The organism is Alloalcanivorax mobilis, from assembly GCF_002864685.1.
Lineage (GTDB): Bacteria > Pseudomonadota > Gammaproteobacteria > Pseudomonadales > Alcanivoracaceae > Alloalcanivorax > Alloalcanivorax mobilis.
The window spans coordinates 1-57671 of the sequence record NZ_NMQZ01000002.1; the positions used below are offsets into that span (position 1 = coordinate 1).

At 60.8% G+C, this 57671-nt stretch carries 51 protein-coding genes and 1 tRNA gene (1 of these 52 running past the window's edge); 34 read left to right on the top strand and 18 right to left on the bottom strand.

What is annotated here, in order from left to right; translation table 11 throughout:
- Positions 1-69: 69 nt before the first annotated feature.
- A tRNA-Met gene (locus CGS25_RS01610) sits at positions 70-146 on the bottom strand.
- A gap of 190 nt (positions 147-336) precedes the next feature.
- Here CGS25_RS01610 and iscR point away from each other — a divergent pair.
- The 3 genes from iscR to CGS25_RS01625 all read left to right on the top strand — a co-directional run bounded on the left by iscR (position 337) and on the right by CGS25_RS01625 (position 2715).
- Entirely contained in the window at positions 337-810 is a 474-nt protein-coding gene (iscR, locus tag CGS25_RS01615; RefSeq protein ID WP_101674344.1) for a Fe-S cluster assembly transcriptional regulator IscR, read from the top strand.
- A gap of 20 nt (positions 811-830) precedes the next feature.
- Complete coding sequence (locus CGS25_RS01620) at positions 831-1994, top strand: IscS subfamily cysteine desulfurase (RefSeq protein WP_101674345.1); 1164 nt, start codon at positions 831-833, stop codon at positions 1992-1994.
- Between the two features lie 136 nt (positions 1995-2130).
- Entirely contained in the window at positions 2131-2715 is a 585-nt protein-coding gene (locus tag CGS25_RS01625) for a heme NO-binding domain-containing protein (RefSeq protein ID WP_101674346.1), read from the top strand.
- 10 nt (positions 2716-2725) lie between these two features.
- On the opposite strand, the gene CGS25_RS01630 is transcribed toward CGS25_RS01625, so the two are convergent.
- The 7 genes from CGS25_RS01630 to sufB all read right to left on the bottom strand — a co-directional run bounded on the left by CGS25_RS01630 (position 2726) and on the right by sufB (position 9227).
- Positions 2726-3178, bottom strand: a complete 453-nt coding sequence (locus CGS25_RS01630; RefSeq protein WP_101674347.1) for a SufE family protein — start codon at positions 3176-3178, stop codon at positions 2726-2728.
- A 107-nt stretch (positions 3179-3285) separates the two neighbouring features.
- Positions 3286-3861: a putative Fe-S cluster assembly protein SufT gene (gene sufT / locus CGS25_RS01635; protein WP_089031288.1), complete on the bottom strand. Its 576-nt coding sequence runs from the start codon at positions 3859-3861 to the stop codon at positions 3286-3288.
- A gap of 4 nt (positions 3862-3865) precedes the next feature.
- Positions 3866-4234: a HesB/IscA family protein gene (locus CGS25_RS01640; protein WP_101674348.1), complete on the bottom strand. Its 369-nt coding sequence runs from the start codon at positions 4232-4234 to the stop codon at positions 3866-3868.
- A 147-nt stretch (positions 4235-4381) separates the two neighbouring features.
- The gene (locus tag CGS25_RS01645; protein ID WP_089031290.1) at positions 4382-5596 is read right to left on the bottom strand and encodes an aminotransferase class V-fold PLP-dependent enzyme; all 1215 of its coding nucleotides are present in this window, start codon (positions 5594-5596) and stop codon (positions 4382-4384) included.
- Positions 5593-6843, bottom strand: a complete 1251-nt coding sequence (sufD, locus tag CGS25_RS01650; protein ID WP_089031291.1) for a Fe-S cluster assembly protein SufD — start codon at positions 6841-6843, stop codon at positions 5593-5595. Before sufD ends, CGS25_RS01645 begins: the two co-directional genes overlap by 4 nt.
- Entirely contained in the window at positions 6840-7598 is a 759-nt protein-coding gene (gene sufC, locus CGS25_RS01655; RefSeq protein WP_089031292.1) for a Fe-S cluster assembly ATPase SufC, read from the bottom strand. The genes sufD and sufC overlap by 4 nt, the downstream gene beginning before the upstream one ends.
- Before the next feature lie 186 nt (positions 7599-7784).
- Positions 7785-9227, bottom strand: coding sequence for a Fe-S cluster assembly protein SufB (sufB, locus tag CGS25_RS01660; protein WP_101674349.1), 1443 nt, complete (start codon positions 9225-9227; stop codon positions 7785-7787).
- A gap of 245 nt (positions 9228-9472) precedes the next feature.
- On the opposite strand from sufB, the gene ndk reads away from it, so the two are divergent.
- The 12 genes from ndk (at position 9473) to CGS25_RS01720 (ending at position 23898) form a co-directional block, all read left to right on the top strand.
- A complete protein-coding gene (ndk, locus tag CGS25_RS01665) occupies positions 9473-9904 on the top strand; it encodes a nucleoside-diphosphate kinase (protein ID WP_089031294.1) in 432 nt (143 codons plus the stop codon).
- Positions 9905-9937: 33 nt separating this feature from the next.
- The gene (gene rlmN / locus CGS25_RS01670; protein ID WP_089031295.1) at positions 9938-11080 is read left to right on the top strand and encodes a 23S rRNA (adenine(2503)-C(2))-methyltransferase RlmN; all 1143 of its coding nucleotides are present in this window, start codon (positions 9938-9940) and stop codon (positions 11078-11080) included.
- An 11-nt stretch (positions 11081-11091) separates the two neighbouring features.
- A complete protein-coding gene (gene pilW / locus CGS25_RS01675) occupies positions 11092-11853 on the top strand; it encodes a type IV pilus biogenesis/stability protein PilW (protein ID WP_232802199.1) in 762 nt (253 codons plus the stop codon).
- Positions 11854-12777, top strand: coding sequence for a RodZ domain-containing protein (locus CGS25_RS01680; RefSeq protein WP_101674351.1), 924 nt, complete (start codon positions 11854-11856; stop codon positions 12775-12777). It abuts the gene before it with no gap.
- 53 nt (positions 12778-12830) lie between these two features.
- Positions 12831-13949, top strand: a complete 1119-nt coding sequence (gene ispG, locus CGS25_RS01685) for a flavodoxin-dependent (E)-4-hydroxy-3-methylbut-2-enyl-diphosphate synthase (protein ID WP_089031298.1) — start codon at positions 12831-12833, stop codon at positions 13947-13949.
- Positions 13950-14081: 132 nt separating this feature from the next.
- Positions 14082-15353 carry a histidine--tRNA ligase gene (hisS, locus tag CGS25_RS01690; protein ID WP_101674352.1) on the top strand — a complete coding sequence of 424 codons (1272 nt, stop codon included), beginning with the start codon at positions 14082-14084 and terminating at the stop codon, positions 15351-15353.
- Between the two features lie 46 nt (positions 15354-15399).
- Positions 15400-16035, top strand: a complete 636-nt coding sequence (locus tag CGS25_RS01695; protein WP_101674353.1) for a YfgM family protein — start codon at positions 15400-15402, stop codon at positions 16033-16035.
- Entirely contained in the window at positions 16032-17177 is a 1146-nt protein-coding gene (gene bamB, locus CGS25_RS01700; protein WP_101674354.1) for an outer membrane protein assembly factor BamB, read from the top strand. The genes CGS25_RS01695 and bamB overlap by 4 nt, the downstream gene beginning before the upstream one ends.
- 244 nt (positions 17178-17421) lie before the next feature.
- On the top strand, positions 17422-18816 hold the full coding sequence (gene der, locus CGS25_RS01705) for a ribosome biogenesis GTPase Der (protein ID WP_101674355.1): 1395 nt from the start codon (positions 17422-17424) through the stop codon (positions 18814-18816).
- Between the two features lie 107 nt (positions 18817-18923).
- On the top strand, positions 18924-21044 hold the full coding sequence (locus CGS25_RS01710) for a TonB-dependent receptor plug domain-containing protein (protein ID WP_232802200.1): 2121 nt from the start codon (positions 18924-18926) through the stop codon (positions 21042-21044).
- 92 nt (positions 21045-21136) lie between these two features.
- Positions 21137-22039, top strand: coding sequence for a hypothetical protein (locus tag CGS25_RS01715; protein ID WP_101674357.1), 903 nt, complete (start codon positions 21137-21139; stop codon positions 22037-22039).
- Positions 22036-23898, top strand: coding sequence for an ATP-binding protein (locus CGS25_RS01720; RefSeq protein WP_101674358.1), 1863 nt, complete (start codon positions 22036-22038; stop codon positions 23896-23898). The genes CGS25_RS01715 and CGS25_RS01720 overlap by 4 nt, the downstream gene beginning before the upstream one ends.
- A 329-nt stretch (positions 23899-24227) precedes the next feature.
- Here the strand turns inward: CGS25_RS01720 and xseA are convergent, their stop codons facing one another.
- Positions 24228-25577, bottom strand: a complete 1350-nt coding sequence (gene xseA, locus CGS25_RS01725) for an exodeoxyribonuclease VII large subunit (protein WP_101674359.1) — start codon at positions 25575-25577, stop codon at positions 24228-24230.
- A gap of 403 nt (positions 25578-25980) precedes the next feature.
- Here xseA and guaB point away from each other — a divergent pair, with 403 nt between their 5' ends.
- The 5 genes from guaB (at position 25981) to CGS25_RS01750 (ending at position 31622) form a co-directional block, all read left to right on the top strand.
- Positions 25981-27450, top strand: coding sequence for an IMP dehydrogenase (guaB, locus tag CGS25_RS01730; RefSeq protein WP_101674360.1), 1470 nt, complete (start codon positions 25981-25983; stop codon positions 27448-27450).
- Positions 27451-27620: 170 nt separating this feature from the next.
- On the top strand, positions 27621-29192 hold the full coding sequence (gene guaA, locus CGS25_RS01735) for a glutamine-hydrolyzing GMP synthase (protein ID WP_101674361.1): 1572 nt from the start codon (positions 27621-27623) through the stop codon (positions 29190-29192).
- A 299-nt stretch (positions 29193-29491) separates the two neighbouring features.
- Positions 29492-30748 (top strand): tyrosine-type recombinase/integrase, encoded by a 1257-nt coding sequence (locus tag CGS25_RS01740; protein WP_101674362.1) that lies wholly within the window; start codon positions 29492-29494, stop codon positions 30746-30748.
- A 76-nt stretch (positions 30749-30824) separates the two neighbouring features.
- Complete coding sequence (locus CGS25_RS01745) at positions 30825-31094, top strand: hypothetical protein (RefSeq protein ID WP_101674363.1); 270 nt, start codon at positions 30825-30827, stop codon at positions 31092-31094.
- A gap of 3 nt (positions 31095-31097) precedes the next feature.
- Positions 31098-31622, top strand: a complete 525-nt coding sequence (locus tag CGS25_RS01750; protein WP_101674364.1) for a helix-turn-helix transcriptional regulator — start codon at positions 31098-31100, stop codon at positions 31620-31622.
- Between the two features lie 8 nt (positions 31623-31630).
- Here CGS25_RS01750 and CGS25_RS01755 read toward each other — a convergent pair whose 3' ends face one another.
- Entirely contained in the window at positions 31631-31978 is a 348-nt protein-coding gene (locus CGS25_RS01755; protein WP_101674365.1) for a helix-turn-helix transcriptional regulator, read from the bottom strand.
- A 298-nt stretch (positions 31979-32276) separates the two neighbouring features.
- Entirely contained in the window at positions 32277-33980 is a 1704-nt protein-coding gene (locus CGS25_RS01760) for a hypothetical protein (RefSeq protein WP_157933761.1), read from the bottom strand.
- Positions 33981-34494: 514 nt separating this feature from the next.
- Between CGS25_RS01760 and radC the strand changes: the two genes are divergently transcribed.
- On the top strand, positions 34495-35004 hold the full coding sequence (gene radC, locus CGS25_RS01765) for a RadC family protein (protein WP_101674367.1): 510 nt from the start codon (positions 34495-34497) through the stop codon (positions 35002-35004).
- 33 nt (positions 35005-35037) lie between these two features.
- Here radC and CGS25_RS01770 read toward each other — a convergent pair whose 3' ends face one another.
- Positions 35038-36624, bottom strand: coding sequence for a hypothetical protein (locus tag CGS25_RS01770; protein ID WP_232802201.1), 1587 nt, complete (start codon positions 36622-36624; stop codon positions 35038-35040).
- Positions 36590-37720 carry a nucleoid-associated protein gene (locus CGS25_RS01775; protein ID WP_101674368.1) on the bottom strand — a complete coding sequence of 377 codons (1131 nt, stop codon included), beginning with the start codon at positions 37718-37720 and terminating at the stop codon, positions 36590-36592. The genes CGS25_RS01770 and CGS25_RS01775 overlap by 35 nt, the downstream gene beginning before the upstream one ends.
- Before the next feature lie 1070 nt (positions 37721-38790).
- On the opposite strand from CGS25_RS01775, the gene CGS25_RS01790 reads away from it, so the two are divergent.
- Positions 38791-39105, top strand: coding sequence for a DUF736 domain-containing protein (locus CGS25_RS01790; RefSeq protein WP_101674369.1), 315 nt, complete (start codon positions 38791-38793; stop codon positions 39103-39105).
- A 138-nt stretch (positions 39106-39243) separates the two neighbouring features.
- Here the strand turns inward: CGS25_RS01790 and CGS25_RS18930 are convergent, their stop codons facing one another.
- From CGS25_RS18930 to CGS25_RS01805, 4 genes are all read right to left on the bottom strand, one after another.
- A complete protein-coding gene (locus tag CGS25_RS18930) occupies positions 39244-39966 on the bottom strand; it encodes a hypothetical protein (protein WP_157933762.1) in 723 nt (240 codons plus the stop codon).
- A 139-nt stretch (positions 39967-40105) separates the two neighbouring features.
- Positions 40106-41776, bottom strand: a complete 1671-nt coding sequence (locus tag CGS25_RS01795) for a UvrD-helicase domain-containing protein (RefSeq protein WP_101674370.1) — start codon at positions 41774-41776, stop codon at positions 40106-40108.
- The gene (locus CGS25_RS01800) at positions 41773-43677 is read right to left on the bottom strand and encodes an ATP-dependent nuclease (protein ID WP_101674371.1); all 1905 of its coding nucleotides are present in this window, start codon (positions 43675-43677) and stop codon (positions 41773-41775) included. The genes CGS25_RS01795 and CGS25_RS01800 overlap by 4 nt, the downstream gene beginning before the upstream one ends.
- A gap of 99 nt (positions 43678-43776) precedes the next feature.
- Positions 43777-44067, bottom strand: a complete 291-nt coding sequence (locus tag CGS25_RS01805; RefSeq protein ID WP_101674518.1) for a helix-turn-helix domain-containing protein — start codon at positions 44065-44067, stop codon at positions 43777-43779.
- A 285-nt stretch (positions 44068-44352) separates the two neighbouring features.
- On the opposite strand from CGS25_RS01805, the gene CGS25_RS01810 reads away from it, so the two are divergent.
- The 12 genes from CGS25_RS01810 (at position 44353) to wrbA (ending at position 57325) form a co-directional block, all read left to right on the top strand.
- Positions 44353-44694 (top strand): DUF2958 domain-containing protein, encoded by a 342-nt coding sequence (locus CGS25_RS01810; RefSeq protein WP_101674372.1) that lies wholly within the window; start codon positions 44353-44355, stop codon positions 44692-44694.
- A 322-nt stretch (positions 44695-45016) separates the two neighbouring features.
- Complete coding sequence (locus CGS25_RS01815) at positions 45017-45808, top strand: DUF2285 domain-containing protein (RefSeq protein WP_101674373.1); 792 nt, start codon at positions 45017-45019, stop codon at positions 45806-45808.
- 83 nt (positions 45809-45891) lie between these two features.
- Positions 45892-46176: a helix-turn-helix transcriptional regulator gene (locus tag CGS25_RS01820; protein ID WP_101674374.1), complete on the top strand. Its 285-nt coding sequence runs from the start codon at positions 45892-45894 to the stop codon at positions 46174-46176.
- A gap of 14 nt (positions 46177-46190) precedes the next feature.
- Entirely contained in the window at positions 46191-47054 is an 864-nt protein-coding gene (locus tag CGS25_RS01825; RefSeq protein ID WP_456297904.1) for a replication initiator protein A, read from the top strand.
- 286 nt (positions 47055-47340) lie between these two features.
- Complete coding sequence (gene parA / locus CGS25_RS01830; RefSeq protein WP_101674376.1) at positions 47341-47979, top strand: ParA family partition ATPase; 639 nt, start codon at positions 47341-47343, stop codon at positions 47977-47979.
- A complete protein-coding gene (locus CGS25_RS01835; protein ID WP_101674377.1) occupies positions 47976-48227 on the top strand; it encodes a chromosome partitioning protein ParB in 252 nt (83 codons plus the stop codon). Before parA ends, CGS25_RS01835 begins: the two co-directional genes overlap by 4 nt.
- On the top strand, positions 48224-48760 hold the full coding sequence (locus CGS25_RS01840; RefSeq protein ID WP_101674378.1) for a DUF2840 domain-containing protein: 537 nt from the start codon (positions 48224-48226) through the stop codon (positions 48758-48760). The genes CGS25_RS01835 and CGS25_RS01840 overlap by 4 nt, the downstream gene beginning before the upstream one ends.
- Entirely contained in the window at positions 48757-49356 is a 600-nt protein-coding gene (locus tag CGS25_RS01845) for a S26 family signal peptidase (protein WP_101674379.1), read from the top strand. The genes CGS25_RS01840 and CGS25_RS01845 overlap by 4 nt, the downstream gene beginning before the upstream one ends.
- Positions 49357-49792: 436 nt before the next feature.
- Positions 49793-51766, top strand: a complete 1974-nt coding sequence (locus CGS25_RS01855; RefSeq protein WP_101674380.1) for a relaxase/mobilization nuclease and DUF3363 domain-containing protein — start codon at positions 49793-49795, stop codon at positions 51764-51766.
- Between the two features lie 846 nt (positions 51767-52612).
- Positions 52613-54595, top strand: a complete 1983-nt coding sequence (gene cyoB / locus CGS25_RS01860) for a cytochrome o ubiquinol oxidase subunit I (protein WP_101674381.1) — start codon at positions 52613-52615, stop codon at positions 54593-54595.
- Between the two features lie 253 nt (positions 54596-54848).
- Positions 54849-56654: a glycoside hydrolase family 15 protein gene (locus CGS25_RS01865; protein ID WP_101674382.1), complete on the top strand. Its 1806-nt coding sequence runs from the start codon at positions 54849-54851 to the stop codon at positions 56652-56654.
- Between the two features lie 56 nt (positions 56655-56710).
- On the top strand, positions 56711-57325 hold the full coding sequence (wrbA, locus tag CGS25_RS01870) for an NAD(P)H:quinone oxidoreductase (RefSeq protein WP_101674383.1): 615 nt from the start codon (positions 56711-56713) through the stop codon (positions 57323-57325).
- A 172-nt stretch (positions 57326-57497) separates the two neighbouring features.
- Here wrbA and CGS25_RS01875 read toward each other — a convergent pair whose 3' ends face one another.
- Positions 57498-57671 carry the end of a TetR/AcrR family transcriptional regulator gene (locus CGS25_RS01875; RefSeq protein WP_101674384.1) on the bottom strand. The gene runs 498 nt beyond the window's last position, so 174 of the gene's 672 nt are visible here — the last part of the coding sequence; the start codon falls outside the window, past its right edge; the stop codon is at positions 57498-57500.

A 57671-nucleotide genomic window follows, 5' to 3' on the forward strand; every position in this document is an offset into this window, starting at 1 on the left:
CGGCCGGGATTTAATGCACCAGCCTGGCGGCCACAAAAAAGCCGCCCTATTGGGCGGCTCCCTTGAAGGTGGTAGCAAGGGGCGGACTTGAACCGCCGACCCCAGCATTATGAGTGCTGTGCTCTAACCAGCTGAGCTACCTTGCCAGAGGTCGCGAATTGTCCGCGAGCGGTTTGCCGCTGTCAAGAACGGTTGGCCAGTGAGCCTCTCGGGTGGCGATTTCTTGTGCAGGATGTTTTTACATGAGAACAATTATCAATTAGTATGCCGATAATACTTGATAGATTTACTGGGTCTTTATAGGCTACACGGTAATCACGTACCAAGGGTGTGGGTATGCGTCTGACCACCAAAGGCCGTTATGCGGTCACCGCCATGCTGGATCTGGCTCTGCACGCGGATGCCGGGCCGGTGTCGCTGGCGGACATCTCCGAGCGCCAGGGCATTTCGATTTCCTATCTGGAGCAGTTGTTCGCCAAGCTGCGCCGTTGTCAGCTGGTAGGCAGTGTGCGTGGGCCCGGTGGCGGTTACCGCCTGAGCCGAGGCGGTGGCGAGATCAGCATCGCCGAGGTGATCGCGGCAGTGGACGAATCCGTGGACGCCACCCGTTGCGGTGGCCAGGGCGATTGTCAGGAAGGCCACACCTGCCTGACCCATCATCTGTGGTGCGATTTGTCCGATCAGATTCAGGATTTCCTCTCTGGCATTACCCTGAGTGAGCTGGTGGCCCGCCATGAGGTGCGAAGCGTGGCCGAGCGGCAGGATGCCCGCCAGAATCGCCATCTGCGGATGACCGTCAACACCCTCTAACAGCTCCGGTTTTAATCATCATGTCTCAAGCGGTTTATCTCGATTACGCCGCCACCACCCCGGTGGACCCGCGGGTGGTGGCGGCGATGGTGCGTCATCTGGATGCGGAAGGCACCTTCGCCAACCCGGCCTCGCGCAGCCATATGTACGGCTGGCTGGCGGAAGAGGCGGTGGAGACGGCGCGCCGTCAGGTCGCCGAGGTGCTGAACGCCGATGCCCGTGAAATCGTCTGGACCAGCGGCGCTACCGAGGCCAATAACCTGGCCATCAAGGGCGTGATCGAGCAGCGCGGCGGTGGCCACATCATTACCTCTGAAACCGAACACAAGGCGGTGCTGGACCCCTGTGGCTGGCTGGAGCGCCAGGGGCTGGCCAGCGTCACCTGGCTGAAACCGGCGGTGGATGGTCGTATTGATCCGGCCGACGTCAGCGCCGCACTGCGCGAGGACACCGTGCTGGTGTCGATCATGCACGCCAATAACGAAACCGGGGTGATCAACGACATCGCCGCCATCGGCGCCCTGTGCCGCGAGCACGGCGTGTTGTTTCACACCGACGCGGCCCAGAGCGTGGGCAAGCTGCCGCTGGATGTGCGTGAGCTGCCGGTGGATCTGGTGTCGCTGTGCGCGCACAAGAACTATGGCCCCAAGGGCATTGGCGCGCTCTATGTGCGGCGCCATCCGGACGTGCGCGTGGCGTCGCAGATTCACGGTGGCGGTCATGAGCGCAATATGCGTTCGGGCACCCTGGCGACCCATCAGATCGTGGGCATGGGCGAGGCGCTGGCGCTGGCCGCCGGGCAGCGTGACGATGAGCAGGCGCGCATCGCCGGCCTGCGCGATCGCCTGTGGGGCGCGCTTTCCGGGCTGCCCGATGTGCAACTCAACGGCGCCGCGGCCCCGCGTTTGGCCGGGCATCTGAACGTGGGCTTCGCCGGGGTGGACGGGGAAATGCTGCTCACCGCCATGAGCGAGGTGGCGGTGTCCACCGGCTCGGCGTGCACCTCGGCGTCGCTGGAGCCTTCCTATGTGCTCAAGGCGATGGGCGTGGCCGATGCCCTGGCGCACAGTTCGGTGCGCTTCTCGGTGGGCCGCTTTACCACGGAAGCGGACATTGACCGGGCGGCGCAGAATGTGACGGATGCCGTCACCCGCTTGCGCGCGGCGTTGAAGAACCGCGCTTGAATCGTCGCTTTCAGGTTGGCCCGCGACTTGCTTTAAGATGAAAAGAATGGTGAAGAGAATGGGGGGCTGGGGTAGTCAGTGGGGCGCTCGGGAATAACACATCACGCGGGGAAATGAAGTTGGGGGCGTCTGTTTCATGCACGGTGTGCTTCTTCATCACCTGCGGCCTTTTGTCAGTGAGCGGTTCGGCGCCCGGGTTTGGGAAAGCGTGCAGGTGCGCGCCGGCCAGCCGGGCAAGATGCATACGCCGGTGCACAACTACGCCGACGAAGAGCTGGAGCAGTTGCTGTTGGCGATGACCGGCGAAATCGGGTTGTGTCGCGATGACCTGCTGCAGGCGTTCGGGCACTGGCTGATCGGGCCGTTGATCAATATGTACCGGGCGATGATTCCCCGCCAGTGGGATGCGCGCACTTTTCTGCTCCATGTGGAGGAGCACATTCACCAGAAAGTGGTTCGCCTGCGCGACCCGCGCGCCCGCCCGCCGCGCATTGATGTGACGGCGTTGTCCGCGGATACCCTGGAAATTGATTACCACTCACACCGCGACCTGAGCGCGCTGGCGCTGGGCTGTGTGTACGGGGTGGCGGATTATTTTGGCGAGCGGGTGGAGTTGCTGTCGTCGGCCAGCGGTGAAGAGGGAGGGCGTCGTTTCGTGGTGCGATTACAGAATGCCGCGCCACCGGGCGGGGAGGGCGCGGCCGCCGAGAGGCAGCCGTAAGCGTGCTCGCTCAGGCGGCCAGCGCTGAGGCTTCGTGCTTGACCCGCGCCACCATGGAGCGCAAGCCGTTACCTCGCGTGGGGCTGAGGTGGCGAATCAGATCGACCCGCTCAAAAAACGCTTCCATGTCGTAGGCGGCGACCTCGGCGGGGGTTTTGCGGTTCAGTGCGATCAACACCATCGCCGCCAGGCCACGCACGATCAGGGCATCCGATTCCACCGCCAGATAAAGCCGGTCCTCGGCCTGGTCGTACTCGGTGACCAGCCATACCTGGCTCTGGCAACCGCGCACGAAACGTTCCTCGGTGCGCAGCGCCTCGGGCATCGACGGAATCTGCTTGCCCAGATCGATGATGTAGCGATAGCGCTCTTCCCAATCGTCCAGGAATTCCAGATCTTCGATCACATCGTCGGCGGTAACGGTATCGCCGAGATGGATGTTGCGGATATCAAAATCAGACAATGTGCGGCTCCTTCGGAACCGCAAGCTTCAAGCCACAAGCTACAAGCTTCAAGTCGCGCTCGGCGTATCTCAAAGCTTGCAGCTTGTGGCTTGCAGCTTGCAGCTTCCTAAAACAATCCCAGCTCCAGTTGAGCTTCTTCGGTCATCATTTCGCGGCTCCAGGGCGGGTCGAAGATCAGCGCCACTTCCACGGCGTCCACGTTGGGCACCTTGGCAAGGCGGTCTTCCACGTCGCCGACCAGCACCGGCCCCATGCCGCAGTTGGGCGCGGTCAGGGTCATGCGCACCTGCACCACATTCTGCTTCTCACCAGAATCCGCGGTGCGCTGGATCACATCGCAGCCATACACCAGCCCCAGATCGACGATGTTCACCGGGATTTCCGGGTCGAAAATGGTGCCCAGCGCGTGCTGCAAATCCTGTTCCCTCACCTGGCCATCGGCCCGTGGCGGATCGAAATCCAGTTCCAGGGGCGTCTGCCCGATGGCGTCCGCGTCGGTGCCGTCGATGCGCGCCATGTTGCCGTTCACGGTCACCGTATAGGTGCCACCCAGCGCCTGACGCAGATTCACGAAGGTGTTTTTATGGATGGTAATGCGGGTGCCATCGGGCACCAGCCGAGCGGGCACGTCCCGGCTTACCACCACGGTGCGTTGTTCGGAGGCGGAAGATCCAGTGGCCAAGCGTTTATACCTCGTCCATCTGATCCACGGTGAAGCTTTCACCGCAGCCGCATTCGCCGGTGGCGTTGGGATTGCGGAACTTGAACAGGCTGTTGACGCCTTCGGTGACGTAATCGATCTCCAGGCCGTTGAGCACGCCGAGCCATTTTTCCGGCACATACAAGGCGATGCCGTCCACGTCGAAGCGTTGGTCGCCGGCGTTGGCGGCGTCCACGAAATCGAGCACGTACATAAAGCCGGAACAACCGGATTCATCCAGATTCAAGCGGATGCCGGCGGCGCCGGCGCGCTCGATCTCGCGGCGCGCCTGTTTGCGGGCGGTCTCGGTCATGCGGATTTCCGCCTGGCCGGGTACGAAGGTTTGTACGGTCATAATGGCACCTAGCAGAGAACCAGTTGAAAGTGACAAGTTAAAAGTTACAACGCGGTTCGGCGGCATTGCCAGCCGGGCAGGCAGGGTGCCGCGCTCTCCGGTTGGCCTTTCAACTTTTCACTTTCAACTTTCAACTCTCCTCAAGTTTCAAAGAAAAGTCCGAACCTTTTCCAACGCCCGGAAAAGGCCGTCCACTTCTTCCAGGGTATTGTAGATCGAAAACGAGGCGCGCGCGGTGCCGGGAATGCCCAGGCTGTCCATCAGCGGCATGCAGCAATGATGCCCGGTGCGCACCGCCACGCCTTGCTGGTCGAGCAGCATGCCCACATCGCCTGGGTGCGCGCCGTCCAGCAGAAACGACAGGATACCGATCTTGGTGGCGGCGTTACCGATGATTTTCAAGCCCTTGAAGGCGCGGGCGTGTTCGGTGGCGGCGGCGATCAGCGCGTCTTCGTGGCTGGCCAGGGCGGTGCGATCCTGTTGGTTCAGCCAGCGCACCGCGGCGCCAAAGCCGACCACTCCGGCGATATTGGGCGTGCCCGGTTCGAACTTGTAAGGCAGCTGATTCCAAGTGGTGCGCTCGAAGGTCACCACCTCGATCATCTCGCCGCCAGTCTGGTAGGGCGGCATTGCCTCGAGCAGGTCGCGGCGGCCGAACAGCGCGCCGATGCCGGTGGGGCCGAACATCTTGTGCGCGGAAAAAGCATAGAAATCGCAGCCGATGCGCGCCACGTCCACCGGGAAATGGCCTACCGCCTGGGCGCCGTCCACCAGGGTGATGGCGCCGGCTTCGCGGGCGGATTGCACCCATTTCGCCACCGGATTCACGGTGCCCAGGCTGTTGGACACATGGGACAGCGCCACGATGCGGGTGCGCTCGTTGAGCAATTGATAGTAGGCGTCTTCGTCGACGCTTCCGTCCTCGCGCAGCGGCACCACTTTCAGGGTGGCGCCGGTGGCCAGGCAGGCCTGCTGCCAGGGCACGATGTTGGCGTGGTGCTCAAGCGTGGTGATCAGCACTTCATCGCCGGGCTTGAGCCGCTCGCGGCCCACGCACTGCGCCACCAGATTGATGCCCTCGGTGGTGCCCTTGGTCCAGATCACCTCTTCGCGGCTGGCGTTGATGAACGCGGCCACCTCGGCGCGGGTGTCCTCGAAGGTGCGGGTGGCGATGTCGCTCAGGTGGTGGGCGGCGCGGTGCACGTTGCTGTTGAAGCGGCGGTAATAGTCGTCCACCGCCTCGATCACCGCGCGCGGCTTCTGGGTGGTGGCGGCGTTGTCCAGATACACCAGCGGCTTGCCGTTCACCTGCTGATCGAGGATCGGGAAATCCTGGCGCAAGGTGTTCACGTCGAAACTCATGCTGCCTCCTCGCCGGCCTCGGGGCGCTGGCCCAGCTCCGCCGCCAGCCATGGGCGTACCCACTCGGCTACATTCTCATCGGGCAGGGCCATCACCAGCTCATTGATAAAGCCCAGGCCGAGCATGCGTTTGGCGTCCGCCGCCGGGATGCCCCGGGAGCGCAGGTAGAACTGCTGGGCGGCGTCGAGCTGGCCGACGGTGGCGCCGTGGGCGCACTTGACGTCGTCGTTGTAGATTTCCAACTCCGGCTTGGTGTTGATCTCCGCGCCCGGGTTGAGCAGCAGGTTCTTGTTGCTCAATTCCGCCAGGGTGCCGCTGGCGCCCCGGTGGATGTGAATGCGGCCATTCAGGGTCGCTTTGCCCTTTTCGCCGGCCAGGCCCCGGTAGATCTGGTTGGAAGTGCAATCGGGCACGCGGTGTTCCACGCACAGCTGGTTGTCCACGTGGGTGCGGCCGCGGGCCACGAAAATGCCGTTCATGGCCAGCTCCGCGCCGCTTTTGTCGAGCAGCGCGATCACCTCGTTGCGGCGCAGCCGGTTACCGGCCATCAACTGGTAGCTGTCGATGCGGCTGACACCGGTCTGCTGGAACAGCAGGGTGCCGATGTGCAGGCTGTCCGCCGCCTCGCTTTGCAGGCGGTAGTGGGTCAGTTGGGCGTTATCACGGGTCTCGATGGCGGTGACCGCGTTGGTCAGCGCCGCGCCATGGCCCTCGTAGTGCTCGATCAGCGTCAGCCGGCTGCCCCGGTTCACCAGCACTTCCAGGCGGGTGTGGCAATGGGCGGGGGTGTCGCTGGCGGCGAACATCAGCACATGCAGCGGCTCGGCCACCTCGGTGTTGGGAGCCACTTCCAGCGAGATCGCGTCGTTCAGCGCCGCGCCATTGAGCAGCGCGAACGGATTACTCAAGCCGTCCAGGCGCTCCGCTTCCCGGCGCAGGCTGACACCCTCGGGCAGGCGCGTCTGGCTCTCGTCCAGGTGGCCATTGACCATCACGATGCGGTAATCGGACAGCACCGGCAGCCGCGCCGGCGCGGCGCCCTGGGCGGCGTGCTGCAAGTGGCCGTCGCTGAGCGGGTGCAGGGAGGTGTATTTCCAGCGCTCGCTTTTGCGGCCCGGGAAATCGGCGGACTGCAACGCGGCCAGGCTGTCCCGGCGCAGCGTGCTCAGCGCACCGTCCTCGGCCGGCGCCTGGCCGGCCCGGGCCAGCGCCTGGCGTTTAAGATCCTCGGGCAGGCTCTCGCTCATGCGGACTCACCCTCTTCGCCGGTCAGCCAGCCGTAGCCTTTGTCTTCCAGCTCCAGCGCCAGCTCCTTGCCGCCGGATTTGATGATGCGGCCGTTGGAGAGCACGTGCACGTGATCCGGCACGATGTAATCGAGCAGGCGCTGGTAGTGGGTCACCAGCACGATGCCGCGCTCCGGGCCGCGCAGCGAATTGACGCCGCGCGCCACCGTTTGCAGAGCGTCGATATCCAGGCCGGAGTCGGTTTCGTCGAGCAGCGCCAGCTTCGGTTCCATCAGCAGCATCTGCATGATTTCGTTGCGTTTTTTCTCGCCGCCGGAAAAACCTTCATTGACTCCGCGCTTGAGGAATTGGGCATCCAGATTCACCTGTTTGCAGGCTTCACGGGCCTTGCGCAGCAACGTCACCGAATCCCACTCTTCCTTGCCCTGGGCCTTGCGGGTGGCTTCCAGGGCCGCCTTCAGAAATTCCATGTTGGAGACACCGGGGATTTCCACCGGATACTGGAACGCCAGGAACAGACCCAACTGGGCGCGTTCTTCGGGCTCCAGATCGGCCAGGCTTTTGCCCTCGAACAGCGCTTCCCCGCCGGTGATCTCGTAGTTGTCCCGGCCCGCCAGCACGTTGGCCAAGGTCGATTTGCCAGAGCCGTTGGGCCCCATGATGGCGTGCACCTCGCCCGGTTTGACGGTCAGGTTCAGGCCTTTAAGGATGGCTTTGCCGCCAACGGCGGCGTGCAGATCGCGAATTTCCAACATGTACGAATACGCCTTTCGATTGAATGTGCCAGCCCGAGGCTGTGTCTCCGTTACGTTCTGGAGAGTCCCCTCTCCCCTCGCGGGAGAGGGCCAGGGAGAGGGGGTGACCGGGTTGGCAACGACTCCGCGGTCGTTCCCTCTCTCCCTAACCCCTCTCCCTCCAGGGGAGAGGGGCTCTAAGTTGGATCAGCCAACCGCCCCTTCCAGGCTCACTTCCAGCAGCTTGCCGGCTTCCACCGCGAACTCCATGGGCAGTTCCTTGAACACTTCCTTGCAGAAGCCGTTGACGATCATCGAGATCGCCTTTTCCGGGTCAATGCCGCGCTGGCGGCACAGGAACAGCTGGTCATCACTGACCTTGGAGGTGGTGGCCTCGTGCTCAATGGTGGCGCTGGGGTGCTTGGACTCGATGTACGGGAAAGTGTGGGCGCCGCAGGTATCGCCCAGCAGCAGCGAGTCGCACTGGGTGAAATTGCGCGCGTTCTCGGCGCGCGGGCCCATGCGCACCAGACCGCGGTAACTGTTGTTGCTGCGGCCGGCGGAAATGCCCTTGGAAACGATGGTGCTTTTGGTGTTCTTGCCCAGGTGGATCATCTTGGTGCCGGTGTCCGCCTGTTGGGCGTGGCGGGTCAGCGCCACCGAGTAGAACTCGCCCACGGAATTGTCGCCGCGCAGCACCACCGAGGGGTACTTCCAGGTGATCGCCGAACCGGTTTCCACCTGGGTCCAGCTGATCTTGGCGTTGTCGTGGGCGACGCCGCGCTTGGTGACGAAGTTGAAGATGCCACCCTTGCCATTCTCATCGCCGGGATACCAGTTTTGCACCGTGGAATACTTGATCTCGGCGCCGGGCAGGGCGACCAGCTCCACCACCGCCGCGTGCAACTGGTTCTCATCGCGCTGGGGGGCGGTGCAGCCTTCCAGGTAGCTGACGTAGCTGCCCTCGTCGGCGATGATCAGGGTGCGCTCGAACTGGCCGGTGTTGGCCTCGTTGATGCGGAAGTAGGTGGACAGCTCCATCGGGCAGCGCACACCCTTTGGGATGTACACAAAAGAGCCATCGGTGAATACCGCGGAGTTCAGTCCGGCGAAGAAGTTGTCGCCTTTCGGCACCACCGTGCCCAGATACTTGCGCACCAGCTCGGGATGTTCGCGGATCGCCTCGGAGATCGAGCAGAAGATCACCCCGGCCTCGGCCAGCTTGGCCTTGAAGGTGGTGGCCACCGACACCGAGTCGAACACCATGTCCACCGCCACGCCGGCGAGCATTTCCTGCTCGTGCAGCGGGATGCCCAGCTTCTTATAGGTTTCGAGAAGCTCCGGGTCCACCTCGTCCAGGCTCTGGGGCCGGTCTTCCATGCTCTTGGGCGCGGAATAGTAGGAGATGGAATTGTAGTCCACCGGTGGGTAGTTGAGGTGCGCCCAGCCCGGTTCGGGCATCTCCTGCCAATGGCGGTAGGCCTCCAGGCGCCACTCGAGCATCCACTCGGGCTCCTCCTTTTTGGCGGAAATGACGCGAATGATGTCTTCGTTCAGGCCCGGCGGCAGGGTGTCGGATTCCACCAGAGTGGTGAACCCGGCCTCGTACTCGGAGCGAATGACTTTGTCGAGTTCGGCTTGGCTGCTCATAATTCAGAATACCAGAGTAATTTACTCGGGTATTATACGCGATAACCGGCCGGGGTGGAATCCGCGTGCCGGGGCTCCGGCGGGGAGCCGGCAACGGTATCATATTCGAGGGCGGATGCGTATAATCCGCCGGTTTCAGGGCTCGGGAAGGCCAACGGGCCCTTCCGGGCCGTCAGGGGGCCGGCAGGCGCCCGCCGTGCACACATTCACGCTATACATTCACGTAAACCGGAGTAAACAGACAGATGGCTGTTGAGCGTACCCTCTCTATCATCAAGCCTGATGCCGTGGCCAAGAACGCAATCGGCGAGATCGTTGGCCGCTTCGAGAAAGCGGACCTGCAAGTCGTGGCAATGAAAATGCTGCACCTGAGCCGCGAGCAAGCCGAAGGCTTCTATGCCGAACATAAAGAGCGCCCCTTCTTCGGCGATCTGGTGGCCTTTATGACCAGCGGCCCGGTGATCGTGCAGGCGCTGGAAGGCGAGGGCGCGGTTCTGAAAAACCGTGACCTGATGGGCGCCACCAACCCCAAGGACGCCGAACCCGGCACCATCCGCGCCGATTTCGCGGAAACCATCGATGAAAACGCGGTCCATGGTTCTGATTCCGTGGAATCCGCGGCCCGCGAAGTGGCCTACTTCTTCGCCGACGAGGAAATCTGCCCGCGCACCCGCTGAAACACGGTTTCAGCAAGGTGCCTGGAGGACACTATGACAGCCCCCGACAAGGTCAATCTGCTGGGCCTTACCCGCCCGCAAATGGAAGCGTTCTTCCTGGACATGGGCGAGAAGAAATTCCGCGCCCAGCAGGTACTGAAGTGGATCCACCACCATCAGGCGGATTCCTTCGAGCAGATGACCGACGTCGGCAAGGCGTTGCGCGAAAAGCTGGCCCGCGTGGCCGAAATTCGCGGTCCCAAGGTGCTCCACGAGGGCATCTCCCGGGACGGCACCCGTAAATGGGTGTTCGAGGCCGACAACGGCGGCGCCGTGGAGACCGTATTCATTCCCGACGGTCGCCGCGGCACCCTGTGTGTCTCTTCCCAGGTGGGCTGCGCGGTGGACTGCAGTTTCTGCTCCACCGGCAAGCAGGGTTTCCAGCGTGACCTGACCAGCGCCGAGATCATCGGCCAGGTGTGGCAGGCCAGCCGTGCCTTCGGGCCGCGCAAGAACCTTGGCGAGCACCCGATCACCAACGTGGTGATGATGGGCATGGGCGAGCCGATGCTGAACTATGGCCCGGTGCTGGAATCGATGCGCATCATGCGCGACGATCTCGGCTACGGCATCAGCAAGCGCCGCATCACGCTCTCCACCTCCGGGGTGGTGCCGAAAATCGATCAGCTCAGCCAGGACCTGGATGTGTCCCTGGCGGTCAGCCTGCACGCCCCCAACGACGAGCTGCGCAACGAGCTGGTGCCGCTCAACCGCAAATACCCGCTCGCGGAGTTGATTGCCGCGTGCAAGCGTTACAGCGAAAACATCACCCATCGCCACAAGACCATCACCATGGAATACGTGATGCTGCGCGATGTGAACGACCAACCTGAGCACGCCCGCCAGCTGGTCAAGCTGCTCAAGGATGTGCCGGTGAAAGTGAACCTGATTCCTTTCAACGCCTTTCCTCATTCTGGCTACGAACGCTCGCGTCAGGCCGACATCCTGGCATTCCATAAATTCCTGAACGACAATGGCGTGCTCACCATGGTGCGCACCACCCGCGGCGACGACATCGACGCGGCGTGCGGTCAATTGGTGGGTGAGGTGAAAGACCGTACCCGCCGCAGCGAGCGCTGGAAGCAATCCATTTTTCATCGCTCGGAACAGCCCGACAACAACACAGCGTCTGTGTAATGAGTGTCCTGTTGAGATTGGTTCCGATCCTGCTCGCCGCCGGCCTGCTGGCCGCCTGCGCCACGGACCCCAACGCCCCCCGGGTGAACATCGACGATGCGGTGACCACCCGCGTCGCCGCCGGGCTGCAATACCTCCAGCAACGCAATCCTTCCGAAGCGCGCCGGCACTTCTCGCGCGCCCTGGCGCTCAATCCGGACAGCCCCGAGGCGCACAACGCCATGGCGCTGCTGTACAGCTATGAGCGTGATCCGGAGAGGGAAGAAGAGCACTACAAAAAGGCGTTGCGCGCCGACAGTGATTTTTCGCCGGCGCTCAACAATTACGGCACTTTGTTGTACTCGCAGGGTCGTTACAAAGAGGCACTGGAAAAATTCAAACGCGCCGCCAATGATGCCAGCTACGAGGCCCGGGGCAGCGCGTTCAGCAACATGGGACAGTGCTACCAGGCTCTCAACGAGCCCGAGCAAGCCAAACAGGCTTTCATTAAGGCGCTGCGCCTGAATCCCCAATCCACCAGCGCTTCGCTGGAACTGGCGCGGCTCTATTTTGGCGAGCAGCGTTACCGCCTGGGATGGGATTATTACCAACAGTATCAGAGCCGTACCGGCCGGCCGAGCGCCGACGGGCTGTGGTTGGGAATCCGTCTGGCCGCGGCGCTGGGGCGCAAGAATGAGCAATCCAGCTACGAACTCGCTCTGCAGAATCTCTACCAGAATTCCCGGGAATACCGGGCCTGGAGAGCGTGGCAGAGCGGGCAGGAGGCACGGTAAATGAACGAACAGGAAGCCGCACTGCCCGGCGCGCGTCTGCGCCAGGCGCGCGAAGAAAAAGGGTTAAGTCGCCAGGATGTGGCCCGCGAGCTGCATTTGTCGACGGCGTTTCTGACCTTTCTGGAAGAAGACGACTACGACCGCCTCCCCGAACCGCCGTTCGTGAAGGGGTACCTGCGCAATTACGCCCGCCTGCTGGGGCTCTCTGGCGAAGAGCTGGCGACCCTGTACCAGCGGCGTCTGGATGAGGATCGCCGCCACACCCGCGAGCAGGAAGCGGTGGCCGAGCCGCGTCCACGCGGCCGTGAGTGGCGTTTGCCGGCGCTGGTGGTGCTGCTGGCGGTGCTGGTGATCGCGGTGGGTTGGTGGCTGTGGCCGCGCGAGCAGCCGCAACAGGACAGTGGCACGGCACCGGCGGACGCCAACCCGGAACTGCGCATGGAGCAGGACCCGGCTGGTGAGCCGCCGGAGCGTGCCCCGGAACCGGCTCTGCCGGACACGGTTGAGCCCGCCGCGCCCGACACCGGGAGTGAGGACGCCGATGCCGCCCAGGGCGAGGACCCGCAAGCCCCGGGTGACGCCACCGCCGCCGCGGGCCCGGTGGCCAGCAATGGCGCCAGCGCTGCCGCACCGGCCGCCGCCGCCGCCGACACCGGCGCCGACGCGGCTCCCGCTGCCCCGGAGGTGGACCGGCTCAGCATGACCTTTTCCCGGGTTTGCTGGATCAGGATCATTGATGCCAGCGGCGCCACGCTCAGCCAGGGCCGGCGAAACGCCGGCGACAGCGTCAGCGTCGAAGGCAAGGCGCCGTTTCGCATGACCATCGGCGACGCGGCGGCGGTCTCGTCGCTGACCATCAATGATGAGCCCACCGAACTGCCCAGCAGCCGCTCCGGCGATGTGGTGCGCGTCACCTTGCCTTGACCCTTCGTGCCCCCCATCTTTGCAGGTAACCCGCTCGAATTTCAGGAGTCATCATGGAACCGGAAGTTTCCATAAAGCGCCGCAAATCCCGTCAGATCCACGTCGGCTCCGTGCCGGTGGGTGGCGATGCGCCGATCTCCGTGCAGAGCATGACCAACACCGACACCTGCGACGTCGCCGCCACGGTGGCGCAGATTCGCAGCCTGGAAGGCGTCGGCGCGGACATCGTGCGGGTCTCGGTGCCTACCATGGACGCCGCCGAGGCGTTCGGGAAAATCCGCAAGCAGGTCAATGTGCCGCTGGTGGCGGACATTCACTACGATTACAAGATCGCCCTGAAAGTGGCCGACGAAGGCGCCGACTGCCTGCGCATCAACCCCGGCAACATCGGCCGTGAAGACCGGGTGCGCGCGGTGATCCAGTCCGCCCGTGACCATGGCGTGCCGATCCGCATCGGCGTCAACGCCGGGTCCCTGGAGAAAGAACTGCAGCGCAAGTACCACGAGCCCTGCAGCGACGCGCTGGTGGAATCCGCCCTGCGCCACGTGGACATTCTGGATCGCTACGACTTCCAGGAATTCAAGATCAGCGTCAAGGCCTCCAACGTGTTTATGACCCTGCAGGCATACCGCAAGCTGGCCACCCAGGTGGAGCAGCCGCTGCATCTGGGCGTCACCGAGGCGGGCACGTTCCGCTCCGGCACGGTGAAATCGGCGGTGGCCCTGGGCGGGCTGCTGATGGAAGGCATCGGCGACACCATCCGCATCTCCCTGGCCGCCGATCCGGTGGAAGAAATCCGCGTCGGTTTCGATATTCTCAAGAGCCTGAACCTGCGCAAGAAAGGCGTGAACATCATCGCCTGCCCGAGCTGCTCGCGGCAGAACTTCGACGTCATCAAGACCGTCAACGAACTGGAAGCGCGCCTGGAAGACATCAACGAATCGGTGGATCTGGCGGTGATCGGCTGCTTGGTGAACGGCCCCGGCGAAGCCCGCGAAGTGGATGTCGGCCTGACCGGCGGCACCCCCAACAATCTGTCCTACGCGGACGGCCAGAAGAGCCACCACATCAAATCCGAAAATCTGGTCGATGAGCTGGAGAGCATGGTCCGCGCCAAGGTCCAGAAAATACGCGACGACGAAGCCAAAGGCATTATTGCCAGAAGTGAATAAGAACGCCGGACGCTGGACGCCGGACGCTTGACGCTTAACTGCGGCAAGCCTCCGGCGTTTATCGTCTGGCGAAGGAACCAAAGCGTCCGGCGTCCAGCGTCTGGCGTCGAGCGGCTTAATTAAGGAGTTCCGGTGAGCAAGAAGATCGCGTCGATTCGCGGTATGAACGACATTCTGCCCGAGCAGACCCCGCTGTGGCAGTGGCTGGAAGCGCGCGTGCGCGCGGTGCTGGGCGCCTACGGTTACCAGGAGATCCGCACGCCGATCCTGGAACAGACCGACCTGTTCAAACGCAGCATCGGCGAGGTCACCGACATCGTCGAAAAAGAGATGTACACCTTCGAGGACCGCAACGGTGACAGCCTCACCCTGCGCCCGGAAGGCACCGCCAGTTGCGTGCGCGCCGCTGAAGAGCACGGCCTGCTCTATAACCAGAGCCGCCGGCTCTGGTATCAGGGCCCGATGTTTCGTCATGAGCGCCCGCAGGCGGGTCGCTACCGCCAGTTCCACCAGATCGGCGTGGAGACCTTCGGCATGCAAGGCCCGGACATCGACGCCGAGGTGATCCTGCTCACCGCGCGCCTGTGGAAAGAGCTGGGGCTCGCCGACCAGGTCACCCTGGAGCTCAATTCCCTGGGCGACAGCGACGACCGCGCCCGCTACCGAGAGGCGCTGGTGGCCTACCTGAAAGAGCACCAGGCCGGTCTCGACGAAGACTCCCGCAAGCGCCTGGAGCGCAGCCCGCTGCGAGTGCTCGACAGCAAGGACGCCGGCACCCGCGAAGTGCTGGAAAACGCGCCGCGACTGGCCGATTACCTTAACGACGAGGCCCGCGCCCACTTCCAAAGTCTGCGCGAGCTGCTTGACCGCGCCGGCATCGAGTATGTGATCAATCCCTACTTGGTGCGCGGGCTGGATTATTACGGCAAAACCGTGTTTGAGTGGACCACCCGCGCGCTCGGCGCCCAGGGCACGGTGTGCGCGGGCGGCCGTTATGATGGTCTGGTCGAGCAACTGGGCGGCAAACCGACGCCGGCGGTGGGCTTCGCCATGGGCATCGAGCGGCTGATTCTGCTGATTGAGCAACGCAACCCGGAACTGCCCGCGCCTCTGGCACTCTATATCACCGCCATGGGTGATGTTCAGGCGCACGCTCTGGCGCTGGCCGAACGTTTGCGCGATGCTCTGCCCGGCGTTGGCATTCAGTGCCACTGTGGCGGCGGCAGTTTCAAAAGCCAGATGAAAAAAGCGGACCGCAGCGGCGCCCGCTTCGCGCTGATTCTCGGCGAAGACGAAGTCGCCGCCGGCACCGTGACCGTCAAACCGCTGCGCGAACAGAGCGAACAAGTGCAACTGGCCAATGACGAGGCAGGCCCCTGGCTCGCCTCGCGGTTGGCTGGATAACCATTAAAAGCTGAACAGACGAACAGTGGAATAGGGAGAAACCGGGGTGGTTGATTACATCCGTAGCGAAGAAGAACAGGCCGAAGTGCTCAAGGAGTGGTGGAGCAAAAACGGCGTCGCCGTGGTGGTGGTCGTGGTGCTGGCGGTCGGGGGGCTGATCGGCTGGCGCGAGTGGAAGGCCCACAACAGCGATCTGGCGGCCGAGGCATCGCGCTCTTACGAAACGCTGATGACCGAGCTGCAAAGCGGCAACACGGATAAGGCGCGCGGCACCGCCGAGACCCTGGTGAAAGACTATGAAAGCACCAGTTACGCGGATTATTCACACCTGGTGCTGGCCAAGCTGGCGGTGGACGGTGGCGATTTCAACAGCGCCGCCGAGCAACTTAAAGCCGTGGTCAGCGACCCGGCCACCGCCGAGCTGGAATACACCGCTCGCCTGCGGCTGGCGCGTGTACAGATTCAACAGGGCGACCTGGACGCCGCCGAGAAGCAGATCTCGCGCAGCTTTCCTAACGCCTGGCAGGGCCAGGCCCTGGAATTGAAAGGCGACATCGCCGGCGCCCGTGAAAAATGGGACGCGGCAACAGACGCGTACAGTGGTGCCCTGGAAACGCTGGATTCCGGCGCTGAACGGGACCGCGTGCAAATGAAACTCGACGACCTGAAAAGAGCATCGTGAGACATTACCTAGCCCCCTTGATGATCGGCCTGCTGGTGCTGGCCGGTTGCAGCAGTAACCCCAACGCCATCGAGCCCAATGAACTGCCGGACTTCGATGCCACCTACAACGTGGACCGCCTGTGGCGCTCCGGCGCCGGCGACGGCATCGACGAAACCGACATGGCGCTGCGCCCGGCGGTGACCAGCCAGCAGGTGTTCGCCGCCGACGTGCACGGCCAGGTGTTCGGCTTCGAACGCGAAAACGGCAAACGCCAGTGGCGGCAAAAAACCGAGGACCGCATCTCCGGCGGCCTCTACGCCGGCTATGGCCAGGTGCTGTACGGCACCCGCGAAGGCCAGGCGGTGGCGCTGTCCGCCGACGACGGCAGCGAGCTGTGGCGCACCCAGGTGAGCAGCGAGATCCTGGCGCCACCCACCAGCGACGGCGCCATCGTGGTGGTGCAAACCCTGGACGGCCACCTGCTCGGCCTCAACGCCGAGGACGGCAAACAGGTCTGGAACTACGAAACCCCGGTGCCCAACCTCACCCTGCTGGGCATGGCCCAGCCGGTGATCGTCGGCGGGCGCGTGTACGCCGGTTTCGCCAGCGGCAAGGTCGCCTGCGTGGACCTGGCCAGCGGCGCGCCGGTCTGGGAGCGCCGCATCGCCGAGCCGGTCGGCCGCTCTGAACTGGATCGTTTGGTGGACGTGGATTCCAGCCTGATTGTCGAGAACGGCGGCGTGTTCACCGCCACGTTCCAGGGCAAGATCGGCGTGCTCGACTGGGAGAACGGCCGGCCCTATTGGAGCAAGGACATTTCCACCCACCAGGTGCTGAGCAGCGATATGGACAAGCTGTTCGTCGCCGACGCCGATGGCTTGGTGCGTGGTGTCGAACAGCGCAGCGGCACCTTCCTGTGGCAGCAAGACAAGCTCTACGGCCGCCGCCTCACCGGCACCGCCGTGCAGAACGGCCTGGTGGTGGTCGGTGACTTCGAAGGCTGGCTGCACTGGCTCGACCCGGAAACCGGCAAACTGGTGGCCCGCTACCACCACGACCGCGACGGCTTCGCCGCCGGCCCGGTGGTCTACGACGACGTGCTCTATGCGTTGAGCGCCGATGGCAAGCTGGCGGCGTATCGGATCGAAGCGGACGACTAAGGCGCTGGACGCTGGACGCTGGACGCTGGACGCCGGACGCTAGACGCCAAACCCCAAGCCTGAGCGGGTTGGGGTGTTTTCTGCTACCGCGTTTGAGGAAACACCCCGTTCCGTCCCGGTTACGGGTTTGGCGTCCGGCGTCCGGCGTCTAGCGTCCAGCGCTTAACCAAACCCCTTCGCTAATCCTCCCGACGCCTGTATCCTGCCCCGATATATCGCCACCTCCAATCCGATTGAGCACCCAATGAAACCCGTTCTCGCCCTGGTGGGCCGCCCCAATGTGGGCAAATCCACCCTGTTTAATCGCCTTACCCGCACCCGCGATGCCATCGTGGCGGATTTCCCCGGTCTCACCCGGGACCGCCAGTATGGCGACGGCAAGCTCGGTGAGCGCCCCTACACGGTGGTGGACACCGGTGGCATCGGTGAGAGCGAGGAGGGCATTGATCGGCCGATGACCGATCAGGCGCGGCTGGCGGTGGGCGAAGCGGACGCGGTACTGTTTCTGGTGGATGGCCGCGCCGGGCTGACCGCCGCCGACCAGCAGGTCGCCAACGAGCTGCGCCGGTTGCCCAAGCCGGTCTATCTGGTGGTCAACAAGACCGACGGCCTGGACCCGGACACCGCGATGGCGGATTTCTACGCCCTCGGCCTCACCGAGGTGCTGCCGATCGCCGCCGCCCATGGCCGTGGCGTGCGCACCCTGATGGGCGTGGTGCTGGGCGACTTTCCGGAGCCCGAACAGCCCGCTGAGCCGGTGGATTACGACCCCAACACCGTGCGCGTGGCGGTGCTGGGCCGTCCCAACGTGGGCAAATCCACCCTGATCAACCGTATTCTCGGCGAAGAGCGGGTGATCGTGTTCGACCACGCCGGCACCACCCGGGATTCCATCGAAGTGCCCTTCGAGCGCCAGGACCGCCCCTATGTGCTGATCGACACCGCCGGCATCCGCCGCCGTGGCAAGGTCCACGAGACCATCGAAAAGTTCTCGGTGATCAAAGCGCTGCAAGCGGTGGAAGCCGCCCAGGTGGTGCTGCTGGTGGTGGACGCCCGCGATGGCATCACTGATCAGGATCTGCACTTGATCGGTTACACCATCGAGGCGGGCCGCTCCCTGGTGGTGGCGGTGAACAAATGGGACAACCTGGAAAGTGATCACAAAGACTGGGTGAAGCGGGAAGTGGAGCGGCGTCTGCACTTCGCCCCTTGGGTGAAGGTGCACTATATTTCCGCGCTGCATGGCACCGGCGTGGGCGATTTGTTTGCCTTTGTCGAGCGGGCCTGGGATTCCGCCTTCATCAAGCTCAACAGCAACACCCTCACGCGCATGCTTGAAGACATCACCCGCTCGCACCCGCCGCCGCGCAGCGGCCGCTTCCGCGCCAAATTGCGCTACGCCCACCTGGGTGGCTCCAACCCGCCCACCGTGGTGATCCACGGCAACCGTACCGAGTCGTTACCGAACAGCTACCAGCGCTACCTGGAAAACCGCTTCCGCGAGCTGCTAAAAATTGAAGGCTCGCCGATTCGTCTCGAACTGAAATCCGGCGACAATCCGTTCGAAGGGCGCAAGAATAAGCTCACGGATCGACAGATCAAACGTAAGCGTCGCATGATGAGGCACGTAAAGAAGTAGAAAGTTGAAAGTGAAAAGTTAAAAGCGCGGGCAGGGCGGTGCCGTGGGCGCGCGCCAGCCCGCGTTTCAACTTTCAACCTGTAACCTTCAACTTACTGGGGTACGGGGTGAAACGCCATTGGGGATGGCTGGCGGCGGGGCTGCCAGTAGTGTTGTGTTCGCCGGTCAACGGCGCGGATCGCTTTTTTAACCAGAGCGATGTGCCGCGCGTGCTGACTCCGGCCCGTCTCGATCAGCCGATCTCCGACGTGCCCGCCAGTGTCACCGTGATCGACCGCGACCTGATTCTCGCCAGCGGCGCCCGTGAACTGTATGAAGTGATGCGCCTGGTGCCGGGCATGAGCGTGGCCAAGGCCGATGGCAACGTGCCCTCGGTGGCCTATCACGGCACCCAGGCGCGCGATCAGCGCCGCATGCTGGTGCTGCTGGATGGCCGCAGCGTCTACCAGCCCGGTTTCGCGCGGGTCAACTGGAACGACATTCCGGTGGCCCTGGAAGACGTGGAACGCATCGAAGTGACCCGGGGCCCGGCGGCCGCCGCCTACGGCGCCAACGCCTTCACCGGCGTGATCAACATCATTACCCGCGACCCGCGCGATTACACCGGCCAGCAGGCCCAAGTACGGCTTGGCAACAACGGCATCCGCGACACCCGCATCAGCGCCAGCCATCAGTTCGACAACGGCGCCTGGCGCCTGAGTCTGGGCTCCCAGCGTGATGACGGCTACGACGCCGGGCTGGCGCCCATCGAAGACGGCGACAGCAAGCGCGTGGACCGCATCAACGGCCGCGCGGTCTGGGAGCTGAGCAATGGCGACACCCTGACCCTGCACGGCGGCGGCAGCCAGTCGCGGCTGGACCGCCCGCCGGAATCCAGTCTGGAATCCATCGGTTATTACACCGAGCCCTCCGAGCAGCGTGGCCAGCGGGCCTTCGCCGGCGTTGAATGGCAGCACCCGTTCTCCGCCCGTCATCAGCTCAAGGTGACCAGCTACGCCCAATACAGCAACGAAAGCACCAATCTGGATCTGTGCTTTTATGATCCGATCACCGGCGCCCCCGGCCCCGGGGGCGGGCTGTTCTTCAGCCAGGAGCTGCGCGATCACTACCTGGCCAGCGGCGGCGACATCAACCAGACCCTGGCCACCGCCGCCGCCGACCCGGGCATTCAGAACCGCTACGCCACCCTGCAGGCCAGTGGCGCCAGCGAATTTTGCGGCCAGGCGCGGCTGGATGCCCGCGAGATCCGCTACGATCTGGAAATTCAGGACACCCTGCAATTCACCGACTGGGCGCGGTTGGTGTCCGGCGTCAACGTGCGCCATGACCGGGGTGAATCCCAGGCTTATATGTCCGGCAGCGCCGAGAGCATCAGCCAGCGCCTGTTCGCCAATCTGGCGCTCAAACCGCTGCAGCCGGTGACCATCAATCTCGGCGGCTTCTGGGAACACGATCAGATCACCGGCGACTATTTCAGCCCGCGCGCCGGCGCTAACTGGCAGGTGCTGCCCGGCCACACTCTGCGCCTGGCCTACGCCCGCGCGGTGCGCACTCCGGATTTGTATGAAGACCAGGCCGACATCAATCTGGCGGTCCACGATCTCAACGCGCCGTTCGCCAGTAACCGCCAGGGCCTGCTCGGCTGGGCGCCGGCCTATTTCTTTATTACCCAGCAAAGCCCGGGCACCCTGGAGGCGGAATACGTGCGCTCCCGCGAACTGGGCTATTACGGCCGCTTCGCCGGCGTCGAGCTGGATGTGCGCCTGTTCCGGGAAGACCTCTGGCATCTGGTCAGCGATCCGCTGAATCCGTTCGATTTTCGGCCGAACAATGAAGGAGAAGTGCGCCACCAGGGCGGCGAGGCGCAGCTCACCTGGCGGCCCGGGGCGCGCCACCTGCTGCGTCTGGCCGGCGCCCATATTCACACCCGGGTCAACGACGATTCAGAGAGCCGCTTCGCCGCCGAAGACAGCGCCAGCGCCCTGTGGTTGTGGCGCGTGTCGCCGCGCTGGTGGTTTTCCAGTGCCTACTATCTGGCCAGGGATTACAACGACCACCCGTTCGAACGCCTCGACAGCCAGATTGGCTTTCGCCAGCGTCTGGCCGGCCTGGAGCTGCAATGGCGGCTGCTGGTGCAGCACCCGCTCAACAGCGAGCCGGAGGTGTTCGAAGAGAATCGCTACGAGGATGATGAACGTTACTGGCTCACCATGACGGTGAACTTCTGACCGACCCCGCCGGGGGAACACGGCGGAACCGGGGACACAGGGATGACGAACACGGGGAGACGCACACACAGCAACGCCAGGAGACGCGCGCGATGAGCGCGGCGCGGCGCTGGCTGTGCGCGCTCCCCTTGCTGGCCATGATTGGCCTGGCAGCGGCGGACGTGGCGGCGCCGGAGACCGCGGCCGCGCCGGAAACAGCCGCCGCGCCGCGGATCGAGGTGCGTGAAACCGGTGGTGATCGCCCGGGCCGCTTCGGCGCTGCCCTGCAGGCCCGCCTGGCCCGTGTGCCCTGGCCGGCGGCCGGGCCGGGCGAGCCGCCAACGGTGATCGTGGCGGTGGGGACGGCGGCGTTTCGCGCCAGCCTGGCCGAGCCGGGCCACGGCCCGGTGCTGGGCCTGGATATCCCCCGCGCCGAGGCCGACGCCCTGGTGACGGCGAGTTGCGATTGCAGCGCCCTTTGGCGGGGCGTGTCGTTGCACAGCCAGCTTCGCTTGTTGCGCGAGCTGATGCCCGACGCGCACCGCATCGGTGTGCTCGGCGGCGCCGGCAGCGCCTGGTCGCCGCGCCCCGGCGAGCCAGCGCCGGCCGGGGTGGAATGGGTCACCGTGAACGGCGCCGAGCGGCTTGGCCCGGTGCTGCGCCGCCACCTGCCGGATTGGGACGCCCTGCTGCTGCCGGTGGACGACACTCTGTTTAACGCCGGCACCGCCAAACTGGTGCTGCTCACCAGCTACCGTCAGCGGGTGCCGGTGATCGGGCCGGACGCCGCCTTCGTGCGCGCCGGCAGTGCCGCCAGTGGCGAAGTGTCGCTGGATAACATGCTCGACACGGTCGCTCACTGGCTGCTGCGGCGCCAGCAGCAACAGCGCTGGCCGGCGCCCGATTTCGCCGGGCGCTATTCGCCGGCAATTAACGATTACGTCGCCGACGCCTACGACCTGCGCATCGAAGACCGCGCCGCGCTCCGACGGGCCCTGGTGGAGGACGCTCGATGAAAAAGTCCGGCGGCATTCGCCGACAACTGCAATGGCTGGGCGTGATCCCGGCGCTGATCATGCTGATTCTGGTGCTGGTGGCCCTGATCTGGCAGCGCTTCGAGGACGCCGACAACGAAGTGCGCGAGCTGGGCGGGTTTCTTGCCCAGCAAATGGCGGCCTCCGCCGAATACGGCGTGCTCGCCGGCAGCGTGCCGGACCTGCGCCGCCAGGCGCGCATGCTGCTGCAGCGGCCGGACGTCAAATACGTGCTGTTTCTCGACCAGCATGGCCAATTGCTGCTGCGCGCCGGCGACACCGCCGATCAGAAAACCAGCGAAGTGCTGGAATTCCACGCCGGCGTGTACCGCCAGCCGCCGAGCGTGAAAGAAGGCCCGGAACTGCTGCCCGACCGGGTCGGCGAGGTAGTGCTGGGGTTGTCACGGGCGCGCATTCTGGCGCGCCAGAAGGAGATTCTCGCCGCCAGCCTGCTGCCCGCCCTGCTGGCGATGGTGGTGGGGTTGATCAGCGCCCGCTATCTGGCCCGGCGCATCGCCGAGCCGCTGTCGTATTTGTCCGGCCTGGTGCGGGTGATCCGGCGCGGCGATTATCACGCCCGTGGCACCCACCGCCTGGAAGGTGAGCTGGGCAACCTGCAAACCGACATCAACGAACTGGCCGCTGGCCTGGAACAGGCGCGCCGCGACCAGCACAAAGCCATGGACGACCTGCGCGAAGCCCACCAGCGCGCCGAGACCGCCAGCCAGGCAAAAAGCGACTTTCTCGCCATGATGAGCCACGAGCTGCGCACCCCCATGAACGGCGTGCTCGGCATGCTGCAACTGCTGGAAACCACCCGCCAGAACGACGAGCAGCACGAATACACCGAGGCGGCGCTGGAATCCACCAGCCATTTGTTGGAAGTGATCAACGACATTCTCGATTTCTCGCGCATCGAAGCCGGCCGCATGGACATCGAGCAGACTTACTTCGCGCCCATTCCGCTGTTGCACAACGGCGTGGGCACGTTCCGCTATCTGGCCCGCGAGAAGGGCCTGTATCTGAACCTGGAAGGCACCGGCGACCTGGTCGATCTGGAGTTGCGCTCCGATCCCACCCGCCTGCGGCAGATTCTCAGCAACCTGATCTCCAACGCGGTGAAATTCACCGAACAGGGCGGCATCACCGTGCGCGTGGCGGCCAGCATGGACAGCCACGACATGGTCGATCTGAGCGTGGAAGTGCGCGACACCGGCATCGGCATCGCCGAGCACAAGCGTGACCGGCTGTTCCAGGCGTTCTCGCAGATCGACACCTCCACCTCGCGGCGTTTCGGCGGCACCGGCCTGGGCCTGGTGATCGCCCGGCGCCTGGCGCAGATGCTCGGCGGCGACCTCACCCTGACCAGCGAAGCCGGGCAGGGCAGCAGCTTTACCCTGCGCCTGCGGCTACGCGGCCGGCCCGCCCACCACCCGGCCCCGGCGCTGGATTCCCCCCCCGCCGAGCACCTGCAAGGCACCGTGCTGCTGGTGGAAGACAACGACGTCAACCGCATGGTCGCCCAGCGCATGCTGGAGTACCTGGGGTTACAGGTGGTCACCGCCGGCGACGGCCAGCACGCCCTTGAGCTGGTTCGTCAGCGTTCGTTTGACTGCGTATTGATGGACGTGCAAATGCCGGTGATGGACGGCCTCACCGCCACCCGGGCGCTGCGCCAATGGGAGCGCGAACAGAGCCGCCCGCCGCTGCCGGTGATCGCTCTCACTGCCAACGCCATGGGCGACGAGCGCCAGCGCTGCCTGGATGCCGGCATGGACGCCCACCTCGCCAAGCCGTTCCGGCGCCACGCCCTGGCGCGGCTGCTCAGCCGTTTTTTGTGATTCTCTTCCGGGCGGACATGCTTCCCTCTTGTTGTGTCGCTCATCTGTTGTTTAAGAAAGATGGGAAACTGAGAGATCAGGTGGCCAGAGCCGGGTAGGGCGAGGCTGGCGCGCCGCCCGGCTGCGCCGGTTCGCGGTCGAGGACCGCTCCCACAGCGGCTTCGTTGCTCAGTGGTGCGAATCTGACAAAAACCAGCCGCTCGCGGCTGGAGCGCCGAAGACGGCCCGAAGGCGGCCAACGCCACGAATCAAGTAGAACGCCCAAAAGGGCGTCAACAGCGGCGGGAGGAGCCCGATGACAATCAGATTTCCTCCAATCCGCGACAAAGCTATTTTTTCGGCGGTATAACGGCGGTGACCCGCGACTCAAACTCGCCCCCGGCCAGCCGGGTGGTAACGGTGTCACCCTCGTTCAACGTTGCCGTGGAGCGCAGCGGCTGGCCGCCCACCAGGGTCAGCGAATAACCGCGATCCAGCGTCGCCAGCGGGCTGGCGGTGTTCAGCCGCCGGCCCAGCGAGGTCAAATGCTGCTGCAGCCGTTCCTGGCGGTGCAACAAGGGCACCGGCAGGCGCCGTTGCAACCCTTGAAGCCGCAGCGCCTGCTGTTGCACGCGCTGGGCCGGCGATTGCTGGCGCAGGCGCACATCGAGCGGCTGCCAGCGCCCGCGCAGCAGCGCCAGCCGCTGTTGCAGCGCCCGGCTCAGGCGGCTTTGCAGCTCGTCCACCTGCTGGCGGGTCTGTTCGAGTTGCCGGTACGGATGGCGCGCCCGCTGGCGCCGGGCCAGGCCGTCCAGGCGCTGGCGCTGGCGGCTCAGGTCGTGGCCCATCAACTGCCGCAGCCGGCGTGCCATCACCCCCAGCCGCGCCCGCAGGGCGTCGCCGTCCGGGCTGATCAGCTCCGCCGCCGCCGAGGGCGTGGGCGCGCGCAGAGCAGCGGCAAAGTCGGTGAGCGCGAAATCTACCTCGTGGCCCACCGCGCTGACCACCGGAATCGGGCTGTCCGCCACCGCGCGCACCAGGGCCTCATCGTTGAACGCCCACAAATCCTCCAGGCTGCCGCCGCCCCGGCCGATCACCAGCACGTCGCACTCGTTGCGCCGGATCGCCAGTTGCAACGCCTGGCACAGCGCCGCCGGCGCCTCGGCGCCCTGCACCGGCACCGGGTAAATCACCACCGGTGTCCACGGGCTGCGGCGCTTGAGCACATGCAGAATATCGCGGATCGCCGCGCCGCTGGGGCTGGTGATTACGCCAATTTGCCGGGGCCAGGGTGGTAGTGGGCGCTTACGTTCCTGGGCGAACAGGCCTTCAGCTTCGAGCTGTGCCTTCAAGGCCTCGAAGCGCGCCCGCAGCGCCCCTTCGCCGGCCTCTTCCATGTGCTCCACCACCAGCTGGAAGCTGCCGCGTGGCACATACAGGGTCACCCGCGCCCTGACCAGCACCTGCTGACCATCGCGCGGCTGAAACCGCAGCAGGCTGTTGCGCCCCCGGAACATCGCCGCGTTCACCTGGGCGCGCTCATCCTTAAGGCTGAAATACCAATGCCCCGAGCGCGGCCGCGACAGATTCGACAACTCCCCCTGCAACCAGATCAACGGAAAGCTGCCCTCCAGCAGGCCCTGGGCCTCCAGATTAAGACGGCTGATGGAAAACGGTTGGCTACGCGATGAAGGTTCCATGGGGCGCAATGTAAGGCGCCACGGCGGCTGCGGCAAGCTTCAACGCCTATCGTTCTGGCGCCAGTTACAAGTTGAAAGTTAAAGGTTAAAAGGTCGCAGCAGCATCACATGCCCGCGGTCTTTGGCCGGGAGCGCGCCTCGCCTGAGCGCGGACATGGCGGGGCGGAGCACTGCCGGCCGGCCCGCGTTTCAACTTTTAACTTTCAACTTGTAACTCCTGCCCAATGGCCGCCGGACATTGCCGCTAAGGCCGGGAATGCTTTATAATGATCGGCTTAATTAACGGAGCCCTGGTTAGTCCAGCGCCGGTTCCCACCTGCCTAAACCGGCTTCCCGGCCGGCCCCAAGCCCGGTGCCCGAGGCGACCGAACTCCGCCAGTTTCTCTTAGCTTTAGGGTGCCCTATGCTCAGAATCGCCCAAGAAGCACTGACGTTCGACGACGTTCTGCTCCTGCCCGCCCACTCCGACGTGCTGCCCAAGGATGTGTCCCTGAAGACGCGCCTGACCCGTGGCATCGAGTTGAACGTGCCGCTGATCTCCGCGGCCATGGACACCGTGACCGAGCACCGCCTGGCCATCACCATGGCCCAGGAAGGCGGCATCGGCATTCTGCACAAGAGCATGCCGCTGGAAGATCAGGCCCGCCAGGTGCGCGCGGTCAAGAAATACGAATCCGGCGTCGTCAAGGATCCGATCACCATCAGCCCCAACGCCACCGTGCGCGAGCTGATCCACCTCACCGACGCGCACAATATTTCCGGCGTGCCGGTGGTGGAAGGCGAGCAGGTGGTGGGCATCGTCACCAGCCGTGACACCCGTTTCATCACCGATTACGACCAGTCCGTGGCCGACATCATGACCAGCCAGGACCGCCTGGTGACGGTGGGCGAGGGCGCCAGCGCCGACGAAGTGCAAACCCTGCTGCACCGTCACCGCATCGAGAAGATCCTGGTGGTCAACGAAACCGGCGCGCTGCGCGGCATGATCACTGTCAAGGACATCGAGAAAGCCACCCGCTACCCGAACGCTTGCAAGGACAGCCAGGGCCGCCTGCGCGTCGGCGCCGCCGTCGGCACCGGTGACGGCACCGAAGAGCGCGTCGCCGCGCTGGTGGAAGCCGGTGTCGACGTGATCGTGGTGGACACCGCCCACGGCCACAGCCAGGGCGTGCTCAACCGGGTCGCCTGGGTGAAGAAAAACTTCCCGGACGTGCAGGTAATCGGCGGCAACATCGCCACCGCCGCCGCCGCCAAAGCGCTGGTTGACGCCGGCGCCGACGGCGTCAAAGTGGGCATCGGGCCCGGCTCCATCTGCACCACCCGCATCGTCGCCGGCATCGGCGTGCCGCAGATCACCGCCGTCTCCGACGTCGCCGAAGCGCTCAAGGGCACCGATGTGCCGCTGATCTCCGATGGCGGCATCCGCTTCTCCGGCGACATCGCCAAGGCCATCGCCGCCGGCGCCCACGCCATCATGATCGGCTCCCTGCTCGCCGGCACCGAGGAAGCCCCCGGCGAAGTGGAGCTGTTCCAGGGCGGCTACTACAAAGCCTACCGCGGCATGGGCTCGCTCGGCGCCATGTCCGGCAAAACCGGCTCCTCCGACCGCTATTTCCAGGACGCCGCCGCTGGCATCGAAAAGCTGGTGCCCGAAGGCATCGAAGGCCGCGTACCCTACAAAGGCCCGATGAGCGCCATCGTCCACCAACTGATGGGCGGCCTGCGCGCCTCCATGGGCTACACCGGCTGCGCCAGCATCGAAGAAATGCGCACCAAACCGGAATTCGTCAAAGTCACCAACGCCGGCATGAAAGAAAGCCACGTGCATGACGTGACGATTACCAAGGAAGCTCCGAATTATCCAGTGGGCTGAGCCCACTGGAGCTGGACGCCTGACGCCGGACGCCAGACGCTAAAAATCGGACGAGCCGCGGCTCGCCCGATTTTTGTTTTTAAAGCGTCCAGTATCCGGCGTCAGGCGTCCAGCGTCACAACAACCCGGCGTCCGGCGTCCAGCGTCCGGCGTCCAGCGGAATTTAAGCCATGCAAGACATCCACGCCCAGCGCCTTCTGATCCTCGACTTCGGCTCCCAATACACCCAGCTGATCGCCCGCCGCGTGCGTGAAATCGGCGTGTACTGCGAGATCCGCGCCTTCGACATCAGCGCCGAAGAGATCGCCGAGTTCGACCCCAAAGGCATCATCCTCTCCGGCGGCCCGGAATCCGTCACCGCCGCCGAGACCCCGCGTGCCCCGCAAGCGGTGTTTGAACAGGGCGTGCCGGTGCTGGGCATCTGCTACGGCATGCAAACCATGGCCGAGCAACTGGGCGGCACCGTGGTGGCCGGTGAAAAACACGAATTCGGCTACGCCCGCGTCACCAAGGCCGAAGGCAACGGCCTGCTCGACGGCATCGTCGACCACGAAGAGGGCGGCCAGGAATTCCTGGACGTCTGGATGAGCCACGGCGACCGCGTCGGCAGCGTCCCCGAAGGCTTTGTTGTCACCGCCACCACCGACAGCTGCCCCATCGCCGGCATGGCCAACGACGAAAAGCGCTTCTACGGCATCCAGTTCCACCCGGAAGTCACCCACACCCTGCAAGGCGGCCGCCTGCTGGAACGCTTTATCCGCGAACTGTGCACCTGCGACGCCCTCTGGACCCCCGCCAAGATCATCGACGACGCCATCGCCACCATCAAAGAACAGGTCGGCACCGACGAAGTCATTCTGGGCCTCTCCGGTGGCGTCGACTCCTCCGTGGTCGCCGCGCTCCTCCATAAGGCGATCGGCGACCAGCTCACCTGCGTGTTCGTCGACAACGGCCTCCTGCGCCACGGCGAAGGCGACCAGGTAATGGAAATGTTCGCCGAACACATGGGCGTGCGCGTCATCCGCGTCGACGCCGAAGACCACTTCCTCTCCCGCCTCGCCGGCGAAGCCGACCCCGAGAAGAAGCGCAAAATCATCGGCAACACCTTCATCGACATCTTCGACGCCGAAGCCTCCAAACTCAAAAACGCCCACTGGCTCGCCCAAGGCACCATCTACCCGGACGTGATCGAATCCGCCGCCTCCAAAACCGGCGGCGCCCACGTGATCAAATCCCACCACAACGTTGGCGGCCTGCCCGAGCACATGAAACTCAAGCTCGTCGAACCCCTGCGCGAGCTGTTCAAAGACGAAGTGCGCAAAATCGGCCTCGAGCTCGGCTTGCCCTACGACATGGTCTACCGCCACCCCTTCCCCGGCCCCGGCCTGGGCGTGCGCATCCTCGGTGAAGTAAAGAAAGAATACGCCGACACCCTGCGCCTGGCGGACCACATCTTCATCCAGGAACTGCACGCCGCCGGCCTCTACCACAAAACCAGCCAGGCCTTCGCCGTCTTCCTCCCGGTCAAATCCGTCGGCGTCGTCGGCGACGCCCGCCGCTACGAATACGTCGTCGCCCTGCGCGCTGTCGAAACCATCGACTTCATGACCGCCCGCTGGGCGCATTTGCCGTACGAGTTTCTGGAGAAGGTGTCTAGCCGGATCATCAATGAGATTCCGGGCATCAGCCGCGTGACGTACGATATTTCGTCCAAGCCGCCGGCTACGATTGAGTGGGAGTGAAAATACGTCTTTCAGGGGCTATCGGTAGCGATCGGAAAAGCGACGTAACTTTATGATTCTTAGGAATTTACGTCGCATTACCTATCGGTGGCTATCGGCGGCAAGCAGAAACACCTGTCGGTAAAAGCGACGGTATCGCAAATCCCTCGAAGAACGACTCTCCCAATTACCGTCATGGCAATTTTCGGCATGACGGTAAAACTACGCCCTAACTTCTTTTGGTAACAAGGAGTTAGGGACATCATCAGGGCTCCTGACCCTTGACGGTAACTAACCGCAAACACAGGAGAGTCCCTGACATGCTGACCGATACAGCGCTACGCAAACTCAAGCCCAAAGCTGCCACCTACAAGGTCGCTGACCGCGATGGTATGTACGTGACGGTGTCGAAAAACGGTACCGTCACCTTCCGCTATGACTACCGCCTCAACGGCCGCCGCGAAACCCTCACCCTGGGCCGCTACGGGCCGGGCGGTATTTCCTTGGCCTTGGCGCGTGAGCGCCTGTTGGATGCCCGCAAGGTGGTGGCGGAGGGCCGCTCTCCTGCCCAGGAGAAGCAGCGGGAAAAGCGCCGCCTGTCCCGTGCGAAGACCTTCGCCGAATTCACTGATGTGTGGATGGAAGCCTCCGGCATGGCTGACAGCACCAGAGCCATGCGCAAGCACATCGTCGATCGCGATATCCTGCCGGTCTTCAAGAGCCGCTTGTTGGTGGAAATTACACCCGACGATCTTCGAGCCCTTTGTCTGAAGGTCAAGAAGCGCGGGGCGCCGGCAACCGCCATCCATGTTCGCGATATCGTCAAGCAGGTATACGCGCACGCCATCATGCATGGCGAGAAGGTGGCCAACCCGGCCGATGAGGTGAGCCCTTCCTCCATCGCAACCTTCGCACCGAAGGACCGTGCGCTGTCACCCGCTGAAATCCGTCTGATGGTCCATGAGATGGAAACCATCCCCACATCGCCGACCATTCGCCTGGCGCTGCGCATGGTCCTGCTGACCTTGGTGAGGAAAGGAGAACTGCTCAAGGCGACTTGGGATGAAGTGGATTTTGAAGCGGGTGTGTGGAGTATCCCCAAGGAACGGATGAAGCGCCGTTTTCCTCATAACGTCTACCTATCCCGGCAGGCATTGGACATCCTCGTGGCGCTGAAGACCTGCGCTGGTGGCTCCAAGTACTTACTCCCGGCCCGTTATGACGGTGACCAGTGCATATCCATGGGCACGCTGAACCGGGTGACTCTGAAGATTTCGGAGCAAGCGCGGAAAAAGGGACTGCCGCTGGAACCCTTCACCGTTCACGATTTGCGCCGTACCGGCTCTACGCTACTCAATGAAGTTGGCTTCAATCGAGACTGGATTGAGAAGGCCTTGGCCCACGAGGATGGCCGCTCCTCACGGGCGGTGTATAACAAGGCGGAGTACGCCGAGCAGCGTCGGCACATGCTCCAGGAGTGGGCCAATATGATCGATGCCTGGGCGGAAGGGGGCAGCTACGTTCCGTCCCTGATGCCGGAAAGTATGTCGGTGCCGGCATTGAAGGCATCGGTATGAGCATTGGGAAGCCTTTTCATGGCCCAAGGTTGTCACTTGACAACCTTGGGCGTCATTCCCATACTGGAGACAAGGAATGACTCGTCCATCACATCCGAAGAAAGAGGTTGAAGCCGCGATCAAGCATGCGGAAGAGGAAGGCTGGCGAGTCGAGGTGGGCGGTGGTCATGCCTGGGGCAAGATCTACTGTCCCTACAATGACGATGAATGCCGCTGCGGTGAGTTCTGTATCGCGAGTGTGTGGAGTACGCCGAAAAATCCCGGCAGCCACGCTCGGGCGCTTCGCAGGGTGGTGGACAAATGCTCCACCCACAAGCGCTGGAGTGAGACGGAACCGGAGGATTGAGCCATGGAATACATTTTTACGCTGAAATACCAGTTGGCTGACCACAACAGTGATCTGGATGCACTGGTGGAGCGCCTGGGCGCTGCCGGTTGTGATGACGCCCTGGTGGGCGTGGGGCAGCCTGGTCGTCTGGCGCTGGAATTCTCCCGCGAGGCAGACAGCGCTGAGGAGGCAGTCCGGTCCGCCCTGGCTGATGTCAAAAGCGTGGTTCCTTCCGCGCGCCTGATCGAGGCCTCGCCGGACCTTGTTGGTTTGACCGATGTGGCGGACATTGTGGGCGTTTCCCGACAGGCAATGCGTAAATTGATGCTTGCCCACCGAGCGACGTTTCCCGTGCCGGTTCACGAAGGTAGCGCCTCGATTTGGCATCTCGCAGAAGTGCTTGACTGGCTCAAGGCACGAGGGGGCCACCAAATTGATGTTGGCGTACTGGAAGCAGCGAAAGTGGCATTGGAAGTGAATATCGCCAAGGAATCGATTCGTCATCCGGTGCGTGACCACGGGGATATGGAACTGTTGACCGCCTAGCCAGCCGCTCAGTCATTGCGGCAGAGGACCGGACGGGCGATACGCTGTCTCACGTCCGGTCCTGGAGCGGGGGCTGCTTTTCCTGATCGGGATTGTCGTTTGCGCTCTTCGATCCAGGCCTCCACTTCCTCCAGGTCCCACACCACGCAGCGGGGTGTCAGGTTGAAGCGACGCGGGAATTCGCCACGGCGTTCCATGTCGTAGATCGTTGTTTCAGCCAAGGGCACGATCTGATGCAACTCTTGCCGGCGGATCGTTCTGCGAAAGGGGAGTGGTGGATTCTCCACGTATTGTGGCAACTCCTCGTATCCTGGTGTTCCCGGTAGTGGTAGAGGCTGGCGTGGTTGGGATTCCATGTACGACTCCAATGCCGTGCTCAAGGCGAGTTTGGGCGATGGAGCTATGGTGGCTATTGAAGTCAATTGAGCCAACTTGCTGGGGCGAGTCACAGAAGAGGACGGCGGTAATGGCCGGATGGCTATGGCCAATCTTCCGGAATTAGCGCCGGAGGTTTGCTCCAAGGCTGTTCCACGAGCGTGTCCTGCTGCCATGGTCCAGGGAGGTTTGCATGTTCAGTCTCGCTCAATTAGCGGGCGGCGGTTAGGGGTGCTGATCGCCGCAATGGTGTGCGGCGGCTCGACTGATAACCCAACGCTACAAGCTAAACTCTGGCCCATCGTGGGAACGGGGAGAACGTCGATGCTTGTCCATAGCCTTCTGGTATTTCTTTTCCGGCGTATCACGGTAGTGTTCGCGCAGCCTTTTTCTCAGCTCAAGGACGTAGGGTTCGTCTTCGATGGCGACTAGGAATAAATGCTGAGGGAGATGCCCCGTCGATCCACTGCCGAGAATGCGAAATGCATCCTCAATCGTATCAAACGGTTCGCCCAGGTCGGATGTGGGATTACACAAGCCGAAGCTAACGAAGCTGGCCCAGTCCCAACCAGATGTTCGCACATCTAGTCGCAGGTGGCGGGATCCAGGATCCTTCTGCTCATCGAGCGCGCACTGCTGCAGGGCCTCAGCCGAACTGACGGTTGGCACTGGAGGATAAGGAGTTGAGGGAGATTCATGATAGAACAGGTAGTAGCCCGCCCTAGGCAAGCTGGAAAGTTTTGGGAGCTGGCCTTTGCCGCTCCCTAGGTTAGCAATACCCTGTTCGGCTCGTTTGGCCTGTAAAAGCACGGCTTTCCGGCACCTTAATCCACCCACGTTCAGTGAAATGATCACGCCGAGGTCGGCTCCCACACGGGCTTCTTCAGCCTTGCTCGCGAGTTGAAGGGTGCCCAGATAAGATGAGGACTTGGGATAGCCGAATTGCGGAATCCGTTTGGCGGCCCATCCTGACAGCCAAGATTCTACATAGGCACTGAACCGGCCGTTGAGCGGATCCTCATGCGCCTTGGTGCCGGAAAGGAAGTCTGCTGTCTGCTGTGCGCACTGGAACATGGACCAGTAGACAGTCCAGAGCACGTCGATAGTCAAGTGCTGTGGTGATGTTGCCAGCAGTGGGAGCAACTGCCACTGGTCCGCCGGGTGGGAGTAGAGCGCTAGTTTCTGCGCTGGTGCGTCCCGCATACTGGCAATTGCAAGTTTGGCTGAAGCCTTGGCGATTTCGGTAAAGGCGCCTGTGGCGGGAATGCCAGCATGGTCGCGATAGGCCCTATCCCGAATTTTCTGGGCTTCCTGTTGCCAACGTGCGTAATCAGCTTCGGAAGGGCGAATCTGGAAAACGAGCCTCTCCAGAAGTTTGGTGGCCTCTGCTACGCGATCTGCTTGCACCAAAGCGGCAATGTTCTCGAAATTCTTGGCAAAGTCGGCGGCCAACCAACCTTCGCCGCATGCAGCGTCCATTGGCGCAGCTGCAGCCTTCTTGAATTTGGTAAACGCTGTATGTCTTGCCTGATAGGATGCCAAGGCCCTTTTCAAGGCTGGCTGTTTGCTTCGTTCCTTTTCTACATCGCAGTTGTGTACGGCGATATCCCTGGTTCGCCGCGCTTTAATGTCTGGTTCGTCGAAGTGGCGTTCGGCTTGCGCATACTGGTTTTGGGTATGTCGCCAGTCGTGCCATGCCCGGAATGTTTTAACGGGAGAGAGCAGCCAGCCTAACCTACTTTTCTGCCTCACCTGGAGGAAGCGTTTTCTGCGTGCTTCGGCCTGGGTCCGTATTGGTGAGAGGGCTGCCTCGTGTTCTTGCTCCTCGCTTCGCAAGGCTAAACCCTTGATGCGAAGGATTTCCTGCTCTTTTGCCCGAATATGCTGGTCCAGCGTATCGAGGGTGCGTGATAGAAATGAGGCCAGTGTGCGGCTGGTGGCAGCAAGAGCGTGCCTGCCAGAAAGATGGTTCGGTGTCATCATTGGCTTCCTGGCCATATAGTTCACTTTCCGTAGTAGGACAATGGCGCATAGGTTATCTGAGAAGTAACGCCAATCATTTCAAGCAGTGTACCTGACCATTCCGCTGCGTGTGATGCTGCTGGGCCGATTGCAGCAGGCGATACAGCGGGCGTAGTTCGCAGGGTGGGCAACACCTCGTTTTAACTACCGTATCTACGCGCCCCGGCGTTCCGCCGTCGGGCTCGCGGGCTGCGCCCCGCGCTTCGTGCCGAATCGCGGCCATTCGGCTTTGATCCCTGACACCTCCGGCCCGTGAGGGCCTGCGCGCTCCACTTGCCAGAGGCGGGTGTGTGCAGTGGGCGGGGTGTGGGCGGTCTTGCTGTTCCCTTTACCGTATCACGGCGTTCTCGCCGTCAAGGGCTGCACGTGCTCTGCACGCTTGCGGCCATGGCCGTCCATGACCCTGTGACAGCTTGCGCTGCGCCGTGCTGGTACCGGTTCCGGGCATTTCCGCCCGAATAACCGGAGCACGATCATGACGCAACTGTCCTTTTCCTCGTTCGATTCCTCTCTTCTGGTACGTGACGCGCAGGGGCGCTATATGCCGGCGTCGGTGGACCAGATTCTTGACGCCGCGCGCCAGGTTATCGACCAGAAAATACAGCGGGGGATGTCCTTTACCTCACCGGCTCTCGTCAAAGAGTACCTATGTGCCAAGCTGGCTGGTTTCGAGCATGAAGTCTTTGCGGTACTGTTTCTCGATTCGCAGCATCGCCTGATTGAATACAGCGAGATGTTCCGGGGCACCATCGACAGTGCGTCGGTATATCCGCGAGAAGTGGTCAAGGAAGCTCTGCGGCTCAATGCGGCGGCGGTGATCTTCTCTCATAATCATCCCAGTGGGAATCCTGAACCGAGTCGTGCCGATGAGGCCATCACCAAGCGCCTCAAAGAGTCACTCGCGCTGGTAGACGTGCGTACATTGGATCACGTCATCATCGCTGGTAGCGATACGACGTCCTTTGCTGAGCGTGGCCTGATCTGATCCTGGGGGCTTCGGCCCCTTTTTTCTTAACGGCTATTCGGAGGGTGGTCTAGGCTGCTCATCTTCTAATAGATCAGCACTCTCAGTCTCTTTGTCATTTTCAGACTTGGTTGTCTGCGTTGAGTTGTCTGTGGCCTCAGTGGGCGCTCCGGATTGTTGTGTAACCTCTTTAATAGCGAGCGTTGATTGAGTGCCTGTTGCACTGGGTGGAGGAGTCTGAGAGCTTTTTATGTTTGTTTCGAGCGGCTTTTCTACAGAGTGAAAAAGCGGGATAAGAACAAAGGAAGCCAAAAATATAATTGAAGCATAAATCATGCCTTTATTAGTGAATTTGGCGGTCTTCTTGTATAGCCGGACGGCATCCAATACAGGGCGCAATGCCAACTCCCTGTAATCGGATCGGGTTAATGCAGTATGAACATTTTTGTGCCAACGCCTCATGTTTCGCAGCTCATTCACTAATGACTTCGAGCTGACATGGCGTTGAAGAGTTATGCTGGCCCAAGTAATTGCGAGAACAACGAGGCAAAAAATGATTCCCACGGCTGGCCACGTACTTTTTTGTGATGTTAATAATGTCAGCCGAACACCTAATCCGGTTGCTAATGCCGCAAGACCAACGACAAAGCCAGTGGATAGCCGATGAACTCGCTCGACGATACGTGAAACATCTTCTCCGACGGCTTTCCGAAGATCAGCCATTGCCTTCACCGTCTCTGCTGACTTGGATCTTACATATGCACGATGATCAAGCCGCGCTCCATCAAGCGCTTCTTGCAGTGCTTCAGGTAATACGGTTAGCCAGTCGGTATTGGTGTCTGAATCCCTCACAATTGCGGAAAGACGTCGTACAAGAACTTCATGGCGTGCTTCGGTATCTTGCTTTACAAGTAGCCACTCAGATGCTTGGCAGACTTTCTCATAAGCATTGTTATCCTGGCATTCATTCCCAAGTACAAAGGTACGCTTCCTTGCCCCATTAAGAGATATTTTTGTCTTATCTTCTTCCCATACATCTGAAACAAAAAGTGTGGCTAGCTTCCGAGTTGCCTTGTTTTTCCAGACCTCCCACGGTTCGCCACTCCCTTGGTCGCCCAATAGTATCCAGCGATATGGGTCAGCAGGAACAGTGGTACCAGTTAGATCTCGTACGATGCCTTTTCTCGGGTCAATCGCATCTGGGCTCGGGTCTAAATAAGTCAAACCAGACAAAGGGATACCGTCCCAAGGCAAAACGGAAAAACCTCGGGTTTTGAATTCAGTAAATGAGCCCAGTACCAACAGCTCTCTGGATAGAGTTAACGACTGATCATCAAGAGCTGATGAAAACCCTGCCAACGTAGCAAAGAAAACCCTGCCGCCTACCGGCTTCTTTACGACAAGGGTAACATCCTCGTTCGTGATAAAATCTATAGAAATCTCTGAAAACTCACCATCGCGAATTGAAACCGACCACTCGTCAGACATCTCTTTCAAGAAGTCGTCATACGCCAGCTTAAACGAATCCGATTGTTCTGGAGAAACTCGGCCGGAAATATCGAGTTGCCCAATGGTTTCTCGAATATTTGCATGATTTCCTAACCCGTCAATCAGGGATTCTAGGCATTTTTTCGAGTTCATCGTTCCGTTCCAGACCGGTGGACCGTATCGTTATTTCAACGCCGCCATTGTCTTCATCTTTTATTTTTACGTTTTTGTTCTCTTCATGTCCTGCACTGAATAAAAGGGTAATTCCTTCGTTCGTGACTACACGACGGTATTCGGCTGCAGGGGGGGTGGCTCCCTCGAACTTGAATGCTTCTGTACTTATATTTTTGTTGGCGAGTTTGCTCTTAAAAGTTTTAAGGATTTTTGCTTCAGGGGAAACTCCCTGCAATACAGTGCTCAAAAACTCTTCAGGCTTTTCAAAGTCAAAACCATCAAGTCTTGAGATCGCTGTCCGAACAAAGCGTTTAGGGGCTTTAGCAACTTCGGCAGGAACTTCATGTTTGTTTGCTTTTATAGATTCGACAGCGGCATCTTCAAGACGTTTAGTCAGTTCGATAGGCTCAAACGTACGTTTAATATCCAAGAAGTTGGCAAAATGTTGGGTTGCATCTCGGTAGCGGCCGGATGAATGGTCAATGACAACGACTGATGATTGAGGCGTCTTATGCTTGGTGGATTTTCTATAATCTTGGAATCGAATGACCGCAGATTTCTGCATAGCTTTGCGATCTTTGGTAAATGTTTCCACAAGCGTCTGGAGATCAGGGACAGGGTTTCCATCGGCGTCTAAAACTGGTGTACCGCTCTCGTCTTTAATGTAGGAGTAAGAGACTACTTGCTGGTGCTCATACTTAATAACTGCGACCAGTTGAACGTTTCCTGTCGTTTTAAGTGCAAAGAGCATTAATACGCCTGGAGCAAGACGCTTGTCCTGTTTGACTTTGTCTTTGAACCGGTCTGCGAGATCATGCGAGACCTGAATAAAATCATCGTCCCCGTCAGAGGTTGGTAGAGCTCGATAGAGAAGTTCGGGAACACCTGCACCTGGAAGAAATTCGTACGCGGCCCCACGAAGGGTTTCTTTGACGCGTTCAACAAAAAAATCGACGCATTGCGGCGGCTTCACTTCTGCTAGAAAGGTGGGTGATTCCGACGCGGGATCGACAACGTGGAAAATCATTCGTTCAATGGTTAGATTTTCAACCTCGGTCTCGCTAAGAAAGCTCATCGACGCTCCATTTTTAACCGGTCTAAGAGCAAGCTATACGTAAACTTGGTTTTCAGACCGCTGTTATCGCTTTTGAGGATGGTCACTAGAAAGTATAGGAATTGATACTTCACAAACTCTTGGATTTTCAACTCCCCCTTTGTTCAACCCCCTAATTTACCAGAAATTCATAACATTTGGACACACTTTCACGTCTTCGCTTCGCGAACCGCGCTGCTCCAGGTTCGCTATCCGCTCATCCCTGACGGGACTGGCTGGTGCCAGCCACGCCTACGGCCCAGCTTCCAGCTTCGGGCCTGCGCGCTTCGCTTGCGTGCAGTCTGCACATTGAAGAGGTCGTTGCCTGTCCAGCCATCTCTCCTGATTCCATCACCTTGTCCGCGACTGTAGCCCGCATCCGTGTGCCATCAAGGCGCGCCGGGCTTTCAGGCTGCGCCTCGTGCCGACTTCGCTGTCACGGCCATTCGGCTTCAATCCCTCACGCCTTCGCGCCTGCGGCGCTGCGCGCTCCGCTTGCCAATCTTGCTCCGCGGTTCGTTACCGCAATGGCAATGCTCCGGCTTGCTGCCGCAGGTTGTGCGAAAGCGTGCCGTCCATGACGCTAGCGGTTCAGCGCAATCACGTCACGAAAGACAGTTCGCCCGGCCTCGCTTCTATGGAGCTTCCACACCACTCCTCAAGCATGTGCCCGCGAGCTGCAGTAGGGACGCTCTGACCTTGTCGTCGGGGCTTTGACCTGGTTCGCGTCAGGGCGCAAGCCGGTGCAGGCGTCACGCGGAAATGTCGAGTTGTCCAGGTCTCCTTTCGGAGCGGTTCGGCCCAAGGCGTCCTTGTGTCGTTGTGAATCCTGGCGGTGGCCCGTCTGCGTCTCGGGCTTTATGGCTGCAACCGTGAGGCGCAAACAATTTCCCCTGCGCTGGGCGCATTCCTCGCGCGGCAAATTGTTTGCGCCTTCCGGTTCTTCACTACGTTGCGACCGCAAGCGGTGCAGCCAGCCCGTCCCCCGCCGCTCGGATCACAACAAGGACGCGATGGGCGCGAACCTTGGTTAACCCGAAAGGAGAAACACCATGGCCAACATCGGCACTTTTACCTCAGAGACAGACGGCTACACCGGCACACTCCGCACCCTGACGCTCAACTTCAAGGTAAAGCTGGTTCCCAACGACAAGGGCGACAGCGAGAACGCTCCCAACTTTCGCCTCCAGGCCGCTGGGCACGACATCGGTGCGGCGTGGAAGAAAACCAGTGAGGCCGGGAGAGACTACCTGTCCGTCACCGCCGACGCCCCTTCCTTCCCGGCTCCGGTTTACGCTCGTCTGATCGAGGGCGAGGACGGCACGTATGACCTGATCTGGTCACGCAGCACGCCCCAGGCGGCGTAACCGCCGCTCACCGTGCCCCGCTCATTACGGCGGGGCGTCTTGCCACTGATGTGCAGGTCACGCGCTCACCTATGGCGCGTGTAATTCGGCTGCATTGTCACCGTTGCTTTCTTTCAAGGCTTGATCAGCTAAAGCCGCTTACGAAATATCAATTTCCAGAACGCGAACCAATATTCGTTTATCCGGGAACCCATACTTTCCAGCCGAATAGTTGGTATTAACCGGAACGGCTGATCTCAGCGACAACTCTGCGCCAGCGGAAAATATAACTTCGTTTTCATGGCCTAGATTCGTACCTTTCCGCCTGTAGGCGAAAACCTTGGTCTTCGGATTGGTCGCTCTCAGTACGAACAAGTCAATTCGGTCGGCGTCATATCCCTTGCCTTTATGGTCTGCGTTACGTAAGGCAACCTGAGGGCAGAATGAGGTGGAAAGCGGACGATCTGTTAGCAAACGATTGTCATTGGTGGGCCATAGCCCTGCGTGGAAAAGACATTGCCCTTCACTGAGCACATGGCCGACCGCTTCTATCTCTGCGGAAACCTGCTCGAAATTGCAATGTGGATAGCGCTTCTGATACCGCGAAAGTCCGTCTGGTGTCTTGGATGGCATCGCTTGCCGCCAAGACCTGTACGCGACACTGTTGTCCAAGGCATCGTCAATGAAGTTGCCAAGCCTACTATCGGCGCCGACTTTTGCCATGTGAGTGGCAGCATCGTAGGCGTTAGAGATAGATGCTTTCAATCTGATTGGGATACGAAGATGGGGATTTCCTGCTGCCAGCATCTCATCAAACGTAGGATCTCTTGTTTCCCAAATCTCATAGGTGGGAGAGAACGTATCTACAAGAGGAAGTTTCACCAATAAAAGCCCTTTTCAACGGTTCTTCTGAGGGGATTACACGCCACATTCAACGAGGCGCTTCAGTTGTTGATCGGCTTTGCGTTCGCTCTTGTCGGCATACGCCCGTGTCAGCCGCGTACTCTGCAGTATTGTGAGACTACCGATCAGGGTTGAGAAAAGGCATGGCATAGCCTAAAAACTCCGAGTGCGGCGTTCTGTTTTCCTTCCACCTGCGAGGATTGGATGATGGGGTGTCTCGGCGATCACTAACGGTCAGCATCAGCCGTTGCTTAGCCCGGGAAATGCCGACAAAAAAAGCACAACGTTCCGCATCCTCTTCCCCCCAGAAAGACTGATCTTCAACAGCGAGAATGACAACCGTATCGAATTCGAGTCCCTTGCTCTTGTGGATAGTCAAAATGCGCACAGCTTGATCATCGGAAAAACGCTCCAGTGCTTTCGGTAAATTGGGTTCCGACTTTAATAGTTCATCTACGCGGGTCTTGGTGTCGTTGACGACTTGCACTAGTCTCGCTTTTGACTCGTAATCATGGGAAAGTGCAGACAGAGTATCGATACCCACTTTTCTTAGAAAGGCGCGAACAAAATCCCACCAGTCCGCGAATGGTTCACCTAATAGTGCGCTCTGTACGGCACTTTTCCTCTGACCAACAATAAAGTTCTGGAAATCTCTTCGCACGCTGGACTGTACATCGTCGTCGGCGAAAGGGATGAGTTGTGTCATCAATCGAATCCAGGCTTTGGGTTCTCGCTGCCCATAGAGAGTGGACAGATAATCGACGATAAGCCTCGCGGCTGGTTCGACAGAGATGTCTTGGAGTTGTTGCTCATTGCGAAAGGGGATGCGCCGCTGCTCCAACGCTTGGATTAGGTGGTCGCCATAGAGGTCAGGTTGCCGGACAACTAGGATCGCGATTTCTGAAGGTGGAAGTTGCTCATGGTTGATCCATGTGTCGATTGAGTCCGCCAGATGTTCGGCTTCCTCTTGACTATTTGGAAATTGCCGCGCGAATATCTGGCCCTCCTCACCGGCGAGTTGTTCATCAGGCATAACGGAGGTGGAGTCCATCACCTTAATGATCTCGTTCTGCATACGCAGCAGACGAGGCTTAGAGCGGAAGTTGCGGTACATATTAAGTGGTTCAGCAACAAAGTCCTCTGCGAAGGTTTGGAATATGCCATCAAGCGCACCTGCCCATCCCATGATCTTTTGCTTGGTGTCGCCGACTGCCGTCAGACGGATAGCAGTGTTCTGGAACGCAAGCTTCACCAGTGCGTATTGCTGGTCGGTGCAATCCTGGAATTCGTCCAGAAAGACATCGCTGTAGGTCTGACGAACAGCGTTGCGGGCCGCAACGGATGTGCTGAGGATCTGTATGGCCAGGGGCACAAGGTCACTGAATTCGATCTGTCGTCGTGTCACTCTCCGGTCGCCGATTTGGTAGTCGACATCGAGGGCGTCCCGTCCGGTCAGCACTGGCCGGAAACGATCAATAATCCTCTTGGCGAAAGCATGGAAGGTGTAACTGTCGAAACGTGCTGCCAAGTCGAAACCACAACGGCGTTGCACGCGCTCCTTCAGGTTTTTGCAGGCATCAACCTTGAATGAGATGGCCAGTATTCGTTTCGGGTAACGGCAGGTTCCTGTGCGCAACAGAAAATCGGCGCGCTGTGCAAGCATTTCCGTTTTGCCTGCCCCCGGCCCGGCTGTCAGTGCAAGACAGCACTCTGTCTCCCGTGCGGCACGCAAGGCATTGGGTTCAAGCATCAGCCCGTCCGCCGGTTGCCAATCGCCTGCGGCGATCATTCGGGTAGTTCCTCCAGCTTGGCGATCACCGCGTCCGCCAGTCTCGCCAGTGATTCAGGCATGTCGTCGAGAAGTTCTGCGTCACTCAACTGGGCCAGTGCATCGATATGGGCCGCTGGCTTGCTGCCTAGCTTAAAACGCTTGTGATAGGTCTTGAAAAGTGCGCGCTCATCGTCATCGTACTGTGCCGCGTCGAAATGGCTATCGCCGAGAACGGCTTTGACCGTGGCTTCACTCGGTGGATTAGATTCGACACCGTACTCATCGGGAAACGAGAGTAACATCGCGAAGTCGAGGTCCAGTGGATAGGAGAAAAAAACGTCTCGATTCTCCAGTTTTTCAAGGTAGTTGAGATAGCTACGAACCTTTTCTTTCGCATCGTTCCAAGCGGGAATTCCATGGTCCGACGGGAGCTTTTTGGCAGGAGCATATTCGCCTAACTGATCGTTGACGTACTTGATCCGACCCCAGCCCCCTTGATGCCGGGCGACATCCAAATCGAGCAGAGTGAGATAGGGGATTTCAAGAGCCGAGAGCAGGCGCCAGAAGTGATTGACATGGCGACCGCCCAGAGGCGCCACGGTTACAGCAGACTCGTCGACTGGAATACCTTTGGCACGCAGAATGCGGGGCAGAACGATTTCCTCGCTATCACCTTCTCCAAGAATAACCAGCCGGGAGAAATAAATTTCGGGATATGCCTGCACGGCTTCGCGGACAAACTTGTGGGCTTCATTGGTTCTTTTCGGTAAGCGAATGCGCGTGGTCTTGGTAGTTCGCTCGCCGGTGAGCCGCAAGTAGCGTATGTGCCTAGGATTGACTCGCCGAAGCATGGAAGGTGCATGGGTGGCAATTAGGGCTTGGGCATCTTCGTTACTCGTCATAGTGACCAGAGCATTCACGATTCTTCCCAAATAGTGAGGTGAGAGACTGTTCTCAGGCTCTTCAAGGGCGACGATCGTAAACACCGGGGGACGCAACTTATCCGGGTCGAAGGTATCATCGTCACCGGCAAGGACCGCACGCCCGATTGATTGTGCCGAAAGCACCAGTGACAGATAGAGCATGGACTTCTGGCCATCACTTAGCCTGGAGAAATCGACCAATTCTTCGTCATGCCCAGGAGAAAAGGAAACGGACAGGTGCCGTAATAAGGCTTCGATCTCGGATGCGGCGAAGGTGATTTGGGGGTCGGCGAAGAAGCTACCTTTGTGCAAGGTGCTCCAGGTTGTCTGCAGACTCTCGCTCAGAGTTGCGATTGATGGATTGCCCGCGAGGCTTTCACTGATTTTGTCTGTGAAGCCTTTGATTTCTTCTCGCTCATTCTCCCAGTTTACGGCTCTTAGCATACGGCCAAGCAGAGCATTGGCGCTGTAGGCGATGTGATCAGCGGGATCTCGTCGTGCAGGTAGGTAATGAACCTGCACATGGTTGCGTTCCGCTCGCGTAACCTGTGCTGTGGTGAGGGGAGAGCCATCGGCATCGAGATCCAATACATGAACCAGGGTTTCTTCGATGTCACCATTCACGCCCATCGTGGCGTCCAGGCGATATCGGACACGGGGTGGACCATCGGCGGAGTCCAGCCGCATATGGCCGAAATGAGGAGCTATCGTTGCGACATCATCGTCATCTTCAAGTTCGGGAAAGATAAAGTCGGCTTCGATCCAAAGCTGCCGTTCTTCAGGAACTTCCTCTTCATCATAGGGAACGTGGAAGTCTGACCGCCGGATGCGCCGTAGCGAGGGATCGAAGGCAAACAAGCGGCACAACGCCTGAAGTGCTGCGGTCTTGCCTGAACCGTTCGGGCCGATCAGATAGGTGATGTCGTTGAGGGGCAGTTCAGTGGGCTCCGGCCCAAACGACTGAAAGCTGAATAGCCGGATGCTCTGTAGTTTCATGTGACGCGTTATTCCTCTGTTTTATATGGCATTTTACGACAGCGATCACTAAGTTACAGACAACAACCAAGCTATGGCTCATCATTAGGCTGTTTGAAGCTAACTTTTTGCATCGTTAATGATTTCACGCAGTTCGAGCTGTATCTGCTGGAGAAGTTGATCAACCTTATGCGGATTGTCACCACTGTAGGCCAGCGTCAGCAATGTGAGCGGATGCACCTCCATCACCTCACACAACTCGGCCAGCTTGCTGAGGGTCGGGCTTTTCAGATCACGCTCCAGAGTGCTCATGTAGGTACGGCTGGACACGTCAGAGAAGGCTTCCTGGCTCAAGCCACGCGCCTTTCTGACTGCCTTCAATGCTTTCGCCAATGAGTACTGTTCTGCCACCAATGGTTTTCCCTCAAAAACCAAGATGACAGCCTTTTGCGCCCTATAGGGCTACAACCTATAGTGTTCATTTGGTGCTAGTCAGTGCTTTTGTGCCTATACGGAAATCCGCTTCTGCGGAAAGCGTGAAATCCGAAGAACCGTATCCGTGCCTTTCCTGACATACGCCAATGCGCTTTCACGCACCTACGTTTCCGTGGATTCGTGGACTTGCGCTTTGCTGCTTTCGCGTACAAGCGGGGATACGGTTCGGCGGTTCTATTCCTTTGAGAAAGGCGTGCGACCATGATGCTACTCATCACCGCTCAAGAGCGCGGGCAACTGCTCGCCAACGGCCAGGCTCGTACCACCGGCACCGACCCGGTGCCGGTGGTACGCCTATTCACCCCGGATGCACACGCTACCTGGCTGCTGGCCTCCCTCGATCCCGCCGGCGGCGACATCGCCCACGGCCTGATCGATCTGGGGATCGGAATGCCCGAGCTGGGAACGGTAAAACTCTCCGATCTGGCGTCGATCGTTGGGCCGCATGGACAACCCGTGATGCGCGATCGCTACTTCCAGCCGGTACGACGGCTATCGGAATATCTGCGGTTGGCCGAGGAAAATGGTTCGATCACCGACTGAACCACCACCATCAGTGGCGGCCCACCGTGTCTTTTTCGGTCTGAATCCAGACCATGCCGGTCTGGATGGGTAACCTTGCACCGACGCAGTGCATTGCTGATCCAAACAGTCATGATGCACAGCGCGGCTTTTGGCAGGTTGGCCTATACGGCACGCCATTTTGGGGCGAGCCCTCGTCGCATTCGGACGAAACCCGCAACGCACCGGAGCCAATCGGTCTTGACGCCGACAGTGTATCGCTTCACCCATGACGATTTGATGATCGCTCCATAGCGGGCCTGTTGGCCGTGGCGACGTACCTCGAGCCGAGGGAGGTTGCGCCATGGCTGATCCCTGCGCCCCGTCCTGGTATCCGACGGCGGCCTATCTTTACGTCCTGCACCTGGATGGTCCGGCGCTGGCTTGGGAATACCTGCGCCGCCACCCTGACTACCGCCAGGATTGGCGTCGTCGCCGACCGGATGCGGGGCATCGCTGGGGACTGCGCCTGCTGGAAAACCCGACTCTGGACGCGCGTGACGCGCACCCCGCCTGGTTTCCCGACCATGATGCCGTGCTTCAACTCTACCCGGATGTCGATCCACCGTCCGACGCGGCAGCCTTCACGCTTTGGCACCTTCCGGGTCACAAGTATCTGATCCACGATGGCCAGCGTTTGTTGTTGGTAAGCCACTGGGCGGGTGGTTGCCTGCGATTCGCGTTGGCGCCGGACTTGGCTGACGGCATGGCTTACGTCTACGCCGTCCGTGCCAGCGACGCCTCCCAGGCACGTTGTCGGGCAATGATGGTCTCCCTGAATCAGTTGGCTGCCGCCACCAGCATGCTCCCCGTGGCGCTGACACGACCGCGGCCCTCCCTTTCGAACTTGCTGGAACTGCACACCTTGCAGGCGCTCGACGCCACCCTGGCCGGTGCGTCCTTGCGCAAGGTGGCCGAAGGGTTGTTCGGTGCTGATGTCGTCGCGGACGACTGGCACGCCGACAGCGCCTTGCGTGCCCGCGTGCGTCGCTTGGTACGCCGGGGTAATAGGCTGATGCACGGCGGCTATCGCTGCCTGGCACAGCTTCCACCCGTTGAACAGGGACGTGCGGCGGTGCCCGCAAAACGTCCCTGAGCAAGCATCTCATGTTGTTTGAGACTGCCTCCATCCGGTCGCGCTGTGTGGTCGGACGTTTTCAACCGATGGAGGTGCATCCCATGCGACCCGCTCCCCTGCGGCCTGCTGCCGCCGCTACTGATACGCCCGCGCGGCCCCAACGCTACCTGACCAACGACGAAGCCGCCGAATATCTGCGCCTGTCACCGCGCACGCTGGAAAAACAGCGCGTGATTGGCGGTGGCCCCAAGTTTCGCAAGTTCGGCCGCCGCGTCATGTACGCCGTAGCCGATCTCGACGCCTGGGCCGATGCCCGCAGCTACGAGGCCACGTCCGATCCCGAATACGCCGAACACCACGCGGGTGACTACCGTGACGGCCGCTGATCGACAGCGCGCCGGTGGGCATCGTCATGCCCAGCCCATCGCTGCCGTCCCGGCAGCAGCCAGCAGGGGAGCAGCTCGATCTATTCCGCGCGCTACCGGGCGAGGACATGGCGCCGCGCGATGCTCAGGACCTGATGGCCTATCCGTTCTTCTCGCTGGCCAAGTCAAGGCGCACCACGCCGATCGACTTCCGCAGTCGCAAGATTACCCTGCGTGTGGAAGGCACCCAGGAACACGGCATCGCCACCATCTGGGACGCCGACATCCTGATCTGGGCCGCCAGTCAGATCGTGGAAGCCCGAGATGCAGGCATCCAGCCGTCGCGGCGGATGCAGGCCACGCCCTACGAAATCCTGCGCTTTATCCGGCGCGGCACCTCGCTACGCGACTACCAGCGTCTCAAAGCCGCACTCGACCGGCTGCAATCGACCACGGTGGCCACCTCCATCCGCGAGACCACCGGGCGGCGGTTGCACCGGTTTTCCTGGATCAACGAGTGGAAAGAGCTGGCCGATGCCAGCGGCAAACCGCTGGGCATAGAGCTGATCCTGCCGGACTGGTTCTATGCGGGCGTGCTAGATTCCGCTCTGGTACTGACCATCGATCCGACGTATTTCCGGCTCACAGGCGGCATCGAGCGCTGGCTATACCGACTGGTGCGCAAGCATGGCGGTCGCCAGGCTTGCGGCTGGCAGTTCGATTTCCCTTACCTGTATCGCAAGTCCGGCAGCCTGGCGCAGCCGCGCGATTTTGCCCGCGATCTGCGCATTCTGGTGGCGAAGCAGTCGTTACCCGGTTACGAGCTGTTCATCGAACGCTGGCCCGGAGAACCGGAGATTCTTGCCTTCCGGCCCGTGCCGCAAACGGCACGGGGATAAGTCCGGGGATCGCAGCAGAACAAGCTGTGAATGGGCTCGTGCTATCGGGCGCGCCAGGACTCGTGCTATCAGGCGCACCGGTATCGTGCTATCCGGCGCGCAAACTGAACCTAACTCCAAGAGTGGTAAGGATTTTTCCGGCTCTTAACTTAATATCTAACTTAAAACCTTATCTAACCAATAATAATAAGCACCTATTACGGCGGTGGATAACCGCCAACAACCCAAGGCAAGAGCGTTTTTCTGGCCGTTCATGGTGTTGCTTTCCGTTAAGGAGGGCCATGCCATGATCGTCGCTTTGCTCAACCAGAAAGGCGGCGTGGGCAAGACCACGCTGGCCACTCACATTGCCGGCGAACTCGCGTTACGTGGTCAGAACGTCATCCTGCTGGATGCCGACCCGCAGGGTTCATCGCTGGACTGGGCGCAGCGCCGAAGCCAGCAAGGCTTGCCCAGGCTGTTCAGTGCCGTCGGTCTCGACCGTGAAACGTTGCACCAGGAGGTGCCAGAACTTGCCAGACGGGCCGATCACGTCGTCATAGATGGGCCACCCAGGATCGCCGCTCTGGCGCGCTCCGCGCTGTTGGCGGCTGAGCGTGTACTGATCCCAGTACAGCCCAGCCCCTACGATCTGTGGGCCAGTGCCGAGATGGTGGCACTGGTTCGGGAGGCTCAAGTGTTCCGTCCGCAGCTCATGGCGGCTTTCGCCATCAACCGACGCGTCAGTACCACGGTGATCGGGCGTGAAGCCCGGCAGGCATTGGCGGAACAACCGCTGCCGGCACTGCGCGCCGAGGTACGCCAGCGCATCGTCTTCGCCGACAGCGTGGCCGCTGGCCGCCTGGCACGCGAAACGGCGCCGGACAGCATTGCTGCCCGTGAAATTACGGCACTGGTGGATGAATTGTTGCGGTGGCCGTTATGAGCAAGGCACGCAGCAAGCGCGTCGGCATTGGTGCGCGTCCACCCCCCAATCCACAGGCGGAGGCTTGGATTCGCCAGGGCGACGCCGACACGCTCAACAAGGGCGATCTCTACACCGCGCGCCTGACCCTCGACATCACCCCCGCGATGCGAGCGCGCATCAAGGTCTCGGCCTTCACTCAAGGCGTGACCGTGGCCGAGTTGCTGCGTGCCTTGCTGGAACGCGAGTTCCCGGAGAACCCATCATGAATACACAGCCTTGGACGACGCCGGTTGCATCGCCACCGCCGCTCCTCGCCACGCTCCCCGGTCAGGCTGACAACGCACCGCTGACGCGCGTCTCGCTGGCCTATCTCGAATCACGCTTCAAACTTTACCTGCGCTTCGGCGAATCCGTGCGCATCATCCGGTTCGATCGCTGGCGGCGTGTGGCGATGTTCCTGCCTGGCGCCATATTCTGCCGCATTCGCTGGCAGGCCAACGACTACGGCACAGTGCGTTGGCAGCTCATGGTGATGCAGGCTGGCCCGCCACTGGATGCCATGCAGCGCATCCCTGGCGTGCAGCCCGGTGCACGCCTGCTGCTGCACACTGAAGGGGACCACGCCGTGCGCACCGTGCTGGAACGCATTGATGCCATCGAGGCGTTGGGCATTGCGCCGGCCACCGTATCGCCCGCGTACTGGCGCACGCTTGCCAATCGGCTTGCTGCGCGCTTGCCGTTGCCCGAATACACCGCCGAGCGGCACGCCGCCTGGCTGGCAGGGAGGGCGCTGCCATGACGATCCATTGCACCGCCGCACGCCCCCCTGAAGCCGCACCACATCCTCGCTCGCGCCTGTGTGCTCGCATTGTGTTGGTAGGTTTGTCCCTCTGCGGCCTTGCTGTGCTGGCCTGGGCGTCTTTCGTGCAGCCGCTGCCGCGCCTGCTCTACAATCCATCCGATAGTGTGGCAGTGGGCTGGTATCGCCTTGATCCGCTGCAACGCCGATCCGGCTCGCTGCCACCTTTACTGAAAGTTGGTGACGTTGTTCTAACCGCCTTGCCGCCAGAAGCCGCTGCTCTGGCGGCGCAACGCGGATACCTGCCAGACCACATTCCTTTACTGAAACGTGTGGGCGCCGTCGCACCGCAACACGTTTGCATCGTCGCCGGACAGGTACGTATCGACGGTGTGCCGATAGCGACCACATTGCCTGCTGATCGTATGGGTCGTCCGCTGTCATCCTGGCGGCAATGCCGGCAGCTTCGGCCTGACGAACTCTTCCTCTTGAGCACAGCCAACCCGGCGTCGTTCGACAGCCGCTATTTTGGGCCGATCAACGTATCTGCCGTGATCGGCATCGCACATCCGGTCTGGCTGGAGGCCCATCCATGATGGCCGTCGATTCGCTGCACGTTGCCGTGCATCTTATGGAGCACTCGGACGTACCGAGCCGGTGGCTTTGCACATGTCGTCGCGCATGCAGTGCGAGCGCATCCGCGTTGCACTTTGCGCTGCCTTCCCATGTGCAGGCGTCTTGCCTCGAAGGCGCCCGGCCTGCGGCCATTGGCGTGTTCGCCGGCGGGCTGGTTGCCAGCAGCGTAGCGTCGCCGGGCCGCCGACGCCCTGAGCGTTGGGGAAGGGCAAAGGCGGAAGGCAAGACAAAAGGGGGCGGCACCTAGCCGCCCGTAAAGCCAGTCTGCACGTGGGGGTGGTGCGGCACGATGTGGCTTCGCCACCGTGCCGCGTGGAGCGCGAAACCCGCACCAACGTTGATCTGCCCGCGTGCTTCACACGACGGAGCACGCCACAGTTTACTAGGGACTTGGCCATGAGCGACCACCGCGATGATGATTTCCGTATCCGCCCCAGCGCCCCCAAGCATCGGGGGCAGGGCTTCGTTTCCAAGGTGCTCAAGCAGACAGTGAAAGCCAGTGGCGGCAAATCCTCGTCACGTCGGCAGACATCGGCGGGCAGCACCGGTCAACGTCCCGGCTCACGTCTGGGGCGCGGCCATACCGCGGCGCGCTTCACGGGCACATCACTGACGCCATTCTCGCGTCGCGTCACCATCAAAACCCTGCTGGTTAATCAGCGCCGTGCCAGCCCGCAGTCGCTGGCGAAACACCTGCGCTACATCGAACGCGACGGTGCGGGGCGTTATGGTGAGCAAGGTCGGGCCTACGGGCCGCAAATCGACGAGGACGATCTGGATGCCTTCAAGGAGCGCTGTCAGGACGATCGGCATCATTTCCGCTTCATCCTCTCGCCCGAGGACGGGGCCGAGTTGGACGATCTGCGCACCTACACACGTCATCTGATGAACCGTATGGAAGCCGATCTGGGCACGCAGTTGGATTGGGTGGCGGTGGATCACTGGAACACAGACAACCCGCACACGCACTTGGTGGTGCGTGGACGTGACGACACTGGCAAAGACCTCATCATCGCCGGTGACTACATCGCCCATGGCGTCCGCCATCGCGCTGCCGAACTGGTGACGGAATGGCTGGGACGGCGCACGGAACTGGAGATTCAACAGACCTTGCGGCGTGAGGTGGAACAGGAGCGGTGGACGAGTTTGGATCGCACGCTGCAACGTGAAGCTGGCGAGGACGGCCAGTTGCAGATCAAGCGCTTCAACGAACCTCGGCTGCAACGTCAGCGCCTGCTGCTGATCGGCCGCCTGCAACGCTTGCAGCACTTGGGCCTGGCCGACGAGACGCAGCCCGGCACCTGGGCCGTCCATGCGGACGCGGAGAAGACCTTGCGCGCCCTGGGCGAGCGTGGAGACATCATCCGCACCATGCAGCGCGCCATGAGCGGCCAGCCACGCGAGCTGGCGGTGTTCGAGCCGAGCGACGACGGCCGTGCCGTCATCGGCCGAGTGGCTGCAAAGGGACTGGCCGACGAACTGCGCGACCGGGGCTATCTGGTCATCGACGGGGTGGACGGCAAGGCCCACTACGTCGCCTTGAATGCCCGTGACGAGTTGACGAACTATCCCACCGGCGCGGTGGTGGAGGTGCGCAGTTCAGCCGAGGTGCGGGCGGCCGACCGCAACATTATCGCGCTGGCGAGCGATGGCCTGTATCGCACCGACCATCACCTGGCGATTGAGCAAGGTCGGGCCATGCCTGACCGCGACCCGCAGGAAGTCGTTGCGGGCCATGTTCGCCGGCTGGAAGCCCTGCGCCGGGCTGGCATCGTGGAGCGCGTGGCCGATGGCTTATGGAAGGTGCCGGACGATCTGGTCGAGCGTGGCCGCCAGTACGACGCACAGCGGCTGGGTGGCGTGGCGGTAAAACTGAAATCTCACCTGCCGATTGAACGTCAGGCGCGAGTGATTGGTGCGACCTGGCTGGATCAGCAGTTGATCGGCGGGGGGCGTGGGCTGAGCGACCTGGGCTTTGGCGGCGACACCAAACGAGCCTTACAGCAGCGCGCCGACTTCCTCGAAGAACAGGGGCTGGCCCAGCGGCGCAGGCAGCGGGTAACCCTCGCCCGGAACCTGCTGGGGACGCTGCGCGACCGGGAACTGACGCAGGCCGCCAAGGATATTGCCGCCGAAACCGGATTGGCGCACAGACCTGTCACGGACGGGCAGCGTGTGGCCGGTATATACCGGCGCTCCGTCATGCTCGCTAGCGGACGCTACGCCATGCTCGATGACGGTATGGGGTTCAGCCTAGTGCCGTGGCGGCCGATGATCGAACAGCGACTAGGTCAGCAACTTACAGCGGTGGTGCGTGGTGATTTTGTATCATGGGACTTGGGCCGAGCACGAGGACCGGCAATCAGCTGATGCCGATAGAACGTTAATGCTCAAGGTTAAGGGGGCTGTTCCCGGACTTCCTCTGAAGGCGCGGAGAAACGTAGCAACGGCATCTTTGGCCCAGTGATCGTGCTGCGCGGCAAACGCTGGAATATGGGGATGCATCAAACACTGAATTCACCCCAGCACTTACCATATCACTTCAAAGGCGCGGCGATGGAGTCAAATCCAAGGCCTGCAAGGTCCAGTTCACCTTCATATACAGCTCTTTCTAGTCTTTCCGCCACGATACGTTTGATCTTGGCAGAGCCGGCAAGGTGAAAGCGCGCAGCCTGAGCTCGGGAAACCTTGGGCTTCGGCCGCAATCATGCGATATAGCGCCAACCCGTCAGGCGGATGGCATTGGAGGACGTTCCGATGCTAGAGCTGGCGGACATGTCGGTTACGTCTCTTTCTTCCTCTACTGTTGTTACGGATACGGAGCATGCCAGGTCTTGTGTTTTCGTACCGGCCAGATCGGTTTTTTACCGATATTGACCACACGAGGAATTCGCCACATAATGCCATTTTTAGTAACGAACCGATCGGTTCGGTTTGGTTCTGTCTGGGGTGTCGATCCCTTAAGCATTGACTAGGCGGTGCCAGCTAATTCTCTGTGGTGCACATCACATTAGCGGGAGCGTGGAGGCCTCTGGTGGTGAACGGTCGCCGCAATACCCTTGCCATATGGTGGCTTAGACCCGCATGCGCTGGTCCTGAATACCGGACTGACAACCTGCAGCTGTCAGCCTTGGAAAGCGGGATGGAAAGCATGGCAAGCATAACGAAGCACAGGAGCTTCAATACCCATGAAGACGCAGGTGACGGAGTAACGTCATGTTCGGAAAGCTCAGTTTAGATTCAATTCCCTGGCACGAGCCGATCATTATGGTCACGGCGGGGGTGGCAGCCATTCTTGGGCTCCTGCTAATGGGCTGGATTACAAAAAAAAGGTTATGGGGCTATCTCTGGAGCGAGTGGATCACTTCCATCGATCATAAGAAAATCGGCGTCATGTACTTCTTGGTGGCGTTGGTCATGCTGGTTCGTGGTTTCGCCGATGCCATCATGATGCGCACGCAGCAAGCCATCGCGGCTGGCGGTGCCGAAGGCTATCTACCACCCCCTCACTACGATCAGCTCTTCACCGCCCACGGTGTCATCATGATCTTCTTCGTGGCGATGCCCATGGTCATCGGTCTGATGAACCTGGTTGTGCCGCTGCAGATTGGGGCTCGCGACGTCGCCTTCCCCTTCATGAACAACCTGAGCTTCTGGTTCTTCGCGGTTGGTATGATCCTAGTCAACCTCTCTTTCGTGATTGGCGAGTTCGCCAAGACCGGGTGGCTGGCCTACGCACCACTGTCGGAGCTGCAATACAGTCCGGACGTGGGGGTCGACTATTGGATATGGGCACTACAGATATCGGGGATCGGGACCACGCTGACCGGTATCAACTTCTTCGTGACGATCATGAAGATGCGCACCAAGGGCATGGCGCTTTTCCGCATGCCGATCTTCACCTGGACGGCGCTGTGCACCAACGTTCTGATCATTCTGTCGTTCCCGATTCTGACCGTGACGATCGCCCTGCTAACGCTGGATCGTTATCTGGGCATGCATTTCTTCACGAATGACATGGGCGGCAGCCAGATGATGTACGTCAACCTCATCTGGGCCTGGGGCCATCCCGAAGTCTACATCCTGATCCTGCCGGCGTTCGGCGTCTTCTCCGAAGTGATCGCGACCTTCACCAAGAAGCGTCTGTTCGGCTACAAGACGATGGTCTGGGCAACGGCGGCAATCACCGTGCTGTCCTTCATCGTCTGGTTGCACCACTTTTTCACCATGGGCGCCGGTGCCAACGTCAATGCCTTCTTCGGCATCATGACGATGATCATCGCCATACCGACCGGGGTGAAGATCTTTAACTGGCTGTTCACCATGTATCGCGGTCGTATTCAGTTCACCACGCCCGTCCTCTGGACCATTGGCTTCATCATCACCTTCACCCTGGGCGGTATGACCGGTGTCATGCTGGCCGTGCCGGGTGCCAACTTCGTGTTGCACAACAGTCTGTTCGTCATCGCCCACTTCCATAACGTCATCATCGGCGGCGTGGTGTTTGGCATGATGGCGGGTCTCACCTACTGGTTCCCGAAGGCCTTCGGCTTCACTCTCAGCGAAAAATGGGGCAAGCGCTCCTTTTGGTGCTGGCTCGTCGGCTTCTATCTTGCCTTCATGCCGCTCTACGCCTTGAGCTTCTTCGGTGCCATGCGTCGCATGCAGTCCTATGAGCAGACCGAGTGGCAGCCACTGATGATCGTCGCCTGGTGCGGCGCGGTGATCATTGCACTAGGTATCGCCTGCATCATCATCCAGTTCATTGTCAGTATTCGCGATCGCGAGAAGAACCGTGACGTCACCGGCGACCCTTGGGACGCTCGTACCCTGGAATGGGCGACTTCCTCTCCGCCCCCGAACTACAACTTCGCTTACCTGCCGTCCGTCGATTCCATCGATGCCTACTGGGAGATGAAACAGCAGCCGGGCGGCTTCAAGCGTGAACTGGCCACCGAGTTCAAGGACATTCACATGCCCAGGAACACGGCGGAAGGCCCGATCATGGGGCTGTTCAGTCTGTTCCTCGGCTTCGCCTTGATCTGGCACATCTGGTGGCTGGTGGGTCTGGGCGCCATCGGTATGTTCGTGACGTTCATGTTCCGTATCTTCAATGATGACACGGACTATCACATCCCCGCTGCCGAGGTCGAAAAGACCGAGCGTGAATACCACAAACGGTTGGAGTTGCAGGCGTAGTCATGGCAACTGACACGATCAGCAATCACGACACGAGTGGCTACTGCGCCGTCGCTGAGTGGTTCGACCACGGCACAGGTCTTTGTGTGGGGCTGATGCGCAAATCGACACCGACGTAGCCGTACTGTATCGCTCATTGGGCGGTGGCTGGGAAGAGCAGCAAACGGCTCCCAAGCTTGGCGAGGGAAGGCCCGCCAACGGATAAACCGCATGGCGATCCAGTCGGCGCAGTCGCCCTATAAGGAGGAATGACATGGCGGCAAGAATTGAAGACTACGCCATGATCGGCGATTGCAGAACGGCTGCTCTTGTATCCATAGCAGGTTCGATCGACTGGTTGTGCCTGCCTCGTTTCGATTCGATGGCCTGCTTTGCAAGTCTGCTTGGCACTCAAGAGCATGGTGGTTGGCATATCGCGCCGACTACTCGGACATACACGAGCAGTCGCGCATATCTTGATGGCAGTCTCGTACTCAAGACTCGATTCGAAACCAAAAATGGAATAGTCGACTTGATCGACTTCATGCCGACCGGTCTGGAAAGTAGTCACGTGGTGCGTATGGTTTCGGGTGTTAAAGGGAGCGTGTCCATGGAGTCAAGCCTGGTGGTGCGCTTTGACTACGGCATGACTGCGCCATGGACTAGCGAGGCGGATAGCAAGACCACGGTGATGATTGCTGGTCCTGACATGCTTGTTCTTCGCACGGAGCTCGGCAGTGACATGGAAAACGGGCGAATCTTGTCGAAGTTGAATGTGAAGGAAGGCGATGAGTTTACCTTCGTTTTGAGCCATGGCCCGTCGCACCTGCAGCCGCCATCGACCATCGAGCCCGAAAGGCTATTACAGCAAACGAAGGCGTACTGGAAAGGGTGGTCTGGGCGTTGCGAGAGTGCAGGGCGGTGGACGGAGGTCGTGCGGCGCTCGTTGATCACTCTAAAGGGGCTAACCTATGCTCCGACTGGGGGCATCATCGCCGCAGCTACAAGCTCGCTGCCCGAATGCATTGGTGGGGAGCGCAATTGGGACTACCGGTATTGTTGGCTGCGAGATGCCACCTTTACACTGCTTGCATTGTTGACTGCGGGATACGAGGAAGAGGCTGAGGCGTGGCGTGCGTGGTTGCTGCGTGCAGCGGCGGGTGACCCTGCACAAATCCAAATTATGTATGGCGTGGCAGGCGAAAAGTGGTTGGAAGAGTGGACGCTGCCATGGCTTCCCGGCTATGAAGGCTCAAGTCCGGTGCGGGTCGGTAACAAGGCCGCTCAGCAGCTGCAGCTTGACATCTACGGCGAGCTTTTCAATGTCATGTCGGTTGCCTCCAGGGCCGGAGTTCTTCCACTGGCGCGGGGCCTCGAATTGCGAACCGCGCTGCTGGACCACCTTGAGGAGACATGGTCAAAGCCAGACGCCGGGATATGGGAAATTCGCGGCGAGCCGCAGCATTTTACTCACTCTAAGATCATGGCGTGGGTCGCATTCGACAGGGCGGCGAGCAACGAGTCATACCAAATTGACCAGGCTGAGCGTCGGAAATACCGGCACATCGCCGATGAGATACATCGCAGCGTTTGCGAAAATGCGATCGACCACGACCGGGGCTGCTTCGTGCAAGCCTATGGCAAGAATCACCTTGATGCCAGCCTGCTTCTGATTCCGATAGTCGGCTTTCTACCAGCCGACGATGAATGTGTACGCAACACCGTATCGGAAATCGAACAACACCTGATGGTCGATGGTTTTGTATTGCGCTACGAAACGAGTACGGGTGTTGACGGTCTGTCTGCGGGAGAAGGCGCTTTTCTCGCCTGTAGCTTCTGGTTAGTCGATAACTACATTCTGCAAGGTAGGCTAGACGAGGCTGAATCGCTGTTCGAGCGCCTCGTCTCACTGGGTAATGACGTTGGCTTGTTTGCTGAGGAATACAATCCTTCCGAAAAGCGTCAACTCGGCAATTTTCCACAGGCATTCAGCCATGTCGCGCTGATAAATTCTGCGTTTTCACTCGCCAGGGCGACCGAGGCTAAGTCATCTCGAGTGCAACCAGTAGGTCAACATTGAACGACCTGGAGATAGGTTGGATCGGCAGAGCACTCACGAGATCAATGGAGACCAACATGACCAAAGTACTGGTTCTCTACTATTCAGCGGGCGGCCACACGGCGACACTTGCCAAAGCCGTTGCCGAGGGCGCTACCGCCACAGGAGCGGAGGTCAAGCTCAAGCGTGTCCCCGATCTGGATGAAGGCACCGTGCCCAAACGTAGAAGCCCGGATATCGAAGTGGCCGTCCCCGAAGAGTTAGTCGACTATGACGCGATCATTATTGGTAGCCCCACGCGTTTCGGGCGTTTATGCGCTCAGGTCGCCAATTTTCTGGATCAGACCGTTCAGACGTGGAAAGAGGGCAAACTTATCGGCAAGGTCGGTGGCGCATTCACTAGTACGGCGAGCCAGCACGGAGGGTCCGAGTCCACCATATTTTCGATTCTTACTTCGATGATGCACCATGGCATTATCACTGTGGGGCTTCCGTATTCCTTCAAGGGATTGCTCGAGATGGACGAACCGGCGGGAGGATCTCCATACGGTGCAACAACGATGACTGGCTCTGACGGTTCTCGATGGCCGTCAGAAGTTGAACTCGCCGGTGCTCGCTACCAGGGGGCTCATATTGCAGATGTGGCGCACGCCTTGTCCGCAGGAAGGGCTTTCATCAGCGACAGGTCATAGAGGTCTTCCATCTTCCGACGATACGTTCTGGTATTGAGGCGCCGGCCCAAGACACTGCCAGAATCTGACCACTCCACATGGTGGCTTGAGATTCGGGGGCGCGCGAGGGCCAGCTACTGGCTGATGGAACGCCGGCGCTCAGGGGTGAGTACTTCCCGCGCAGAAGGAATAGTCAGCGTTCTTCGGCCTCGGCCCTTTTCTGAAAAGCGCGGAGAAACGCGGTAACAGCATCTTTGGCCCACTGGTCTCGTTGGGCTGCGGATGCTGGAGCGTCGGGATGCATTAGGCACTGCATCTGTGCTTCACCACGTACCATGTTCACGAAGAGCGCGGCTGCCGAGTCCAC

Excerpts from the sequence above, each read along its gene's own strand:
- iscR (WP_101674344.1), top strand. The coding sequence starts at position 337 with ATGCGTCTGACCACCAAAGGCCGTTATGCGGTCACCGCCATGCTGGAT.
- CGS25_RS01620 (WP_101674345.1), top strand. The coding sequence starts at position 831 with ATGTCTCAAGCGGTTTATCTCGATTACGCCGCCACCACCCCGGTGGAC.
- CGS25_RS01625 (WP_101674346.1), top strand. The coding sequence starts at position 2,131 with ATGCACGGTGTGCTTCTTCATCACCTGCGGCCTTTTGTCAGTGAGCGG.
- CGS25_RS01640 (WP_101674348.1), bottom strand. The coding sequence starts at position 4,234 with ATGACCGTACAAACCTTCGTACCCGGCCAGGCGGAAATCCGCATGACC.
- CGS25_RS01645 (WP_089031290.1), bottom strand. The coding sequence starts at position 5,596 with ATGAGTTTCGACGTGAACACCTTGCGCCAGGATTTCCCGATCCTCGAT.
- sufD (WP_089031291.1), bottom strand. The coding sequence starts at position 6,843 with ATGAGCGAGAGCCTGCCCGAGGATCTTAAACGCCAGGCGCTGGCCCGG.
- sufC (WP_089031292.1), bottom strand. The coding sequence starts at position 7,598 with ATGTTGGAAATTCGCGATCTGCACGCCGCCGTTGGCGGCAAAGCCATC.
- sufB (WP_101674349.1), bottom strand. The coding sequence starts at position 9,227 with ATGAGCAGCCAAGCCGAACTCGACAAAGTCATTCGCTCCGAGTACGAG.
- ndk (WP_089031294.1), top strand. The coding sequence starts at position 9,473 with ATGGCTGTTGAGCGTACCCTCTCTATCATCAAGCCTGATGCCGTGGCC.
- rlmN (WP_089031295.1), top strand. The coding sequence starts at position 9,938 with ATGACAGCCCCCGACAAGGTCAATCTGCTGGGCCTTACCCGCCCGCAA.
- CGS25_RS01680 (WP_101674351.1), top strand. The coding sequence starts at position 11,854 with ATGAACGAACAGGAAGCCGCACTGCCCGGCGCGCGTCTGCGCCAGGCG.
- ispG (WP_089031298.1), top strand. The coding sequence starts at position 12,831 with ATGGAACCGGAAGTTTCCATAAAGCGCCGCAAATCCCGTCAGATCCAC.
- der (WP_101674355.1), top strand. The coding sequence starts at position 17,422 with ATGAAACCCGTTCTCGCCCTGGTGGGCCGCCCCAATGTGGGCAAATCC.
- CGS25_RS01715 (WP_101674357.1), top strand. The coding sequence starts at position 21,137 with ATGAGCGCGGCGCGGCGCTGGCTGTGCGCGCTCCCCTTGCTGGCCATG.
- CGS25_RS01720 (WP_101674358.1), top strand. The coding sequence starts at position 22,036 with ATGAAAAAGTCCGGCGGCATTCGCCGACAACTGCAATGGCTGGGCGTG.
- xseA (WP_101674359.1), bottom strand. The coding sequence starts at position 25,577 with ATGGAACCTTCATCGCGTAGCCAACCGTTTTCCATCAGCCGTCTTAAT.
- guaB (WP_101674360.1), top strand. The coding sequence starts at position 25,981 with ATGCTCAGAATCGCCCAAGAAGCACTGACGTTCGACGACGTTCTGCTC.
- guaA (WP_101674361.1), top strand. The coding sequence starts at position 27,621 with ATGCAAGACATCCACGCCCAGCGCCTTCTGATCCTCGACTTCGGCTCC.
- CGS25_RS01740 (WP_101674362.1), top strand. The coding sequence starts at position 29,492 with ATGCTGACCGATACAGCGCTACGCAAACTCAAGCCCAAAGCTGCCACC.
- CGS25_RS01745 (WP_101674363.1), top strand. The coding sequence starts at position 30,825 with ATGACTCGTCCATCACATCCGAAGAAAGAGGTTGAAGCCGCGATCAAG.
- CGS25_RS01750 (WP_101674364.1), top strand. The coding sequence starts at position 31,098 with ATGGAATACATTTTTACGCTGAAATACCAGTTGGCTGACCACAACAGT.
- CGS25_RS01755 (WP_101674365.1), bottom strand. The coding sequence starts at position 31,978 with ATGGAATCCCAACCACGCCAGCCTCTACCACTACCGGGAACACCAGGA.
- CGS25_RS01760 (WP_157933761.1), bottom strand. The coding sequence starts at position 33,980 with ATGATGACACCGAACCATCTTTCTGGCAGGCACGCTCTTGCTGCCACC.
- radC (WP_101674367.1), top strand. The coding sequence starts at position 34,495 with ATGACGCAACTGTCCTTTTCCTCGTTCGATTCCTCTCTTCTGGTACGT.
- CGS25_RS01770 (WP_232802201.1), bottom strand. The coding sequence starts at position 36,624 with ATGAACTCGAAAAAATGCCTAGAATCCCTGATTGACGGGTTAGGAAAT.
- CGS25_RS01775 (WP_101674368.1), bottom strand. The coding sequence starts at position 37,720 with ATGAGCTTTCTTAGCGAGACCGAGGTTGAAAATCTAACCATTGAACGA.
- CGS25_RS01790 (WP_101674369.1), top strand. The coding sequence starts at position 38,791 with ATGGCCAACATCGGCACTTTTACCTCAGAGACAGACGGCTACACCGGC.
- CGS25_RS01795 (WP_101674370.1), bottom strand. The coding sequence starts at position 41,776 with ATGATCGCCGCAGGCGATTGGCAACCGGCGGACGGGCTGATGCTTGAA.
- CGS25_RS01800 (WP_101674371.1), bottom strand. The coding sequence starts at position 43,677 with ATGAAACTACAGAGCATCCGGCTATTCAGCTTTCAGTCGTTTGGGCCG.
- CGS25_RS01810 (WP_101674372.1), top strand. The coding sequence starts at position 44,353 with ATGATGCTACTCATCACCGCTCAAGAGCGCGGGCAACTGCTCGCCAAC.
- CGS25_RS01815 (WP_101674373.1), top strand. The coding sequence starts at position 45,017 with ATGGCTGATCCCTGCGCCCCGTCCTGGTATCCGACGGCGGCCTATCTT.
- CGS25_RS01820 (WP_101674374.1), top strand. The coding sequence starts at position 45,892 with ATGCGACCCGCTCCCCTGCGGCCTGCTGCCGCCGCTACTGATACGCCC.
- parA (WP_101674376.1), top strand. The coding sequence starts at position 47,341 with ATGATCGTCGCTTTGCTCAACCAGAAAGGCGGCGTGGGCAAGACCACG.
- CGS25_RS01835 (WP_101674377.1), top strand. The coding sequence starts at position 47,976 with ATGAGCAAGGCACGCAGCAAGCGCGTCGGCATTGGTGCGCGTCCACCC.
- CGS25_RS01840 (WP_101674378.1), top strand. The coding sequence starts at position 48,224 with ATGAATACACAGCCTTGGACGACGCCGGTTGCATCGCCACCGCCGCTC.
- CGS25_RS01845 (WP_101674379.1), top strand. The coding sequence starts at position 48,757 with ATGACGATCCATTGCACCGCCGCACGCCCCCCTGAAGCCGCACCACAT.
- CGS25_RS01855 (WP_101674380.1), top strand. The coding sequence starts at position 49,793 with ATGAGCGACCACCGCGATGATGATTTCCGTATCCGCCCCAGCGCCCCC.
- cyoB (WP_101674381.1), top strand. The coding sequence starts at position 52,613 with ATGTTCGGAAAGCTCAGTTTAGATTCAATTCCCTGGCACGAGCCGATC.
- CGS25_RS01865 (WP_101674382.1), top strand. The coding sequence starts at position 54,849 with ATGGCGGCAAGAATTGAAGACTACGCCATGATCGGCGATTGCAGAACG.
- wrbA (WP_101674383.1), top strand. The coding sequence starts at position 56,711 with ATGACCAAAGTACTGGTTCTCTACTATTCAGCGGGCGGCCACACGGCG.